This is a genomic window from Candidatus Nanohalococcus occultus, from assembly GCF_029207735.1.
GTDB classification, from domain to species: domain Archaea; phylum Nanohalarchaeota; class Nanosalinia; order Nanosalinales; family Nanosalinaceae; genus Nanohalococcus; species Nanohalococcus occultus.
Genome location: NZ_CP104395.1, coordinates 224,188 through 281,858, shown reverse-complemented (window position 1 = coordinate 281,858; position 57,671 = coordinate 224,188). Strand labels below are relative to the sequence as shown.

General features: G+C 47.6%; 49 protein-coding genes and 1 other RNA gene (2 of these 50 only partly in view). 40 read left to right on the top strand and 10 right to left on the bottom strand.

All coding sequences use genetic code 11. The annotated features are described in order from the left end of the window. The 9 genes from SVXnc_RS01505 to SVXnc_RS01465 all read left to right on the top strand — a co-directional run. Nucleotides 1-9,653, top strand: the final stretch of a protein-coding gene (locus tag SVXnc_RS01505; protein WP_347722199.1) for an Ig-like domain-containing protein. Its footprint begins 18,529 nt before the window's first position; the window shows 9,653 of its 28,182 coding nt (coding positions 18,530-28,182); the start codon falls outside the window, past its left edge; its stop codon occupies nucleotides 9,651-9,653. Then, nucleotides 9,650-11,521 carry a helicase HerA domain-containing protein gene (locus SVXnc_RS01500; RefSeq protein WP_347722198.1) on the top strand — a complete coding sequence of 624 codons (1,872 nt, stop codon included), beginning with the start codon at nucleotides 9,650-9,652 and terminating at the stop codon, nucleotides 11,519-11,521. Before SVXnc_RS01505 ends, SVXnc_RS01500 begins: the two co-directional genes overlap by 4 nt. A 44-nt stretch (nucleotides 11,522-11,565) precedes the next feature. Beyond that, nucleotides 11,566-13,104, top strand: coding sequence for a hypothetical protein (locus SVXnc_RS01495; RefSeq protein ID WP_347722197.1), 1,539 nt, complete (start codon nucleotides 11,566-11,568; stop codon nucleotides 13,102-13,104). Beyond that, nucleotides 13,082-13,408, top strand: coding sequence for a restriction endonuclease subunit S domain-containing protein (locus SVXnc_RS01490; protein ID WP_347722196.1), 327 nt, complete (start codon nucleotides 13,082-13,084; stop codon nucleotides 13,406-13,408). Before SVXnc_RS01495 ends, SVXnc_RS01490 begins: the two co-directional genes overlap by 23 nt. A gap of 116 nt (nucleotides 13,409-13,524) precedes the next feature. Beyond that, the gene (locus SVXnc_RS01485) at nucleotides 13,525-14,289 is read left to right on the top strand and encodes a proteasome assembly chaperone family protein (protein WP_347722195.1); all 765 of its coding nucleotides are present in this window, start codon (nucleotides 13,525-13,527) and stop codon (nucleotides 14,287-14,289) included. 16 nt (nucleotides 14,290-14,305) lie between these two features. After that, a complete protein-coding gene (locus SVXnc_RS01480) occupies nucleotides 14,306-14,467 on the top strand; it encodes a DNA-directed RNA polymerase subunit K (protein ID WP_347722194.1) in 162 nt (53 codons plus the stop codon). Nucleotides 14,468-14,554: 87 nt separating this feature from the next. Then, on the top strand, nucleotides 14,555-15,394 hold the full coding sequence (locus SVXnc_RS01475) for a class I SAM-dependent methyltransferase (RefSeq protein WP_347722193.1): 840 nt from the start codon (nucleotides 14,555-14,557) through the stop codon (nucleotides 15,392-15,394). Continuing rightward, nucleotides 15,394-15,942 carry a hypothetical protein gene (locus SVXnc_RS01470; protein ID WP_347722192.1) on the top strand — a complete coding sequence of 183 codons (549 nt, stop codon included), beginning with the start codon at nucleotides 15,394-15,396 and terminating at the stop codon, nucleotides 15,940-15,942. The genes SVXnc_RS01475 and SVXnc_RS01470 overlap by 1 nt, the downstream gene beginning before the upstream one ends. A 28-nt stretch (nucleotides 15,943-15,970) precedes the next feature. Next, nucleotides 15,971-17,203, top strand: a complete 1,233-nt coding sequence (locus SVXnc_RS01465; RefSeq protein ID WP_347722191.1) for a phenylacetate--CoA ligase family protein — start codon at nucleotides 15,971-15,973, stop codon at nucleotides 17,201-17,203. Between the two features lie 11 nt (nucleotides 17,204-17,214). Here SVXnc_RS01465 and SVXnc_RS01460 read toward each other — a convergent pair whose 3' ends face one another. Further along, the gene (locus tag SVXnc_RS01460; protein WP_347722190.1) at nucleotides 17,215-17,880 is read right to left on the bottom strand and encodes an RAD55 family ATPase; all 666 of its coding nucleotides are present in this window, start codon (nucleotides 17,878-17,880) and stop codon (nucleotides 17,215-17,217) included. 94 nt (nucleotides 17,881-17,974) lie between these two features. Between SVXnc_RS01460 and SVXnc_RS01455 the strand changes: the two genes are divergently transcribed. The 25 genes from SVXnc_RS01455 (at nucleotide 17,975) to SVXnc_RS01335 (ending at nucleotide 41,774) form a co-directional block, all read left to right on the top strand. Next, entirely contained in the window at nucleotides 17,975-19,105 is a 1,131-nt protein-coding gene (locus SVXnc_RS01455) for an enolase C-terminal domain-like protein (protein ID WP_347722189.1), read from the top strand. A 70-nt stretch (nucleotides 19,106-19,175) separates the two neighbouring features. Continuing rightward, a complete protein-coding gene (locus tag SVXnc_RS01450; RefSeq protein ID WP_347722188.1) occupies nucleotides 19,176-19,787 on the top strand; it encodes a 30S ribosomal protein S2 in 612 nt (203 codons plus the stop codon). Nucleotides 19,788-19,908: 121 nt separating this feature from the next. Next, on the top strand, nucleotides 19,909-20,607 hold the full coding sequence (locus tag SVXnc_RS01445; RefSeq protein WP_347722187.1) for a hypothetical protein: 699 nt from the start codon (nucleotides 19,909-19,911) through the stop codon (nucleotides 20,605-20,607). A gap of 27 nt (nucleotides 20,608-20,634) precedes the next feature. Beyond that, a complete protein-coding gene (locus SVXnc_RS01440; protein WP_347722186.1) occupies nucleotides 20,635-20,862 on the top strand; it encodes a hypothetical protein in 228 nt (75 codons plus the stop codon). 87 nt (nucleotides 20,863-20,949) lie between these two features. Next, complete coding sequence (gene rpl7ae / locus SVXnc_RS01435; RefSeq protein ID WP_347722185.1) at nucleotides 20,950-21,318, top strand: 50S ribosomal protein L7Ae; 369 nt, start codon at nucleotides 20,950-20,952, stop codon at nucleotides 21,316-21,318. Nucleotides 21,319-21,320: 2 nt separating this feature from the next. Further along, complete coding sequence (locus SVXnc_RS01430) at nucleotides 21,321-21,497, top strand: S1 domain-containing protein (protein ID WP_347722184.1); 177 nt, start codon at nucleotides 21,321-21,323, stop codon at nucleotides 21,495-21,497. A gap of 57 nt (nucleotides 21,498-21,554) precedes the next feature. Further along, entirely contained in the window at nucleotides 21,555-21,704 is a 150-nt protein-coding gene (locus tag SVXnc_RS01425; protein ID WP_347722183.1) for an eL24 family ribosomal protein, read from the top strand. 20 nt (nucleotides 21,705-21,724) lie between these two features. Next, nucleotides 21,725-23,482, top strand: a complete 1,758-nt coding sequence (gene infB, locus SVXnc_RS01420) for a translation initiation factor IF-2 (protein ID WP_347722182.1) — start codon at nucleotides 21,725-21,727, stop codon at nucleotides 23,480-23,482. A 32-nt stretch (nucleotides 23,483-23,514) separates the two neighbouring features. Further along, a complete protein-coding gene (locus SVXnc_RS01415; protein WP_347722181.1) occupies nucleotides 23,515-24,702 on the top strand; it encodes a hypothetical protein in 1,188 nt (395 codons plus the stop codon). Between the two features lie 53 nt (nucleotides 24,703-24,755). After that, the gene (locus tag SVXnc_RS01410) at nucleotides 24,756-26,618 is read left to right on the top strand and encodes an ATP-dependent DNA helicase (protein ID WP_347722180.1); all 1,863 of its coding nucleotides are present in this window, start codon (nucleotides 24,756-24,758) and stop codon (nucleotides 26,616-26,618) included. A 48-nt stretch (nucleotides 26,619-26,666) separates the two neighbouring features. Continuing rightward, nucleotides 26,667-27,059: an FAD synthase family protein gene (locus tag SVXnc_RS01405; RefSeq protein ID WP_347722179.1), complete on the top strand. Its 393-nt coding sequence runs from the start codon at nucleotides 26,667-26,669 to the stop codon at nucleotides 27,057-27,059. A 290-nt stretch (nucleotides 27,060-27,349) separates the two neighbouring features. Further along, nucleotides 27,350-28,156: an MBL fold metallo-hydrolase gene (locus tag SVXnc_RS01400; RefSeq protein ID WP_347722178.1), complete on the top strand. Its 807-nt coding sequence runs from the start codon at nucleotides 27,350-27,352 to the stop codon at nucleotides 28,154-28,156. After that, complete coding sequence (locus SVXnc_RS01395; RefSeq protein WP_347722177.1) at nucleotides 28,153-28,515, top strand: hypothetical protein; 363 nt, start codon at nucleotides 28,153-28,155, stop codon at nucleotides 28,513-28,515. Before SVXnc_RS01400 ends, SVXnc_RS01395 begins: the two co-directional genes overlap by 4 nt. A 46-nt stretch (nucleotides 28,516-28,561) precedes the next feature. Further along, an RNA gene (gene ffs / locus SVXnc_RS01390) (signal recognition particle sRNA) lies at nucleotides 28,562-28,829 on the top strand. A gap of 59 nt (nucleotides 28,830-28,888) precedes the next feature. Further along, on the top strand, nucleotides 28,889-30,253 hold the full coding sequence (locus SVXnc_RS01385) for a hypothetical protein (RefSeq protein WP_347722176.1): 1,365 nt from the start codon (nucleotides 28,889-28,891) through the stop codon (nucleotides 30,251-30,253). A gap of 59 nt (nucleotides 30,254-30,312) precedes the next feature. Further along, nucleotides 30,313-30,978, top strand: a complete 666-nt coding sequence (locus SVXnc_RS01380) for a TraB/GumN family protein (RefSeq protein ID WP_347722175.1) — start codon at nucleotides 30,313-30,315, stop codon at nucleotides 30,976-30,978. Continuing rightward, complete coding sequence (locus SVXnc_RS01375; protein WP_347722174.1) at nucleotides 30,962-31,681, top strand: DUF2797 domain-containing protein; 720 nt, start codon at nucleotides 30,962-30,964, stop codon at nucleotides 31,679-31,681. The genes SVXnc_RS01380 and SVXnc_RS01375 overlap by 17 nt, the downstream gene beginning before the upstream one ends. A 35-nt stretch (nucleotides 31,682-31,716) precedes the next feature. Continuing rightward, nucleotides 31,717-32,196, top strand: a complete 480-nt coding sequence (locus SVXnc_RS01370) for a hypothetical protein (RefSeq protein WP_347722173.1) — start codon at nucleotides 31,717-31,719, stop codon at nucleotides 32,194-32,196. Between the two features lie 33 nt (nucleotides 32,197-32,229). After that, a complete protein-coding gene (locus SVXnc_RS01365) occupies nucleotides 32,230-32,832 on the top strand; it encodes a hypothetical protein (RefSeq protein ID WP_347722172.1) in 603 nt (200 codons plus the stop codon). 34 nt (nucleotides 32,833-32,866) lie between these two features. Beyond that, entirely contained in the window at nucleotides 32,867-35,935 is a 3,069-nt protein-coding gene (locus tag SVXnc_RS01360; RefSeq protein WP_347722171.1) for an LAGLIDADG family homing endonuclease, read from the top strand. Further along, entirely contained in the window at nucleotides 35,935-36,456 is a 522-nt protein-coding gene (locus SVXnc_RS01355) for a hypothetical protein (protein WP_347722170.1), read from the top strand. The genes SVXnc_RS01360 and SVXnc_RS01355 overlap by 1 nt, the downstream gene beginning before the upstream one ends. 42 nt (nucleotides 36,457-36,498) lie before the next feature. Continuing rightward, nucleotides 36,499-38,670: a DEAD/DEAH box helicase gene (locus tag SVXnc_RS01350; RefSeq protein ID WP_347722169.1), complete on the top strand. Its 2,172-nt coding sequence runs from the start codon at nucleotides 36,499-36,501 to the stop codon at nucleotides 38,668-38,670. A gap of 65 nt (nucleotides 38,671-38,735) precedes the next feature. Next, nucleotides 38,736-39,251 carry an exosortase/archaeosortase family protein gene (locus tag SVXnc_RS01345; RefSeq protein WP_347722168.1) on the top strand — a complete coding sequence of 172 codons (516 nt, stop codon included), beginning with the start codon at nucleotides 38,736-38,738 and terminating at the stop codon, nucleotides 39,249-39,251. Nucleotides 39,252-39,294: 43 nt separating this feature from the next. Further along, nucleotides 39,295-39,705, top strand: a complete 411-nt coding sequence (locus SVXnc_RS01340) for an archaellin/type IV pilin N-terminal domain-containing protein (RefSeq protein WP_347722167.1) — start codon at nucleotides 39,295-39,297, stop codon at nucleotides 39,703-39,705. 68 nt (nucleotides 39,706-39,773) lie between these two features. Continuing rightward, nucleotides 39,774-41,774 carry a coiled-coil domain-containing protein gene (locus SVXnc_RS01335; protein WP_347722166.1) on the top strand — a complete coding sequence of 667 codons (2,001 nt, stop codon included), beginning with the start codon at nucleotides 39,774-39,776 and terminating at the stop codon, nucleotides 41,772-41,774. On the opposite strand, the gene SVXnc_RS01330 is transcribed toward SVXnc_RS01335, so the two are convergent. Continuing rightward, nucleotides 41,764-42,579, bottom strand: coding sequence for a prepilin peptidase (locus SVXnc_RS01330; RefSeq protein WP_347722165.1), 816 nt, complete (start codon nucleotides 42,577-42,579; stop codon nucleotides 41,764-41,766). The two genes, SVXnc_RS01335 and SVXnc_RS01330, sit on opposite strands and share 11 nt — an antisense overlap. Nucleotides 42,580-42,622: 43 nt before the next feature. On the opposite strand from SVXnc_RS01330, the gene SVXnc_RS01325 reads away from it, so the two are divergent. Then, nucleotides 42,623-43,354 (top strand): ArsR family transcriptional regulator, encoded by a 732-nt coding sequence (locus SVXnc_RS01325; RefSeq protein ID WP_347722164.1) that lies wholly within the window; start codon nucleotides 42,623-42,625, stop codon nucleotides 43,352-43,354. A gap of 9 nt (nucleotides 43,355-43,363) precedes the next feature. Beyond that, on the top strand, nucleotides 43,364-44,872 hold the full coding sequence (locus tag SVXnc_RS01320; protein ID WP_347722163.1) for a type II/IV secretion system ATPase subunit: 1,509 nt from the start codon (nucleotides 43,364-43,366) through the stop codon (nucleotides 44,870-44,872). Nucleotides 44,873-44,910: 38 nt separating this feature from the next. Here SVXnc_RS01320 and SVXnc_RS01315 read toward each other — a convergent pair whose 3' ends face one another. Then, complete coding sequence (locus SVXnc_RS01315; RefSeq protein ID WP_347722162.1) at nucleotides 44,911-45,201, bottom strand: hypothetical protein; 291 nt, start codon at nucleotides 45,199-45,201, stop codon at nucleotides 44,911-44,913. 80 nt (nucleotides 45,202-45,281) lie between these two features. Between SVXnc_RS01315 and SVXnc_RS01310 the strand changes: the two genes are divergently transcribed. From SVXnc_RS01310 to SVXnc_RS01300, 3 genes are read left to right on the top strand one after another with little or no spacing between them, the layout of a single operon-like run. Further along, a complete protein-coding gene (locus SVXnc_RS01310; RefSeq protein ID WP_347722161.1) occupies nucleotides 45,282-46,136 on the top strand; it encodes a type II secretion system F family protein in 855 nt (284 codons plus the stop codon). After that, nucleotides 46,136-47,104 (top strand): type II secretion system F family protein, encoded by a 969-nt coding sequence (locus tag SVXnc_RS01305; protein WP_347722160.1) that lies wholly within the window; start codon nucleotides 46,136-46,138, stop codon nucleotides 47,102-47,104. Before SVXnc_RS01310 ends, SVXnc_RS01305 begins: the two co-directional genes overlap by 1 nt. A 50-nt stretch (nucleotides 47,105-47,154) precedes the next feature. Further along, entirely contained in the window at nucleotides 47,155-47,610 is a 456-nt protein-coding gene (locus SVXnc_RS01300) for a hypothetical protein (protein ID WP_347722159.1), read from the top strand. A 37-nt stretch (nucleotides 47,611-47,647) separates the two neighbouring features. On the opposite strand, the gene SVXnc_RS01295 is transcribed toward SVXnc_RS01300, so the two are convergent. The 5 genes from SVXnc_RS01295 to SVXnc_RS01275 are packed head-to-tail and all read right to left on the bottom strand — an operon-like array spanning nucleotide 47,648 to nucleotide 52,009. Continuing rightward, nucleotides 47,648-48,838: a hypothetical protein gene (locus SVXnc_RS01295; RefSeq protein WP_347722158.1), complete on the bottom strand. Its 1,191-nt coding sequence runs from the start codon at nucleotides 48,836-48,838 to the stop codon at nucleotides 47,648-47,650. Then, a complete protein-coding gene (locus SVXnc_RS01290) occupies nucleotides 48,831-50,726 on the bottom strand; it encodes a hypothetical protein (RefSeq protein WP_347722157.1) in 1,896 nt (631 codons plus the stop codon). Before SVXnc_RS01290 ends, SVXnc_RS01295 begins: the two co-directional genes overlap by 8 nt. Next, entirely contained in the window at nucleotides 50,717-51,226 is a 510-nt protein-coding gene (locus SVXnc_RS01285) for a hypothetical protein (protein WP_347722156.1), read from the bottom strand. Before SVXnc_RS01285 ends, SVXnc_RS01290 begins: the two co-directional genes overlap by 10 nt. Next, complete coding sequence (locus tag SVXnc_RS01280; protein ID WP_347722155.1) at nucleotides 51,198-51,593, bottom strand: hypothetical protein; 396 nt, start codon at nucleotides 51,591-51,593, stop codon at nucleotides 51,198-51,200. Before SVXnc_RS01280 ends, SVXnc_RS01285 begins: the two co-directional genes overlap by 29 nt. Beyond that, on the bottom strand, nucleotides 51,590-52,009 hold the full coding sequence (locus SVXnc_RS01275) for a hypothetical protein (RefSeq protein ID WP_347722154.1): 420 nt from the start codon (nucleotides 52,007-52,009) through the stop codon (nucleotides 51,590-51,592). Before SVXnc_RS01275 ends, SVXnc_RS01280 begins: the two co-directional genes overlap by 4 nt. Nucleotides 52,010-52,111: 102 nt before the next feature. Between SVXnc_RS01275 and ppsA the strand changes: the two genes are divergently transcribed. Next, entirely contained in the window at nucleotides 52,112-54,628 is a 2,517-nt protein-coding gene (gene ppsA / locus SVXnc_RS01270) for a phosphoenolpyruvate synthase (RefSeq protein WP_347722153.1), read from the top strand. Here ppsA and SVXnc_RS01265 read toward each other — a convergent pair whose 3' ends face one another. Then, entirely contained in the window at nucleotides 54,629-55,045 is a 417-nt protein-coding gene (locus SVXnc_RS01265) for a hypothetical protein (protein WP_347722152.1), read from the bottom strand. A gap of 79 nt (nucleotides 55,046-55,124) precedes the next feature. Further along, nucleotides 55,125-57,671: the 3' portion of a COG1470 family protein gene (locus SVXnc_RS01260; protein WP_347722151.1), read on the bottom strand. Its footprint extends 300 nt past the window's final position; only the last 2,547 of its 2,847 coding nucleotides appear in the window; its start codon lies beyond the right edge, outside the window; its stop codon occupies nucleotides 55,125-55,127.

Genomic DNA, 57,671 nt, shown 5'->3' with positions numbered 1-57,671 from the left:
CAATTAACATCACTGTAGACGATACTCCGCCTGTTTTGGAGAATTTAAGCTCGAATGCGTCGTTCGATGTATCGAGAAGCAACCATACATTGAACTTCACGGTAGAGGTGAACGAGACTTACCTAGATAACGTGGATCTGAACGGGACAGCGATGACCGAGCTAGATGAAGACCACTGGAGTGTCGTTACAACACCGCAGAACTTGGGATGTGACTCAGATACCACAGCAGACTGCCTGCTGAACGCGACAGCGACCGATAAGGCCGAAAACACCGATTACTCATCTTACGAGCTGAAGATAGATGATGAAACTCCTGTTGTAAACCGCGTCGAGTTGAATGATACTATTGTACAGTCTAACTCTTCTGTCCACGTATCAGTAAATGTTTCAGGAGAGTCTAACACCAGCATTGAACACGTAAAAGCTGAAAGCCAGAGAATAAACTGGAATGGAAGCCATTGGACAGGCAACATAACTGTAGATAACGATGGAATCGTCAATGTTACAGCTACGGATCATGCGGCAAACACCGGCGTTAACAGCACCGCTGGATACATTGTCGACGATACTGCGCCCGGACTAACAGGTTTCGGATCGAATGCGTCGTTTGATGTATCCAGAAGCAACCACACCGTGAACTTCAGTCTCGAAGTATCTGAGCCAAATCTCCGGAATGCAACAGTCTACAACCAGACATCCGGGGAGAGCGAAGTATTGACGAATAGCTCAGGTGTTTTCTCGATACTTGCCGAGCCAGCATCCCTTGGGTGTTCGACAGAAGTGAACAGAGAGGTATGTAATCTTGAAGTCACAGCTGTTGACAGAGCGGATAACGTAAACAAGACCGATTACAATCTGACGGTTGATGATGTAGCTCCAGAGTACGAGTCTATAACCGCCAATGACTCGGATAGAGTCTACAGACCAGGACAAGTACTGAATTTCACAGTAGTATTCGCAGATGAGACCAACAGCACCTTAATCGATCAAACGCTTGAAAATGAAACGCTCAATTACAGCTCAAGTGATGGAAACCGCTCGACCTGGGAATTAAGTACCGCTATTGACAATGATGGCTATATCAACGTGACTGCGACAGATCAGGCGAACAACACCGCAGTTAACAGCACAGAAACATACTTCGTTGACGATACAAACCCATCGATCAGCGACCTGGATACTAACTCGACAAATGATATTGAGAGAAGCAACCAGACCTTGAACTTCACGGTTAACGCCTCGGATAAGTACAACGTCTCGGAAGTCGTGCTTGAAGACCAGGAGATGATGGCGTTAGGTAACGACACGTGGAGCCTGGTTACAGAGCCTTCAGAGTTTTCATGTTCCGAACCATACTGTGTTCTAAACGTTACAGCTACGGATAACGCAGGCTGGAGCAACTCGACAACTTACAATCTGAGCATAGACGATACAGCTCCAAGCCTCTCCGGGTTCGAGGTATTGAACGCGACGGAAGGAGATCCAGAGACTGCGAAAGGAGAATGGTACCTTGAATGGGAGCTAAACGCAACGGATAACACCAATTTGACAGCAACAATGTTTGCGGAAAACAGTACAGCCTCTCCTCTAGGAAACATCTCGGTTATGGACTCAGTTGACGGTGAAACATTCAGACTCATAGAACAGTCCGATTACTTCAATGCTACTAACGGCACATTCGATTTTATCGGAAGAGTTACCGATGAAGCAGGTAACATCAACCGTTCGGCGGTCACACTTGATATCAGCGCCCAGCCGCCGACAATCGAATGGGTGCGCTCAGAGGATTCAACACCGGAGGTAAACAGCGAGTACGAGATAACCGCTAACGTTTCGGATACAAACAGCATTAGGAATGTAACGATGAATATTTCGTGGAACGGCGGAAGCGAGCTGAGAACTATGAGTCTTCCTGAGGAAAACAAAAACGGCGAGAACCTGACCGGCGGAATATACAACATCAGTTTCACTCCTGTAAGCTCAGGGCCTTACAACGCAACCGTAGAGGCCGAGGACGGTACAAACGAGATCAATATAGAAGAGTTCCCACGTTTCATGGATGCGATAGGAACCACAACCGGTCAGACGGTGATAGATCCGAAGACTGTTTCATTTGAAAACATCACACAGAACTACACTGGCTCTTACGTCGCAACAGTCAATTTCACAAACACAGGTATGACAACGTCGTATGATACAGAGATTGGAAGACTATCTACTCCACAGGGAATCAGTACGAACAGTACCCCAGTATCATGTGGAGAAGTTCTGAACGGCTCGAGCTGTACAAGTACTGTGCGGATAAACGTCAGCTCTGATGCGCCGACAGGTAACAGGACTCTGTTCGCAGCCGTGGGTTGGGAGAACCCGGATGGCAGTTCAGACTCGGAGTCAAATACGACGTTCGTCTACAACGCAGAGAACCCGGTACTGAGAGAGACCGGTGGCGAGGTATACAGAGAGAGTTGGTGGAACGAGACGGTGAACTTAACGAATTTCAGTGTTTACAGCTTCGGAAACACCGAGCTTCAAGATGTAAGTGTTACGAGACAGACCGGCAGACTGAACAGCTCTCTGTTCTTACAGGGACGTTTCTTCAGTTTCGATCCGAACGGATTCGATGTTGAGGAAGGAAAGCGTCAGAACTCGACGATGAATCTCAGAGTAGACAGCAAAGGCAACTACACCACGAGATTCCTCGTCAACGCCACAGGAACCAGCTGCGGCTCTAACTGTACAGACACGAAGACTGTTGATTTGGACGTATTCAGGAAGCTGGATGTTGGGATTGAAAACAGCTCCCGTACGATCTACCGGCAGACCGATCCAGTCCGGCTCCAGGCAAATGTATCGAATGAGGAAGACGAAGGTATAGAAGACTACACAGTAGGGTTCTACGACAACGGGAGCTTGATTGAAAACGTCTCAACAGGTCCGGAAGGTATCGCAACTATCGACTGGGATACGGAAAGCGAGGAGGTCGGTCCGCACAATATATCGGTTAGGATCTGGGACGATGAATCAAGATACTACAGAGCATTCCGGCCGGAAGACAGCATAGAGCTTACCTTGAACGACTCGCTCAACCTCAGCACTTCGTTAAGCGACAATCAGATGTACTGGTACGACACCCATGAAAACCACAACGTAAGCTTGAACTACACTCTGGAAGACCGGAACAACAACCCCGTGGGAGGTACAGAGATCCATCTTTACACAAACGCCACCGGCAGCTTCGAGCAGACAGAGACCTGTATAACAAATGGAGCCGGCAGATGCGAGGTTGTCTGGAACACAGATATCGCCCAGCCGACGACAGCTCAGGTACGAGTTAACACGACCAAAAACTACTTCGATCCATCAGGAACCTTCACGGACATAGTTGAGATACTTGGAGGTTTCTCAGTGGACATAGTGACTCCTGAGGAAAATAGCGGAAGAGACGAAGATCTCGATGTAGTTAGAGGCACGACACAGCTGCTCAACTCCTCTGTGAAGAATGCGGACGGAGAGGAGGTAACTCCAAGCAGTCTTAACTGGACGATCAACAGCTCCTCGGGAAGTCTGCTTCTCGGACAGTCCAAACAGATCCAGTGGGACGTCAACTCAAGTATTGCCTATGGAAACCACGTTTTGAATGCTACAGCTGAAAGTACAGAAGCTAACACCGCAGACACGGTAAATATCAGTGTCTACGATCCGGCGAACATCAGTTTGACATCCAGTCCGGCGGAAAACACTGCTAGAAACAACACCTTAAGTTTCGAGGCCTATGTGGAAAACACCCGTACCGGTTCTCCGATCGAAGGCTACACGTGTAAGCTCTACGATGGAGACACACTGGTCAACACCTCGACAACAGACCCTAGTGGGAACTGTACAGTTGAATGGACAGTTGACAAGGACGATCACGTCGGGAACCATCAGCTCAGAGTAGGTATCTCAGAGGAGCGAGGTAGCGAATGGTACTTACCGGTTGAGAACTCAGGAGAACAGTTCCAGGTAGAGGTAAAAGAGCAGCTCAACGTAACAGCCATCCAACCAGAAGGAATAGTCCACAGATACGGAAACGAAAGCCTGGAGGCTGTTGTAGAGAATCTTTACGGCGATTTCAACGCAGACGTTAAGTGGATCTACAATGACGCCGTTATCACAACAGGACAGACCGCCTACTGGAACACGTCAGGAATAACGCTCGGAGAGACCAGTATAACCGTGGAAGCCAGCAGTACGAACTACAGTTCTGGCAACGACACCTCTAACTTCACTGTATATGGATACAGCCAGCATAGCTTCAATCTATCGAACAGCTACCGGAAGACAGACACCGTGAACCTTTCAGTCCGCGTAGAAGATACTAACACGACTGAAGGAATCAGTAACTACTCCGTCAAACTGTACAGAGAGTTTAACGGTACGAAAACACTTTGGAAGAACGGCACGACAGCCGAAGGCTATTACAACACAACTTGGAACACCACAAATACCACAACAGGCAATTACAATATTAAAGCTGCGATAGGCGACAGCGAAAACGTTTATTACAACGCAACAACCTCGAATATAACACAGCAGGTTTTCGTCGGCGGAACGCTCTATACCAACGTTGAATCTGTCTCAGAAGACACGGTTTTCCGGGATGGATACGCTGGGGCGGAAGAGACTACTTTCGAACTTAGTGTAGCCGATAGGTTCGGAGCTGTGGAAAATGCGACCGTCAATATAACTGCCGACGGCGAAGATCTTGGAGACTGTAGGACTGATACAGAGGGTAACTGTAACTACACGTGGAATCCTGATCAGAACACCTCTATTGGCGATGTTAACGTGGTATTCGAGACAGGTGCTGAAAACTACTTTGATGCGGCTGAAGTCAACCGTTCGATTGAAGTACGGACGGCTGTCGAGCCAAGTTGGAACGACAGCGAAGAGGTACGAGCGTATAACTTCTCGGAGAAAGACGGAGTGACCTTGAGACCGCGGATACTGGAGACCTTTACCGACCGAGGAGTAGAAGATTACAGCTTCAATCTAGGTTACGGGGATTTGAAGGAAGATTACAACGTAAGCCTTGACTCAGAAGACTGGTCGAATAATGGAACAGGAACCAGTCTTGATGCGGTAAACGGACTTTACATCAACCAGACTGTTTTAAACAGAACAGTTGATATCGACGACAGAGAAGAGCTTTCTCTGGAAGTCAATAACCTGACAGGTAATCTAAACGTTAGTGTGAACGCTTCGGGCTGGAGACAGCTAGCGGAGCTGAAGGAAAATGGAACCCGGAACATTTCATTCGCAGACGTAAACATTACAGAAGTCCGACTTGAGACAAACGGATCAGCAGTCATAGAGAGCATGGTTTTCAAAGACACAGATCTTGGAGACCGGAAGGAGCTTATGGTAGCTGAGATGCTTGGAGAGAACGCCTTCGAGTACGATGACGGTGACTTCGAGAAGGCCGAGATTAGAAATGATTACCTTGCGTGCGCCAACGACGGCTCCTGTAACTTCAACAGCACTTACGTAGGCGAAGAGCCAGGTTACAGCGACAGCGTTGAAGGTCTCAAAGATGACGGCGTCTTCGGCTCGGAAGGCCTAACCGCGAACATATCAGAAATGAGTATGAACCAGAGCTTCTCAGTTATCCGGCATTACGAGGCTTTCGGTGGCTCGGATTTCAGCGACTATGAAGCACTTAGCTTTTGGATGAACAGTCCTTTGAACGCAACGCTTCGGATAAACGACAGCTCCGGCTGTAGCTACACAGAACGTATTTCAGCCACCGAACAGTGGAGACTTAAGCAGATCAATCTATCCGGTTACCTGACCTCATGTAACCGCAACGTCGAATCAATCCAGCTTGACTTCGAGAACACGTTAGAAGATAACCTGTCAACAGAGGTCGGACTCGATGAGTTCAACCGGCTTAAGACAGCTACGACGGAGGCCGACGGCGAAAAACCACTTCAGTGGCTGCCTGAGGAGACCGGAGACCACTACTTTAAGCTGGAGATTGAGAACACGACTTATTACAACACAAGCCAGCGCGTAGCGTTCAAGAAAATCGAGCTTAAATCCGGCGGAGGAGGTTCAACCCCTGAAACCGGAGGCGAGGGAACAAGCAACAATGAAGAAGATGAAAACGCACCGAGCGAAGGCATAAACGCCACGTCCTTCGATGTAAATCCGAAGAGATTCAATGAGACAGTGGCTGCCGAAACTTACGGCGTACTTGGGAACATAACAGTCTCCAATAGCTTCAATGATCAGAACCTAGAGATTAACCTGAGTGAGACTGAGAACGCACAGCTCCTCAAGGTGAAAGACCAGATAAACCTTCCAGCTGATGGACAGAGAGACGTTGAAATCGGGTTTAACACTTCTAGTACCGGAAGCTATAACTCCACTTTGACAGTGTTCCGTCCGGCAACGAATGAGACGATTGATGTGAATATCACCTTGGATGTCAGACCGGTACAGATGGAGATACTGTCAGTTAGCGCGGAAGAAGGTAGAGAAAATGTTACCGCAGGCGACAAGCTGAACCTGACAGCTAACCTTACTTTGGATAGTCAACCGGTCAACACCTCTTCCTGGAGAGTTACAGCCGGCGATACCGCGTGTGGAAGCTCCAACGCAACTTACAGCAACCAGACAGGGCTATGGAGTATTTCATGTACAGCTCCAGAGATCACAGGCAACCCTATCAACAATACATTGGAGCTGGAAGCTACGACCTCTAACTACGAGATCAGAGATTCACGTGCGGTAAAGTACAGGGATGTCACGCCGCCGAAGGTAGTCTCCAGGGAAAGTGAGAACGTAGAGCAGAACAGTAAAGCCGCCCTGAAGATTAAGGCAGAGGATAACGTAAAGATAGCTAACGTCACAGGAGCGCTAATCTATCTGGAGAACAACACGAAACTGGAAAACCTCTCGTTCAAATACGATGACGGTTTCTATGCTGCGAACGCCACCCAGACCGTCTATGAAGGCGATTACGATGTGAACGTGACGATTGAAGATGTAAACAACTATACGCGGACGATACGTATGCCTCTATCAGTCTTCCCGATAGTAAGCTTCCAGGGAGAGATGGAAAACGTTAGGCCGGAGTTTACTTTCAAGAGACCTGGGTCGAACGATACGTTGGCAACCGCCGAGTCAAACGATTCAAGTTACAACATGTCGGTTCAGAACCGGACATATGACGTTGAGATAGGCGCAGAGGTCACAAACAACGAGGGTGATCAGAGACACAGTCTTGAGTTCAGAAACTCCAGCATCGGGGAAAACCAGACCAATCCAATCAGGCTTTCCTCTCCGGATATTGGAGATGCTGTAAACTACAGTCACCCCAAGAATACGACGAACAAGTCATTTGCTGCGATCAGTATTTCCAGCAACATGAGCTTCCAGGAGGCTGTCGTAACTCTCAACTACAGTCTTACAGAGGACTTCGATGAAGGCGAGGAAGACGGACTACAGCTCTATAAGTGTGGCTACGATAATATCAGCCGTTGTAGTTCAACGGACTGGAACAACATCACAGAGGAAGTAAACACGTCAGACAACCTTGTTTCAGCCAGAACAACAACAACTTCGAGCTACATCATTGAGAGATACTTCTCACCAGGCCAGAACAACAACACTGACAACAACGAGAATGAAAACGAGAACACAGAAGAGGATTCAAACAGCGGCGGAGGTTCATCCTCAAGCGGTGGAGGCTCCGGAGCAAGTAGCGGAGGCGGCGGATTAGGAGGCCTGACACCGGAGAATGACACTCTTAACGGAACCGATGAAGACGATTCTATAGGAGAAGAGCCTTTCATTATTTCTCCAAGAATCTTCCAGCCAATAATGTTTAGAGGGGAAGAACGCACGTTCCTCCTAGAAATAGATAACAACAAGAATTCCTCAATCGACCTTGAGTTGAATGTAACCGGAGAGCTGACAAGAATACTTGAAATAGAAAACAGCAGCGTGACAATACCACCTAACTCATCAGTTATCACAAGAATGACAGCTTCCGTGCCAGAAAACGCCACAATAAAGAGCTATAACGGCATTATAACCGCGACCTATGGAAATGAGACCACGAGAAGCCCTCAGCAAATCCTTATAGCAAGAGAGGGTATAGAAGGAATGACTCTGAACGTAGAGCCGCTGGCGAGGTCCGTTGAGCCAGGTAATAACGTAACGTTCTCGACGGAGATCGACGAGATAGATCTTGAGACTCCGATAAACGTGACTGCGACATACTACTTCCGGGAAAGTGAGACCGATAGAATAATCGCAGAGATAAACCAGTCGATGAATATAAGCCAGCCGGTCTCGTACAGGAACTCCTTTGACACATCCGGCGTCGGAACCGGAAGTTACTACATTCAGGCAGTTGTAAACGGAAGGAAAACAACAGTAGTGGACGCAGGAACCTTCACAGTCTCAGATAGTTTCTGGACTCCGCTTAGAACACGGATCGCTATCTTGCTTATCCTCGGAGCAGTTCTAGCGGTCGGCGGATGGAAAGGCTACCAAGAATACTGGAAGAAACGGGAGGAAAACGAGCGGTACGTCGCACCTGTCGATTACAACAAGCTACCGGCAGAATCAGAGGACAACTTCTGGGTTGGAGACGTAGCAGAGACTGAAAAATCAGCTTTCATCGATCCCGATGATCTTACAACTCACGCAATTGTCTCAGGTTCGACTGGGTCGGGTAAATCAGTAACAGCAAACGTAATAGCAGAAGAAGCACTAGAAAACGACATACCCGTCGTAGTATTCGACCCAACAGCACAATGGACCGGATTCGTCAAAGAACTAAAAGACGACGATCTCGGAGACCATTACTCCAGATTTGATCTGGATGTACAGAACGATGCCCATCCTTACCGCGGAGTGATCAAGGAGATTGACTCGGAAAACCCAGACATCAACTTCGAAGAACTCAAAAACGAAGGCGAAATCACAGTATTCACGTTAGATCAGTTGACCACCGAGGAGTTCGATCAGGCGGTAAGAGCTATTATTGATCAGATTTTCGAAAAAGAATGGGAAGAAAGCCCTAATCTGGAGATGCTTGTGGTATTCGATGAAGTTCACCGGCTTCTGGAAGAGTATGGAGGTCAGGGCGGTTATCATGCTCTGGAGAAAGGGGCGAGAGAGTTCAGAAAATGGGGAATCGGCCTAATGATGTGTTCACAAGTCACAGCAGACTTCAAACAAGCAGTATCCGGAAACATCATGACAGAAATACAAATGCAAACCAAATCCATGGAAGACATCGAAAGAGTAGAGAAAAAGTATGGCGAGGAGTTTGCCAAGCGGATCAGTCAGGAGGATGTTGGTACAGGCATGATCCAAAACAGCAACTACAACGACGGAGAACCATGGTTCGTCGACTTCAGACCAACATACCACAACCCACACAAAATACCAGACACAGAGCTGAAGAAATACCACAAGCTTTCCGGAGAGGTTGAAGAGTTAAGGGATGAACTGGAGAAGCTTGAAGAGCAGGGAGAAGATATTAGAGATATGCAGCTGGAATTCCAGCTTGCGGAGAACAAGTTGAAGGAAGGACGGTTCAAAATGGCAACAATGTACATCAACAGCCTAAAAGACGAGTTGAATATTGAATGAAGAAGACAGCGTTACTAGCAGCACTGATTTTGTTTACAGGGGCGACTACAGCAGACATATCTGCGAATGAGGAGATACCTTCTTTGAACGTTGTTTTCAGTGGAGAAACACAGGTATACACTTTAGAGATTTTGAACAACGGAAATGAGTCCGAAGATGTCAGACTGAGACCTCAGGGCGATATAAGGGACGTTGTAGACATCCAGCCTACAGCTTCAGTTCCAGCCGACGGTTCGACAAACGTGCTTGTGGAGCTGAACCCGTCTAACAACACTGACGTAGGTCTTTACATAGGCAGATTGTCAGTCAGAACCGACAGCCAAGAACAGAGCATACCTCTCGGAGTACGAGTCATAGACCGGAATATCGCAGATGTCAAACTGGATATTCAGACCACCGCAGAGACCATCAGACCTGATCAGAACCTGACAGTGCTTTCCGTAGTCTCAACCAGCCAAGATGAAAGAGTAAATACTTCTATAAGTTATGAGATAAGAAGCTCCAGCGATGGACAGAGACAGGTTGAGACCTCACGGACCGTAAACTTCAACGGCATAAAATCCTACAAACACAGTCTGAATCCTGATAACCTGACAGTAGGAGAGTACTATGTCCAGGGATCGATCACCAATGGCAACCGGACCGTTACCTCAACAGACACTTTAACAGTTGTAAATCCCTTCTGGACACCTACAAGAATCAGGGCCGGAATACTTCTCATCGCAGTTTCTGCTATAATCGGCGGAGGAGTCTACACTTTCAGATGGTACCACCAGCGACGAAAGGATGAAGCAAGATACGTTTTCCCCGTAGATTACAGCAAGCTCCCGGAAAGAGAGGACTTATTCGAAGTTGGCAAGGTCGCAGAAACAGAAAAAACAGCATACATCAATCCTAAAGACCTCACCACTCACGCTATCGTAGCAGGTTCGACTGGGTCGGGTAAATCAGTAACAGCAAACGTAATAGCAGAAGAAGCACTAGAAAACGACATACCCGTCGTAGTATTCGACCCAACAGCACAATGGACCGGATTCGTCAAAGAACTAAAAGACGATAACCTGCTCGAACACTACGACCGGTTCGACATGGACAGCAGTTCAGACCCACATCCATACAGAGGCGTGATTAAGGAGATCGATTCCGAGAACCCCGATATTGACTTTGAGGAGTTGAAAAACGAGGGAGAAATCACAGTATTCACACTAAACCAATTAACCACAGAAGAATTCGACCAAGCAGTAAGAACCATCATCGACCAAATATTCGAAAAAGAATGGGAAGAAAGTCCAACCCTAGAAATGTTCATCGTATTCGACGAAGTACACCGACTGCTAGAAGACTACGGCGGCCAAGGAGGATACCACGCACTCGAAAAAGGGGCGAGAGAGTTCAGAAAATGGGGAATCGGCCTAATGATGTGTTCACAAGTCACAGCAGACTTCAAACAAGCAGTATCCGGAAACATCATGACAGAAATACAAATGCAAACCAAATCCATGGAAGACATCGAAAGAGTAGAGAAAAAATACGGAGAACAGTTTTCTAAAAGAATCAGCAGCGAAGACGTAGGAACAGGTATGATTCAGAACTCAAATTACAACGACGGAGAACCATGGTTCGTCGACTTCAGACCAACATACCACAACCCACACAAAATACCAGACACAGAACTCAAAAAATACCACAAGCTCTCAAAGGAGCTGGATGAAGTCAAAGACGCGCTTTCAAAACTGGAGGATGAAGGTGGAAACATCAAGGACAAACAGCTGGAGCTTAACCTCGCGGAGAACAAGTTGAAGGAAGGAAGATTCAAAATGGCAACAATGTACATCAACAGCCTAAAAGACGAATTGGACATATCTTAACAGACATTAAATACTAGCAAGTGAAAAAGAGTTGTAGAGGGCGTATGGGCTTAATAGACAAAATCTCTAGAAAAGAAAACGCAGGAGATTCCGGCCAGTCTGAAGAGACGGACGAGACCAGTGAAGAACAACTCAAGAAAGAGATCGAGAAAATGAAAGACTCTGAAGACAGTGAATCCGAAGGCAGCGAGAAAACCGGAGAACCCAGCTCCAAAGACACCAGTTCTGAAGGCAAAACTGGAAAAGAATCAGAGGAAAATACTGAAGACAGCTCCGAAACAGATTCTGAGGTCTTAGAAGAAGAAGATGAGTCCGCGAAGGACGGAAATTCTTCAGAACAGTCAGATCCAACGGAGACAGAAAGATCAGAGGAATCGGAGAATAAGGAGGAAAGTTCAGAAGACGGAGAGGAGGACGATGAGCCTCAAACCGTGGGTTCCATTGCTAGAGAAGATCAGGATATAGATTATGAGGCCGAAGATTACGAGGAAGAGTCTGAAGAGAAAGATTCTATAGAGTTACAGGACTTAATGCAGAAAACCGAGAAGCTCGAAGGACGTTTCGAGTCAGTTGATGCCTTCCAGGATCAGATCGGGGAGCGTATAAGCAATATCTCGGAGAAGATTGGGGAAGTCCGGTCAATGGTTCTGGAACAGGAAAAGGAAGTCGATGAGATAAAACAGGGCTACCGGAAGATAGAGGACATATACAACGAGATCGAACCGGAGAAGATCACGAAACGTTTCGAAAAACAGAAAGGGAATATAGACGCCGTCGAAGCCCAATCCGAGCAGAACAAGGAGTTTCTGGACAACCTGAAGGAAAGAGCGAACAAGTTAGAAGACAGTATCGAGGATCTTGATGACTTCGATAACCTTGCGGAGATGCATGAAGAACTTCAGAAAAAAGTAGACCGCGTTGAAAACCTGAAAAGAGAGATCAACAAGAAAGAATCAAAAGTCGAGGCGATGTTCGGAGAGCTTGAAGAAAGACTTCCGGAACTTGATTCCGTACAGTCAAAGACCCGTGCGCACGATGAAATGCTCGAAGACCTTGTAAAAGACGTTGACAAGGTCGGAATGAAGGTAGACGACAAACTGGACGAGGATAACTTATCAGAGAAACTACAGGAAATCATGGAAGACGAGGAAAAAGACGTTGAGAATCTCATCACAGAAGACAAGCTAGATGATCGATTAAAAGAAGAGCTTAAAGACACTCAAAGAGCGCGAAATGAACTTGAAGATGTCAAAGACGAAGTAAGCGATCTAAAAAACACTCTGAACCAGGACGAATCTGATTTACGAGACCGAGTTAATGGATTAGAGCAGAAAATATCTCAGCTTGAAGATTCGATGCGTGACGAGGAGAACCTGAAAAACGTTATAGAAAGCTACAGCAGTGCGAAAAACTCAAATCTCGAAGAACGTGTAAGAAGACTTGAACAGGGCAGCACACCGGAAGCTGGCACTAACAGTTCGGAAGTCCAAGAGCTTAGACAAAAAGTAGAAGATCTTTCAGAAATGATTCTGAAGGTCGCACAGCAGACACAAAACCGTAATGAAGGACTACAACAACGTTGAATGCCACAGATGCGGCTACAGATGGTGGTCGGAAAAATACAGTGAAAACGGCGAACTACCTGAAGACTGTCCAAGATGCTACCGGAATGCCGTAGCAAAGATACCTGATCCTCCAACCCGTATAGATCGGATTCGGGCGCGTATAGATGCTAAGAAAGCCGAAATACCGGGGAAGATCGAGGAAAAACGCCACAGCCTTGTTCTATGGAAAGAGCAGAATACTTTCCTGATAAGCATGGTTTTCGCAGCAGTTTTAATGGTAGGAGTTATCGGCGCGATAGGATACGCTCTGTTTTTAATGTAAAGGTTTAAAGCTAAGCTGACGTCCAATAAACATGGAGACCGGCAAATAGGAGCTGTCTGTCTTCAGTTAGATCAAAAAGTAGTGAGGACGAAGCTACTAACATGGTGAATCTTTGAATGGAAACTACACGAATTGAGCTTGAACAGGAACTGGATGTTGAAAAACCGATTTTTATCGAAGGACTTGCCGGAATAGGTCATGTCGGAAAGACCTCCGTAGCATACCTAGCCGATCATCTGGGCGCTGAAAAAGTCGGAGAGCTTTACTCACACCACTTCCCGCCTTACACAATAGTAACGGACGAAAAAACAGTCGAACTTTTGAAAAACGACATCTACCAGATTAAAAGAGATGATAAAGCAGACATCGTGCTTATAGAAGGAAATGCTCAAGCCTCCACACCTGAAGGGCATTTCGAAGTCGCCGAAAAGATCATAGAGTTAGTCGAAGAAACTGAACCGGAAAGAATAGTCACGATCGGAGGATACGGCACCGGAGAAGTAGTTGAAGACCCAAGCGTGTTCGGAGTCACATCCAGCGATAGCATCCAGGAAGAATACGAGAGCGCTGACATAGAGTTCGAACACGATGTAGATCAGATCGTAGGAGCCTCCGGACTTATCCTGGGAATAGGTAAAGACCGAGGCTATGAAGGAATCTGCCTTCTGGGAGAGACACCGGGCTTCCTTCTAAGCGATCCGAAAGCAACTGAGGCCGTGTTAAACACCTTAGAGTCCATGCTTGAACTGGACTTGGATTACAGCGAGTTAGACGAGAAAGTTCAGGAAAGCCAGGACGTACTTAAAAAACTTCAGAATATACAAAATCAACAGAGCCAGGATCAGGATCAGCAAAACTCGGATCTAGGCTATATTGGATAAAGGAGGGAAAAATACTATGAGCTACACACGGTACGAAAGAGCCAGAATCATCGGCGCCAGAAGCCTACAGATCGCAATGGGCGCACCGACTTTCGTCGAATCACAGAGCAAGCGACCGATAGAGATCGCACGTGAAGAGATGACAGAGGGAAAGCTTCCTATAACAGTCGCAGAATAAAAGCTGTCATTTCCTTCATTTTTACCTTTCCTTTTTCTAGGAGCTGCCGGACAAACCGTTAATATCTAAGAAGACCAAGCATATTCTATGACAGATTCTGACCTCGAAGAGGTTACAAAATACCTTTCCAATCCGGAAACCAGCATGGGATGGATAAGCCCGCTCGGCATCCCGGAATCAGTCCAGCAACTTGCCGGAACCGGGTATAAACACACAATCGGAGACAAAAACTACGAACCTGACGGAGAAAACTACACTGTTTACGATCTGTGCTGCGGAAACGGAATACTTAGTGAAAGCCTCATACAAGAAAACAAGGAAAAAGACGGATCAAACAGCTTAAAAATCAAAGGCATTGATCTAGCACCTCCTGCCTACGCCCACAAAGTTGAAACAGGAAACGAAGAGTTCGAAGTCCTACAACAGAGCGCTGATGACTTCCTACACTCCAAGCAAGACTCTGCGGATCTAATATACGCAATAGATGCATTCCAGGAGTTCGATGATTTCGAAACACTGGCCAACGGAATCACCGGTAGCTTGAAACAAGACGGCATACTAGTTTTCAACTCAATTTACGGACTTGTAGATGTATTTGAAGACTTGGAAGAGAAAGCTCCAGACGACAAAAACTTTGTGAAACCCGGAGAGAACGGTAGAAAGCAGATACACACTGACAAAGTACGTATTGATGATCTCGGAGTCGAGGTTCCTATAGTTCAGCAGCCAAGACCCTACGAGGACTACAGGTCAGAGCTTGAAAAACAGGGCATGGAAGAAGTTGAATGCGGGAAAATCCGGGCCGATACCAGCTCTATACCTGAGATAGCGAAAAGTATAGGCGTAGACGCCCAGACCATGGATGATGATATTAACCTTCTGTACGATTACGGAGTTATGAAGATGGAAGACGGGGTCTCTAGCTGATGGGTGTCTCCGGCGATAACATGAGGAAGATGGTTAATACGAATCAACTGAATCTTTCCGACGGTGAAATCCATTTATTCGATTTCAGGATGGGAATGTTGCCTATACAGACCCTTACCAGTCTGTTTGAAAATATTTACGAGCGCATAGGTGAGGAAGCTTTCGAAGTTCTTTTCCAAGCAGGGAAGACTCACGGACAGATGGCTATAGATGATATAGGGAAAGCTCACGGCGTTCCAAAAAAACAGTTCATCGAGCAGACAATATACACCGCCGATGCCCTGGGACTAGGAGAGTTCAAGTTAGAGCGGATCGACCTAGAAGAGCAGGTTATAGCATACCGTATCGATAACTCGCCGTTCAAAGAGCAGTTCGAAAAATCTGAAGCTCTAAGGGATCTGGACAGACCTATAGACGAACTTCAGAGAGGCATGTTCCACAGAGTTTCACAGAGAGTTCTGAACGCAGATACCGTCGAGACCAGAGAAACGCACTGTCGTTTCCAGGGCGATGCTTACTGCCGTTTTGTCTCAAAGGGCAAACAGTAATTTATTCAAGCAACGTTTACTTGGCTTTATGGAAGATCTATCAGGTATCGAAGAGTTTTCCACCGAGGGCTGGCCGGTACTCACCCAAGAGCTTTTCGCAAAAGTAAGCAATAACAGAGAATACAGCGAAGACGTCAGAGAGTTTTACAGCTCCGGCGGATCGAAAAGAGTGGTTTTAAGCCCGGAAGACCAGAGACTGGTACTTGAAGGATACGCCGAGACATTGAGAGAAGCAGGTCTGAGACCGGACGATGTAGCCATCAACTGGGGTGCGCCGAAGGAAAAAGACCACATGTCCCAGTGGGTCTACGAGAAAGGAACGGAAATAATCGGCGCAGAAACCGTAAACGAGTCCAACGCAGAAGACTTCGAAGACTACAGAGACCGCTGGGAAGAGGTTACCGCTCTGCTCTCACTTCCAAGAATGCTGAAATCCTCCGGAGAACAGATCCAAGAAGAGTTCGGAGATCTCAAAGAAACCTTCCCGAACCTTGAACACTCCATAACCGCTGGAGACATAATGCCTGAAGAATTAAGAGACTGGATCGAGACCAACTACGGAATCAAGTCCCGGAACTTCTATGCCGGCACCGAGATCGGTGGAGCGGCCGCGGAAATCGAAGACGGAGTTTACAAGCCAACGAATCCAAACCTGATACTTGAACTACTTGATGAAGACGCTGAAATGGACTCTGAGACCGGAGAAGTCTCAGAGCAAGACGTTTACCGCCTTGAAGAACTCAGCCCTGGAGAGACCGTCACAGGCCCTTTACTTGCCACGATGCCGCTGCGGGAACAACAGCCATTGATAAGATACAGGATCGGAGACGTCTGGGAGGTAACAGGTACAGAAGAAGCACCAGAGATGAAGTTTAAGGGTCGGGAAGATGACGTAATAATGTTTTCCGGGGCGAACGTATATCCCGAAGAAATCAACAATGCGATAGGAGATGATTACAAGCTTGTAGTTTCTGAAAACGACGGATTCGTCAAACTGAACTTTTTCACACCTGGTAACTGGCGTTCTGAGGAGATAGTCGATCAACTAGCCGAGCAGAACAAGGTATTCGGCGACTGGTACCAGTCAGGATCAATGCCGATAGAAGCAAAAAGCTACAGCTCCCGGGACGAACTCGAAGAGATGCTTGAAGAATACGAAATCCCTAGAGATAGTGACGGCAGACCCGAAATTATCGAAGAAGGTGCGAAAACAAACCGTATAGCCTTCGAAGACTCATACAACTCCCAGTTCAACCAGTAAACTATCCGATCCTAGAGTCGTTCAGCCGGTGAAATCGATAACCCGTCTCCATCCAGCTCGACGTTAAGTATTTCTCCACTGATATTGGTTCTACGCATCTTGATAACTCTCGCAGACCGGTAAGTTGTCTCACCGAGCGCGTAACCGTTTAGAAGAATCACACCGTCAACTATGAACTCTGCTACCCCGAAACGTGAGAGCTTCCCTGATTCAGACTCCGGTCTTTCCGAAGTCACCAAGACCGTGGCACTGATATCCCGGAAATGCTCCATCAACCGGTTGACATACTTCCTGATCTGTTCTTTCTGACCCCAGTTCATCTCGAATACGCTGATTGAATCCAGGACAATCCGTTCAAAAGACGAGTCGGCGATTCTCTCCTTGATATCCTCAGCTACGTTTTCAGATGGAGAGACGTGGGCCATAGACAGATTATCGTCTGTTATATCAAGCTCTATTCCAAAGGATTTTGCGTCCTGCCGAACATCGGACGGTCGCTGACCTGTGGTAATATACAGGCATTTTTCATCATTTTCCAGTCCCGCTCTAATGTACTGAGAACACATAGTTGTCTTTCCCGATCCCGGTCCACCGGTAACGAGATTTACAGAGCCTTCAAGGAAACCTCCTTCCAAGAATTCATCGAGACCGTCGGTGCCTGTGCTTAGACGCGCCATACCACAAAGTTGTTCTGAGATTTTAAATCAATGTATCCGGTACTGTACCCTCGACAGGCTAAAGCTTAAAGCCTGTCAGCGCCCAGTTCTGGACATGAAGATAGAATCCTTCGAGCTAAGAGAAATAATTGACTCAAGAACCAAACCCACCGTCGAAGCCGAGGTAAACGGATTCAGCGGAAAAGCACCTTCCGGAGCATCCACAGGAAAACACGAAGCAGAATGTTTCGTACCGGAAAACCTCGAAGAGATAGAAAACGAGCTGAAAGAACAGCTCGAAGGAAAGAAATTCACGCAAAAAGAGTTCGACGAAAAACTCAGAGACTACGATGGGACGAACAAACTCTCAAACATTGGAGCAGTAGGAATCGCATCGAGCTTTGCGTTCAAAAACGCCTCCGGATTCAAGTTCGGGAAAAACTTCCCTCTACCACTCAGTAACGTAATAGGTGGCGGAGAACACGGCGGAAACACCTCGATCCAGGAGTTCCTTGTTCTGCCAGTAGAGGCCGAAAGCTTCCCGGAAGCTGTAAAGACGAACGCAAAGATCTACCAAGAGCTAAAGGAAAAATACCCGCAGAAGATCAGAGGAATCAACGATGAAGGGGCTTTAATCACCTCGATGGACGATGAACAAACCCTGAAGGCGTTGAAAAAGGTAGCTGATGAACACGGCGCACGGATCGGCCTGGATGTGGCCGCAAGCGAGTTTTACGAAAACGATGAGTACAAGCTTTCCTCGATGAGTCGGACCTTCACCGCCGACGAGCATCTCAAGTTCATCCAGCACTTGATCGAGAAGTTCAACCTGATCTACGTCGAAGATCCTTTCGACCAAGACGATTTTGTAAAACACGAAGAGCTGTTGAAGGAAAACCGTGGTAACGACGTGCTGATCTGCGGAGACGACCTTTTCACGACAGACAAGGAAAGACTTCAACACGGCATAGATCTGGAATCCGCTAACTCGCTTATCGTCAAACCTAACCAGATTGGAACGGTAACCGATGCGAAGGAAACTGTAGAGCTAGCCCATGAAAACGGTTACGTACCCGTTATCTCCCATAGAAGCGGTGAGACCTGTGATTCGACTATCTCACGTCTGGCACTTGAATGGGACTGTCCTGTCATTAAGGCCGGTATAGCAGATATCAGGGTTGCGAAGCTGAACGAACTGATCAGGACCTGGGATGAGGTCGAGGATCCGAAGCTGGCAGACCTCTGATTCTGCCCCGGTTTTTTATTCCGCCGGATTTGGGAATCGGTTTTTAATAGTTTAGATAGAACCGGTAGGTATGACTGAAGAAGAACTGCTAATTGAACGCGAGCAATATCTGGCAAACGGAGTACACATCGGGACACGGTCCCAGCACATCGACATGGACAAATACATTTTCAGAGTAAAGGACAATCAGCTCGCAATTCTTAACCTCGAAGACACCGACAAGCAGATCAGAGAAGCCGCAGAGCTTCTAGCAGGCTTCAAGCCTAGCGAAGTACTGGCAGCAGGCCGCAAGCCTGAGGCACGAAGAGGACTAGAGCTTCTAGCAGAAGCAACAAACATCAATACTAAGATCGGACGTTTCATGCCGGGAACACTTACCAACCCGCAGTCCGATGACTTCATGGAGCCTGAGGCCGTATTCGTAGTAGACCCTGAGGAAGACTCACAGGTCATCAAGGAAGCTGCTCAGACCAACACCACCGTAATCTCGATCGCTGACTCTGGAGACGAGCTAGACGACATCGACCTAGCTATCCCGGCCAACAACAAGTCGGAGAAATCCATCGGCGTAGTCTCGTTCCTACTCGCAAGAGAGATCACAGGCGCACGTGGAGAAGACTTCGATTACGAGCTTGAAGACTTCCTACCAGAGGAGACAGAAGACGAAGAAGACGAGGAGTAACCTCCTCTCACCTACCTCTCACATATCTCCTATCCTATTTTTCTATCCAAAAGTTCAGTTCAAGAGTTTTTCCGTGCTTTGAGCCACTAGTTTTAAACCACTCGGCCAGTAAAACTAGTTTATGTTCGGGCTAGGAGACAGCAACAAATCTAAGCTGGAGGAAAACATGGAAGAAATCAAACAGATGGTTGACGGAGAGACAGAAAACTCCGAGGCAAAGGAGCCTGAACCAGACCAAGACTTCCAAGACAGCTTCAGCTCGGAGCCAAGCAGCTCTAACAGTTTTTCATCGGAAAGCTTCGACCAGCCCGAGAGAAACACTGGCGAACCCGAGGACGACAGTCAGGGAACCGAACAGATGCTTCAAGAAGAAATCGAGAAGTTCGAATCCGAGAACGAAACCTCGAACGAAGACCAGAACAGACAGCAAGCCTCTGGAAGAACAGAAAGACCTCAAGAGAGATCGAGAACACGTCAGCAGCCAATAAATAAACATGATGGACGTGGTAAAAGCGGAGGAAGCGGAGAATCAAGTGAAAACCGGTCGATGAACGCAGATATTCCAGAGCCAGCGAAAACACGTGAGCTTGACATTCCAGAAGTTGAGAAAGGACCTCTTTTCATTACAAGGCGCAAGTTCGAGACCGCGACCCGTCTGATCTACGAGATGAGAAGTCTCTCACAGGAGATTGAATCAACAGTTCAAGGCATGGAACAGGATATCAAACGCGACCGGGATATGGAACAGCAGGTTCAGACAATTCTAAACGAGTTCGAACAGGACCGGAAAGACGTTGAAAGCATTATCTCGCCGAAATAAAACAGTTCGCGGAGCAGTAGGATAACTATGGAAGAGAAAGAAGTAATCGAAGTTTTGAACGAGTACCGTGATAGTCACTCCGAGCGCAAGCTTCTCAAGTTGCTGAAAGATAAACTGATCGAGGAGATGGAAGGCTGGGATGTCTCAACTGACAGGCAGGAACACGGCTTGAACATGATGGTTAGGGAGATCGAAGAGGAGCTTGATTACATCGAATCGGAGAAGCTTTCCGAGTTTGACCCGGAGCGAAGCTGAAGTTATACGACTTGTTTAAAAAAGTTCCAACCGTTTTCTATCAATACAACCTTTCACCTTGATGACTCAAGAGAGGTAAACTCAACAATGGCAACTTACACAGAATTCGACGTCAGCGATTCACTCGCAGAAAAGACTTACAACGCAGTAGAAAACGCACAGAACATTAGAAAAGGTACTAACGAAGTAACCAAAGCGATTGAGAGAAACGAAGCAGCTCTCGTCGTAGTCGCAGGAGACGTTTCCCCTGAAGAGATCGTAATGCACATCCCAGCACTAGCAGATGAAAGAGACATTGCTTTCACCTTTGTTCCTGAGAAGGAAGAGCTAGGAATGGCAGCAGGCATCAACGTTCAGACAGCAGCAGTAGCGATCACAACCCCGGGAAGCGCAGAAGACGAAGTTCAGGATATTGTACAAAAATCCAATGAGCTGCGTGAAGCAGAAGAAGAATAAAGATGGTTTTAGCGAAAGTCGTTGAAGTAATCGGAGACCAGGGACACCGGACAGTCCGGAAGATCCGATGTAGAATCCTTGAAGGCGACGAAGAAGGAAAGATCCTAGTCAGAAACACCCGAGGACCTATTCGTGAAGACGACGTAGTCCACATCAAAGAAACACAGATGGAGGGATAAAATGACGAAAATTAACAATTTTCTGGCATTCAAGAAAACACGAGGTGTTTTCGAATAATGGAATGTGATTACTGCGGAGACGAAGCACGGAAGACACAGGGCAAACTGCTAGTTCTCAACTCGGGAGACAAAAAGTTCTTCTGTAGCGGAAGCTGCGAGAAGAACTGGAAGAACAAAAGAAAGCACACCCACAGGAAACAGGAGTAGAGCCTTAGAGGCGAATAAAAATGCCGCGTCAACCAATTATCTCAGTTCTAGGCCACATTGACGCCGGCAAAACTACTCTTCTCGACAACATACGAGAATCACGTATCGTAGAGGGAGAATCCGGCGGCATCACACAGATGATCGGTGCGACCGAGGTACCGCTTGAAACCCTTGAAACCACTTGCGGAGATCTTCTAAACCAGCTTGATACCGAACTAACTATTCCTGGCGTTCTATTCATTGACACGCCTGGACACGCAGCTTTCTCATCGCTACGGAAACGCGGAGGATCAATAAGCGATATCGCAATCGTTGTAGTAGATGTAGATGACGGCGTACAGCCACAGACAGAGGAAGCGATCAGAATTCTCAAGCAGAACCAGACTCCTTTCGTAATAGCCTTGAACAAGATCGATAAGGTTCATGGCTGGAGATCTGAGGACAAATCGTTCATGAAATCGATCAGAAAACAGAGCGATAAAGTCCAGCAGAAAGTAGACGAAGAGATCTACGAGCTGATGGGTGAAATCAACGAGTTCGACCTAGTAGTCGATAGATTCGACCGAGTCGATAACTTCAGGAAAAAGATCGGAGTCGTACCAATAAGCGCGAAGACAGGTGAAGGAATCCCAGAGCTACTGATGGTTGTATCAGGACTCGCCCAAAGATATCTAGGTGACCGACTGGAAGTACACGAAGGAATGGGTAAAGGCACGGTTCTAGAAGTATCGAAGGAAGAAGGATTAGGCACAACAATCGATGTAATACACTACGATGGAATTATAGAGAAAGATCAGAAGCTTGTCTACGGTACATCGGACGGAGTACAGGTAACAGATATCAGAGCGATCTTGAAACCGAAGCCGCTGAAGGAAATCAGGGTCGATAAAAAATACGATAGAATAGATACCTCGAAACCTGCAGGCGGAGTCAAACTCGTAGGCAAATCACTTGAAGGAGTAGTTTCAGGAGCGCCGGTACGAACAGCCCACGAACAGGACTTAGAGGAAGCTAAAAAAGAGGTAGCTGAAGAGCTGGAAGCCGTAGAGTTCGAAACCCAGGAACACGGAATTGTAATCAAAGCAGACTCTCTAGGATCACTTGAAGCAATCATGCAGGAGATGGAGGAAAACGAGATACCTGTACAGAGAGCAGAGGTAGGAGACATCACGAAAGCGGATGCGATCGATGTAGGAAAGGAAGAGCCGGAAAACCGCTCGATCTTCGCATTCAACGTAGATTATACGGAACAGGGAAAGCAGGCTGTAATAGATAAAGGAATCAAAGTCTTCCAGGGACAGGTAATATACGAAATAATCGATGGGTACACAGAGTGGAAAAAGGAGCTGGCGGAAAAACAGAGAGAAACCGCCCTGGAGGCAACCACTCGTCCGGCAAAGATCCGCGTGCTGGAAGATCACGTGTTCAGGAAATCGAAGCCAGCAGTCGTCGGCGTCAAAATTGAGGAAGGAGTACTGAATCCAGGAGCCAGCCTGATGAACGCTGATGGAGAACGCATCGGCCGTGTGAAAGCAGTACAGGAGCAAAACGAGTCAATAGATGCCGCAGAGAAAGGCTCACAGGTAGCAGCCTCTATCTCAGGAGCAACAGTTGGCCGGGACTTTGAGGAAGGAGAAGTGCTTTACACATCGCTTACAGGCGATGACTACAAACGTTTGAACCGGCTTGAAGACCTTCTCAGCCGGCACGAGAAGAATGTTTTAGAGAAAATTGTGGAAATCCAGGACTCGAAGGATCCGCGCTGGAAACTGGGCTAATACTTTAGACAGTTACACTCACTCTAATTTCTATGAGCTACGGAAAACTCGCGAAAGGAATATCAGAAAAGGAAGCGCGGATGAAGCTTCAGAAGGTGATGCCGGCCTCTGACCGGGCGAAAGACTTCAACGGGGCCTCGCCTCCAAGCGTTTTCGTTGGAAGCCATGGGTACCCGAAGGTAAGTGCGGGAATTCTTTCACCTCAGCACCCCGGAGACTCCCGGCTTTTCGACTCACCAGGACAGTGGAAAAAGAGTAACTACAGTATCGAGAGGATTGCCTCGCTGCGGACCTCTCTGGTTAACTCGAAAAAACAGTTCAAGGTAAAGGAAGCTGATTCCTTCTTAGACGATACTAAAGAAGTCGCTATGGCCCGCAAACCCGTCGATCTCGAGGTAAGTCTTGAGAAAAAACCCGGTCAAAGCATCACCGGTGGACGGGCTAAACCGGTAAGTGCCTCAGGCGATGTAAAGAAACTGACGTTGGGAGAGAATCCTTCGGTTGAACGTAAACTGGAGGATATGTTCTACGATACCGATGCGAAATCCGAGACCGCAGTAGAGGAACTTTACTCCAGCGGAGTTTCCAACTACGACATCCAGCAGAGTTTCTCAGTGGGAATGCTGGGCGAGGAACAGAACCGGAAGCTGGTCCCAACCCGCTGGAGTATTACAGCGACCGATGATATGATCTCAAAGCAGCTGCGGGATTCGGTTAGAACCAACCAGGAGCTGGGCGAGATACGTTACTTCCAGAGCAGTTACGTTGGGAACAACTTCCATGTGTTTTTGATTCCCGGAAACTGGGAGTTCGAGTTAATCGAGTTGAAAAAGTCCGGTTCGGTCTGGAACTCGATGAAAAACACGTATATCGCACAGAACTACGAGCCGGCGACCGGACGGAAAAACTATGCGGAGGAAACCGCCGGAGCGTATTATGCTTCCCGGCTCTCGGCACTGGAGTATCTCAACCGGATCAACCGGAGGGCAAAGGTCTTAATCGTCAGGGACGTGACCCCGGAGTACTGGGCGCCGCTAGGAGTCTGGGTGATACGTGAGGCCGTCCGGGATGCGTTCGGAGACTACCGTGAACTCGAGAGCATGAGAGATGTAAAACAGAGTATCTCGGATAACTTCCGTTTTCTGTACTCACGGATTGAAAACTGCTCGAAGCTAATGGGTTCACGCCAGCAGTCTCTGAGTTACTACGATCCCAGTTGATTTGTTCGGCCGGTTACAACCCTGCTTTTATTGATTCAGGGAGTTTTGAAACCGTGGACCTATTTCCATTCCCGGATGTCAGAGAAAAACAGGATGAACTAATGGAGGCCGCAGAGGAAGCTATAGCCGAAGGAGGCTCGCTTGTAGCACACGCCCCGACCGGACTGGGTAAAACCGCCGCGTCATTGACGCCAGCCCTTGAGTACGCAAAAAATACTAACAAGACCGTTTTCTTCCTGACACCACGACACTCCCAGCACAAGATCGCTGTCGATACCGTAAAGAAGATGCAAGACCGGCACGATGTCGAGTTAACGGTTATCGATCTTCTCGGGAAAAAATGGCTGTGTAACATCGAAGGAGTTGAGAGTATGGCCAGCGGAGACTTTTCCGATTACTGTAAATCTTTGCGCGACGACGGCAGATGTGATTTTTACTCTTCTATGTACGGAGATGAGGAAAACAAGGTTCTGAAAAAAGCCAAAGAACGGCTAGACGATCTTGAAGGAAGCGCTTTACACTCTGACGAGTTCAAATCCGCTGTCGGAACCTTCTGCCCTTATTATATGATGATGGAGCTTTCACGACGGAGCGATTTGATTATCGCTGATTACTTCCATATGTTCCATCCCGGCGTTCGTGAATCGATAATGGAGAATGCCGATACCAGTTTAGAGGACTCGATTATCATCGTCGATGAGGCACACAACCTACCGTCCAGAACACGTTCGTTGTTCTCGGATACTCTCTCAGTGCCACAGCTTGAGCGTGGAGAGACCGAGGCCGAAAAGTACGGGTTCTATGACATCGAGGGCTACCTCGAAAGACTCCGGAACGTGCTTGTATCCCTGGCCGCCGAAAAGTTCACGCAGGGAAGCCACGAGGAAAAAATAGAGAAAAAAGACTTAGAGGACTCAATTTCGAACTTCAAGGACTATGAGGATCTGATCGTTGAACTGGAAGAAGTTGCCGAAGAAGTACGTGAGGATAAGGAAAAATCCTACTGTGGAGGTATCGCAGAGTTCCTAGAAGAGTGGGAGGGAAGCGATGAAGGATTTTTCAGAGGAATCAGAAGACGTAGAAGCTCATCAGGCAACCGCTACATCGAAGTACAGTACTCGTGTCTCGACCCGCAGGTCTCAACCAAGACCCCGTTGAACGATGCCCACGCATCCATAATGATGTCCGGGACTCTAACCCCTCAGTCAATGTATACCGATCTACTGGGACTTAACGAAAGTAAAAACAACGAGGTTGCCTTTGAATCACCGTTCCCAGAGGAAAACCGCGAGCTACTGATGGTTCCAACAGTTACAACCAAGTACAAGGAACGGGACGATTCTATGAGACAAAAATACGCATGGTACCTCGCCAAATCGTTTGAATCGGTTCCCGGAAACTGTGCGGCGTTTTTCCCTAGCTATTCTATGATGATAAAGGTCAAAGAGCTGCTGAAAGACCGCACAGACTATGAGATATTCATGGAACGCCAGGACATGAACAAGGACGAAAAACAGGCGATGTTAAACGAATATGCCTCGAAGAAAGACGAAGGAGCAGCCCTGCTTGGCGTAGCCGCTGGATCCTTCGGCGAAGGAGTTGATTTCCCCGGAGATGTTATGAAAGCCGTTTTCGTGATCGGTCTGCCGCTACAAAGACCGGATCTCGAGACAAAATCCCTTATCGATTTCTACGATCACAGATTCGGGAAAGGCTGGGACTATGGTTACAGCTATCCCGCTATGAACAGAGCGATCCAGGCAGCAGGCCGTTGTATTAGATCGAAGGACGATAAAGGAGTAATAGTTTATATGGACAAACGTTACGGCTGGAGTAACTACAGGAAGGTTTTCCCGCCAGGTTACACGTTGAAAAGTACGCGTGCGCCGTGGAACGAGATCGATGAGTTTTTCTGAGCGTACCGGTAGGCAAGCAAGTTTAACGTTCAACGGATTACCTACAACATGAAACGAGTAATGGCACAGGGATGTTTCGATGTAATCCATCCCGGACATCTCCACTACCTGGAAAAATCAGCGGATTTGGGCGATGAACTCGTGGTCGTGGTTGCCCGGGATTCACGGGTCGGAGACCGGAAAAAGCTGGCGTTCAACGAAGACGAACGCGTCGAAATTCTGAACGCATTGGAAACCGTTGACAGAGCTGTCCTCGGCAGTGAAGGCGATATTTACTCAACGGTAAAGGAGATCGATCCGAACGTGATAACAGTTGGATACGATCAGAGCCACGAAACCGAGGAAGTTCAAAAGCTGGCCGAGGATGCGACAGAACACGACGTAAAGGTAAAACGGATCTCCGGTAAAGGAGATTACTCCTCCAGCAAGATAAAGAACTGAAACACAGGAACCGTTCTCTGTAAAGAATTCAGCGAGTAGAAGAGCCGGGACAGGGATTTGCACCCTGGTCGTCCGCTTTAAGCCGAAACCGAATGGATTTCTCTTCACGAGCAAACTCCCTCGGTTTACGTCTGCAGGCGGATGCATAACTACTCTGCCATCCCGGCGCCCTCCAGGACTCTGTGACACGGAGTGTTTCCGTCCTTACGTATACTACGAGACACACGGAATCTTATAACATAGGCCATGGAAAGACCTGATTTAAAACGTTTCATCTGCGATTCGAAACTATGATACTAGAAGTATTAGGGAGCGTTCAAGATGGAGGCGCACCGCACCTAGGCTGTACGTGCGATGTATGCGAGAAAACAAGGGAAGACCCAAGCTTACCCGGTCTTATCAGCTCTCTGCTACTGAAAGAAAATGATGATGAAGATTCGGCCAAATACTTGATCGAGGCCACCCCAGACATCCGGTTACAGATCACCGGCGAGTTCCTTGACGGAGTTTTCTTGCCTCACGCAAAGCTCGGGCCGATCGGAGGATTCGAGTTCTTCGGCGAAGAAGGACTGGATGCGAACATGCTGACAACTTACTGTAACAGCGATGTCGAACACTACCTGATGAACAACGATCCTTACCGTCGAATGGTTGACCGTGGAAACATCGAGATCCAGGGATTCGACGACGGAGACAGCGTACGGCTACAGGGAACTCAGATAAAAGCCCTGACCTACGAACACCCACACCTCGGACACAAAGCCACCGCCTACAAGATAATTGGCGAAAACAAGACGGTTTTCTATCTACCAGATACAAACGAATGGACTGAAAGACAGCTCAAGGAGATCGAAGAAGCCGATATAGCGATAATCGACGGCACCTTCTGGAACGAAGACGAGATCGATAGGTACAACGAAGTACCTCACCCGACGATCGAAGAATCCATGGTACGGTTCAAGAACTACGATACCGAAATCTACTTCACCCACCTCAACCACACCAACCCAGCGCTAAGAGAAGACTCGGATGAACGGAAGGAGCTGGAAGAAAACGGATTCGGTGTCGCGGTTATGGACATGGAATTCGATCTATGAATGAGGCGGAGATCCGTCTCAGACTTTTAGAGTCCCTTCTTATAATAACTTCAATTCTTCTTGTTTTCGGAGCGAAAACTGCCTCTATCGCCAACTTCGCAGCCATGGTTATTGTTTCAGCGATAGGCTACCTCTCAATAATGCGACTCGAGTCGCGAGGAAACGCTTTCAAAGGAGACTCTGTATTAGCTATTTGCGGATTCTCTATAGGCATAGGCGTCAGCGGAATTTCTGGACATGTTATAGGAAGCACCGGATATCTAGAATCGATTTCTTTGGGGCTGTTGATAACATTAGGGCTTCTACCGATTCAGTACCTAGAATCGTTCATTGACTATCTGAATAATACCGTGAACTGACTCGATCTACGCCTCCATTTATCACTTCTTTCTTCAGATACTAACTTGGTAGGCCGGGCGGCTCGGGGTCGCCTCTTTCCGGAAATCCTCAGTTAATGCCGGAGCCGTCAACCAGAGGGCGACGCTGTCGTTCGGCGTTCGAGCCCTGAAACCTGTTGTTGACGATCCGTCCTCCGGGATGTTGGGGGCTGTGAACCGGGTCAGGCCTTGACGGGAGCAGCCCTAAGCAGTCCTCGGCATGTTCGGAGGGTGGCGGATCTGAGACAGGTCTCGGGAGTTCTCGGCGTTGAACCGGCGTCCACCTCCGGGAACCACTATTTTTCCCCATCTACGTTAAATAAATTCACTGACTGAACAGTGACAACGAAGAGATATGTCGGATGAACTCACCGCACGGGAGCGAGAGCTATTGGAGTGTGAACAAGAACTCGAGATTGACACCTCGGGAGAAAAAGAGGAAAAGCACGATGACTGGGTGAGTGCGTCCGAAACAGATTTTTACCTAGGTATCTCTGATATCAAGGGCAACCGATCTCAGTTAGCTGCTCTGGAGCAAGAAGGGCTTGAAGTAAGAGAGATAGACGGATCGATTCTACACAGCACATTCGCAACAGATTTGGATGAGGAAGGCTACGACTGGGATTTCGGACGAGAAATGTATAATAGAGCCGTCAGAGAGCTGGCGCAATTCGGATCCAGACACTTGGAAGATTCAAAGGTTTTCCAACCGGATGTCTTGAAGCTTTCTCTAAACAATGACAGCAGAACATGTTCATCGGTGCTGGAAAGGTATGACGACGGAACAACAGGAGGACCTTTAGACGAACTAGAACCTTCTAAAGCATTTCTAAACGAATACTGGGACGAAATAAAAAATGAAGACCTCAGCGAAGGTTCAATGGCCACCAAGTCCCTAGCTTTGGACCTAGTGAAGACTCTACAAGGCAAAGCACTGAACAAGGATAACCAAGAAGAGTATACCGAAATATGTAGGAATTTTGAGCTTTTCTTCTCACGTGCAAACCCAGAACCCGATATCCTGCTTGAAGACGATTCAGTTTACAACATCCCTCCGCTGGAGACAAAAGAAGGTCTGAAGTTAGCAATGGAAAACACCGGCAGCTGTTTGTTCCCAGATCCAGGAAAATACGGCAAGGAAGACCCAGAGGAGTTTTACAACGAGCATCCGTTCGAGGAAGCCTTCTGGATGTGGCACGAGGATTCAGGTACCTTCCATCACGGTCTCTGTAAGAACGGGGAGATAGAGGGATACATGAGAAGTTTCATACTGGAAGACTCTAGAGGAGACTACTTCGCCGGAATTGACACCATCGAAATCCCGAAATCAGGCGGACTCAACATGGAGGATGTTGAAAAAGATTTCTCGGAGAAGTCAGATGTTATTACAGCCGGCGTGTTAGGCGCAGCACCTCATTTCCTGGTAAATCTGGATGTCGATTATATAGCAGGGAAGGATGCGAGAATAAGATTTGGGCCTAGAGAAAACTACGGAAACACAAGAAAATCCATAGAGTACAGGAAAGTCGGAGATACAGTACCTTATTATTCGGTTCAAAACGAGCATCACGAACAAGACTGGGAAGGCGCTGGATGGTTAGACTACCATGAAAAAGACGACATTGAGGTCAGAGGATTCAGGACAGATCCAGGATGGCACAGAACCGACAACGCGTACATACTGATGGAAAACCCGAAAAAGCTAGCCAACACTCAATGAGAACTTTTTCCGTTAACCAGCTTTACATCTTTTTGGCGCCAAGACATTGTTGAGCAACCTTGATACACGTCTATGGAACCTCACATGTATCGAATGAAAGTATTGAGCTAATCAATGAGAAAGTCCGCCAGCACGAACCCGACATTATAGCTCTGGAGCTTGATCCACGGCGCCTACAGGCACTCTTAACCGATGAAGACCAATCATCAGGCTCGATCTTCCTCGACTTACTGAAAAAGTTCCAGCAACACATTGGGAAAAAGACCGGCGTTATGCCCGGCGAAGAAATGAAACACGGATACATGAAGGCCGGAGAAATCGATGCCGATGTGGCTTTGATCGATCAGAACATAGAAGTCACATTCAGCCGCCTGAAACAGGTAAAACGAAAGGAGAAAGTTAAAGCAGGTTTATCTCTTATTTTCGGCGGGCTTGCGACCTCGAAGTTTGATTTCAGCGAGATACCGGAGGACGGACAGATAGGAAAAATACTTGAAGAAACAAAGGACAAGTTCCCGGAGATATACAACGTTTTAGTCGCAGAACGCGACAGTTACATGGCCGCATCGCTCCAACAGCTACAGCTGGATAATCCGGAGGCGGAAATCGTTGCTTTCGTAGGCGCAGGACACAAGGAAAGCGTACGCTCGCTTTTAGAGCAAAACAGGACGCAGAGAAGCATCATGGATTTCAACGCAGGAAAAGCTGATGAAAGCAGTAGTTAAAGTTTCCTGGCACGGAAAAGTCCCTGAGTTGAAGCTGGCTACAGAAGAGGGTTTCGAACACATCACGCTTTCCGAAGGACGGGAACTTGATCTCGAAGTAGTCGATAAAAGACGTTGTACCGGTTTCCACAGCAAGCCCGGGAACCACGCCCCCTGCCCGGAGTTCAGAGAGATCAGTTCCGGCGATCAGTGCGGAGAATGCCGTGGAAAAGATATTTACACGGATTACCGGCGCGGGAACTCCGGTAAAGGTCTTGACGCCGAGTACTCAGTGTATCTAGCTCAGTGCGGGACAAAGGCCAAGGTAGGTGTGACTAAAGGCTCGCGTTTGACGACCCGATGGAGAGAACAGGGTGCGAACTATGCTGCCGAGATATTTTCAGGTCTTAGCGCTGATGAGGCTCTAGCGAAGGAAAAGGAGATCAGTTCTAACGGAGTTTCCGAGCGGATTCGGAAGGAAAGCAAGACCGGCGGCTCCAAAGAGAAGTTATCGAAGCTGATGGAAAAACTGGATCTGAAAGGAGAGGTCCAGGAAGTATCGAAGCCTTTGAAATGCTCGAAGGTCGTGCGGAAAGGCCGTTTTCCTTCTCCGATCAGAAATGTTCAGGGTCAGATTGTTTCGAACGGTTCGATCTGTCTGGCGCTTTCCTCAGGGAAATGTGTGATACCGGCAGAGCAGAAAGGACTTGACCAGTTCAACTAGTACTCTTTTATCCTGCGTCTGCCCATTAAGCTTTGATGACCGACTTTGAGAGAGCGCTGGTCAACGCGTTCAACGAGTTCTTCGAAGACGAAGAGATCAACGGAATCGCCCACCGGAAAAAACAACACCGGTTTTCAAGCCAGCTGTGCGATGTACTGGTCGATTCCGAACACGATATGTTCTACCTTGCTATAGAAAACAAGTCGGTAAAGACATCCAGTACGAACAAACTGTATTTTTCCCAGCACTTTTCCGAGTCCAAAGGCGGCCACCAGGTCGCACGGATCTCCGATTTCCTTGATAGAAGCGGACGCACCGGTTTCTTGGCCGTCGAATTCAAACGAGGAGTCGGCCGACCGCGCAAAGCATACATGGTTCCCTGGGAAGAAGTCCGAGAACGCTATGAAAACGGTGAGCCAGGTTTACACCTCGATGAGATCAAAGATTACCCGGAGATTTTACGGGATTCCCAGAGTTACTCGGTTGCCGAGATGTGTCAGAATCTCTCGATCTAGAAGTTTTTAACCAGCAAATTCAATTCTGTAAATGTGAGCGCAGAACCAGATAAAGAGGATTTGATCAACTTAGGTATAGGCATATTCGCACTCACAGCCGCATTCATCGGGCTTCAAGGAAGTTTCAATTTTTCATCAGTAACCAACGGTTTTCTCGCAGGCTTCCTAGCACTCGGAGCGCGCGAACTAGGACAGCGTTCGGTAGCCCAGCAGATAAGAGCCAAGGTAGATGTAGAGCTTTCGAAACCAGGTCTCGCACTCACACTCCTAGGCGCTGTAGCCGGTTTTTTCAGCAGCTATCCGCTGGCATTAATATTACCGGTTTTCAACAGTTATTCTAACGATCGTTACGAGAGCTGGGGCCGCGACATCGACGTTGTATGGACCAAAAGACGCTACTGGATCGCATCAATGGGAATGATCGCCATGCTTTCTACAGCATTCATCACCTACAGTCTAGGCGCTTTCATGATTTCGAAATCGATCAGCTTGTTCGTACTTTTCCAGCTGATTCCGTTGAAAGAGACTCCGCTGATCGACGGCGATCTTGACGGCGCACATATCTTGATACACTCCGGTTTTGCCTGGGTTGGTTTCATCGCGTTCGGAATCCTTGGTCTAGCGCTTCCACTGTAAAACCATTTTATTCACGGACCGGGAAAACTAGTTTATGCCGAAGATATCCGTTGGAAGAAGCGATGAAGATTTCGAGGAACACGGCCTGAAAGGCACAGGAGTGATCGGAAAACACCTTGTAGGGGAAAACGAGGAGGCGCACAAAGCCAACCCGATACATTTCGATCTCGCCAAACCTCACGTCATGGGTGTCTTCGGAAAACGAGGAACGGGAAAATGCCTCCTACCTGATGAGAAGGTTCTAACTGAAACCGGCCTAAAAGAAATAAGAGAGATTTTCAACCAGCGAGAGAACGACTCTACGGAGATCGACGACGACGGCGAACAGCTTTTCAGGTTCGAGGGCGGTACCGTTCAGTCAGTAAACGAGCATAAGATTTCAAAAAATAGAATTGAGGCAGGTTACCGGAAAAAAGTCGATGAAACGCTTTTCAAACTTAAGACAAGATCGGGGCGGAAAATCACCGTCACAGGAGAGCACCCTCTTCTAACTGTCAACGGCTGGGAAAACACAGATAGACTATCTGAAGGCGAGAAAATAGGCATACCTAGAAAGATCGATCTGGATTTCAAAGACAGTGAGCTTTCGGTACCCAAAGCATTCCAAAAAGCAAATTACTCTTCTCTGAACAGACGAGAGGCCAGACTTCTGGAACATGAGAGCACAGAGATTCCCTCAGCTTCGGACGGTTCAGGCTCTTTTCATTCGATGGTAGATAGAGCCGATGAAAAAGGATTGATAACGAGGAAAGGTAGAACCATAAGCACAACTGAGAAAGGTCAGAAGCTTCTCGAACAAGTCAAGACGGACAGCCATTACCGGTTTGGAAAGGCAAAACCGATTGAGGCACCTGAGACAGTATCACCTGAGCTTGGAGAGTTCTTAGCATACCTGATAGCCGAAGGACATGAGCAGAAAGTCACGGACGGAAACTATAGAATACTTTTCACAAACAACAACCAGGAGTTCCTGGATCGTTTCAAACAGCTGGGCGAAGACTTCTTCGACCTTGATATAAAACAGATGGATCAAAGCACGCTTTACGCCAACTCCAAAGCTCTCGAAAAGTTTTTAGAGGAAAACGGATATATCACCGGACAGAACTCTTTCAACAAAGAGATCCCTGATTTCATAATCAGTTCAGGCAGAGAGACTGCTTCCAAGTTCTTACAGAAGTATTTTGACTGCGAGGCAAATGTAACCGACCAACAGATTGATCTGATGACTGCTAGTGAAGAGATAGCTAGCGCTCTCAATTACATGTTGCTGAGATTTGGGATAATTGGAAGAACTAATGAAAAGCACAAGTATGCTGCCAACACTGAAGAACAGAAAGTCCGGAAGTACCACCAAGTAACTGTATCAGGCAGCAAATCACTCCAGAAGTTCAGAGACCAGATAGGATTCTCAATCAGATACAAGAAGGAAAGCCTGGATTCAGCGATAAAGGAGGAGAATACAAACATCGATACCATACCCTGCGGGGAGAAAATAAGGAAGTGTAGAAACCTGATGGGAGCAGATAGAACGCAGGTCGCTAAACACAAACAGTCGCTCAAAGCCTATGAAGACGGCAAATATCAACCAAGCAGACAGAAACTGAATCAAATCGTTAGAAACCTTGATAAGCACTTACAAGAGCTGACCGAGCTTAAGTCCGCAGTCGAAGACCAGCCAAGGGTAGATAAACTCGAAGAGCTTGTGGAAAAATCAGGTATCAAATGGAAAGATCTTAACGAAGAGCTAGGTTACTCAAGATCGGATCGTCGATTCCTCTCGTACAAAAAGTTCCAAAAAAAACCGGAAAAGCTGACCGCTCCAGCATTAAAGCTCGTCCACAGGGATCACGACTTAGCTGAGGCAAGAGAAAAGCTCAAGGAACTGAAAGCGCTGGCAAACTCCGATATATTCTGGGATGAAATAGAAGAAATAAGGAAAGTCGAGTACTCCGGATGGGTATACGATCTGACAGTTCAGGAAGATCACTCCTTTACTGCCGGTTCCGGAGGAATACTCTGCCACAATAGCTACTCACTAGGCACCTTAGCGGAGGAATTACAGACATCTGACATCTCGGATAACCTTTCGACAATTATAATCGATCCCATGGGGATCTACTGGTCGATGAAACGTCCAAACGACCGTGCGGCATCGCTTTTGGAAGACTGGGGTTTGAACCCGGATGCCTTCGATGCGAACGTGTACATACCAAAGGGTAAGGTCGGAGAGTTCGAGAAAGGAGAGATGACCTACGACGACACCTTTACGTTGAAGCCGAGCAATCTGACCGCCGACGAATGGGCGATGGCTTTCGGCTTCGAGATGAACTCGGAGACCGGAATACTGCTCGAGAGAGTTATATCGAAGATGAGCGAGAACTTCGAGGACTATGATATAGACCGGATACTCGAGGTAATAGAACGGTTCGATTTCCCGGATGATGTGAAAAACCGCTTACAGAACCGGTTTATGAGCGCGAAAGAGTGGGGCGTGTTCGGGGAAAAATCCTCGCTTGAAGAGTTTACCAACCGCGGGCAGCTCTCGATAATCGATGTCTCGGTTTTCGGAGAGATGGGTGATGGATGGAGCGTGCGCTCGCTTGTAGTCGGTTTACTTGCTAAAAGAATACTTAGAAGACGTATGACCGCCCGTCGTATCGAGGAAATCGATGAAATGGAGGGTCTAAACGAAAACGAGATGCCTATCGTCTGGATGATGATAGATGAGGCCCACGAGTTCCTCCCGGCCGACGGACAGACCGCTGCCTCCCATCCGTTGATGCGTTGGGTTAAGATCGGCCGTGAACCCGGCGTATCCTTAGCTTTGGCCACCCAACAGCCCGCTAAATTAAACCCTGATGCGCTCTCACAGTGCGATGTAATTCTTTCCCACCGGCTGACCTCGAAGGAAGACATCGACTCGCTTGGAAACATCATGCATACCTACATGCGCCATGACATACAGCATTACATCGACGCATTACCAGATAAGAAAGGAGTCGGGCTTTTACTTGACGATAACTCCGAGCGAATCTATCCTATACAGATGAGACCTAGAAAATCCTGGCACGCAGGCGGAACACCGGACGCATTCGAAGACTGATGGCTTTCCAGAACCCAACCGTCGAATCACGGATAATAGAGTTCGCTACAGCACCCTTAAACAATCCGGAGCTACTTTCTTCACTATTACCGCTTATACTCGGCGCATTCGTAATAGAGCTTTACTTCGGGAAACACACGAACGAAGAACTAGGATGGAACACCTCGGTCGGGAACGCAGTTATCTGGATTTCAACCGGATTAAACCTTTATCTGACCGGCGCACTCGATACCGAACTGGAAAGACTCGCAACACTCGTAGTTCTGGGCGTAGGAAGCTTCATGGGTTATATGAACTTTTTCCACAAATGGAGCGAGAGCTGGGCGTTCAGACTTTCCAGCGCAGATGTAATCTATCCACTGGGGCATGTTACAGTTGTCGTGGTAAAGACAGGTATACCGGTAGATGATGTGACTTTGAAGGCAGGCGGAGTATTTGTTTTGCTGACCATTGTAGGTTTCAGAATTCTGAGGGCTTTCGAGACACCGGCAAACGACGGATTGAACATGAATTTCAACTAGCCGGCGGTTCGGATTTATCAAGTTTCAGCGCCCATTTTCACTGTGCCAGGGCTTCTGAAAACCGATAAGATAGAATCAAGAACCTACCAGGAAGTTATAGCAGCATCAGCCTCAAGTTCGAACACGCTTGTCGTGCTGCCAACGGGCCTGGGAAAGACAGTTATCGCAGCAATGGTTGCCTCGATGAAGCTAGAGGAAGGAAAAGTTCTTTTCATGGCGCCGACCCGTCCACTGGTCGAACAACATCTCAAGAGCTTCAACAGCTTCCTGAAAGTGCCGGAAGAGGAGATGTCTATAATGACAGGCAAGACCCGGCCGGATAAAAGATACGAGATGTGGGAGACCGACCGAGTGTTCTTCGGAACCCCTCAGGTGGTTGAAAACGACCTAATATCAGGTAAAGTTCCGTTAGATGAGTTTTCACTTGTAATATTCGACGAGGCACACCGGGCATCCGGAGACTACTCGTATAACTTCATCAGCGAGAAGTTCAGCTGCCAAAAACTGGCTTTGACGGCTTCACCGGGCGGAAGTAAGGAAAAGATCATGGAGGTAGCTGAAAACCTGGAGATAGAGAACTTCGAGGTCCGAACAGAGGACGATCCGGACGTAGAGCCGTACATACAGGACAAGGAGGTCGAATGGCGGAAAGTCGAGCTTGACGACCGGTTCCAGAAGGCCAAAAACGACTTCGAGGAAGCTAAACGAACCCAGCTGAAAAAACTCAAGAAGCTGGGACAGATCAATTCGGTCTCGAACGTCCACAAAGGAGACTTACTGAAACTCAGAGGGCAGATAAGTGCGGAGATGTCGAAGAAAGACGATCCAAAACTTTACAAGGCAATATCTGTTGTAGCCGCCTGTTTGAAGATTTCTCAGGCAATCGAACTGCTTGAAACTCAGGGAGTAAGTCAGTGCTATGAGTACGTTCAAGGTTTGGAAAGCGATGACTCTAAAGCCGCCTCTCGAGCGTTAAACGATAAGAACTTCATGGAGGGAAAGGCGATGATCGAGTACCTGATGAAAAAAGACATAGAACACCCGAAGCTCGGAGAGTTAAAGAAAATACTGGAGATAGAGGAAGATGAGAAAGCTATCGTGTTTACAGAGTACCGTGCGAGCGCTAAGAAGATAGCTGAGAAACTAGGAGAGAAAGGAATCGATGCCACACGTTTTATAGGCCAGCAAGGCGAGGAAGGGATGAGTCAGACCGAGCAAATCGATGTTTTGAGCCAGTTCGATCAAGGAGAGTACCAGGTCTTGGTCTCAACCAGCGTGGGAGAGGAAGGACTGGATATACCTGCCGTTGACTACGTGGTATTCTACGAACCGGTCGCTTCTGGCATCCGAGACATTCAGAGAAGCGGTAGAACCGGTAGACAGGAGGAAGGAGCAGTAATCGTTTTAATGGCGGAAAACACGCGGGATGAGGGAAGCTACTGGAGCGCACACCACAAGAAAAAGAAGATGAACCGCGTTCTACAGGAGCTGAAAAACGAGACCTTAGAGCAGGAAAGTAAAAATCGGAGTCTGGATGAGTTCAACGGCAGCAACAAGAAAGACAAAGATGAAGATGAGAAAGATAAGCTTGAGATTTACGCCGATGACCGGGAAAACGCAGTGGCAAAACATCTCTCCCGGAAAGACGTTATTGTAAACAAACAGAGGCTTGATGTAGGAGATTTCCTGGTCTCGGACCGTACGGCTATCGAGAGAAAGGCCGCAGAAGATTTAGTTGATTCTATACTGGACAACCGGCTTTTCAACCAGTTAAATGAGATCACACAGTTCGAACAGCCCGTGATAATCGTTGAAGGAAAGGAACTGTACAGTCACCGAGACGTTCACCCTGATGCGATCCGTGGCGCACTCGCATCGATCACCGTCGATTACAACATACCGATTCTCTGGAGCGACGGTGAAAAAGAAACCGCAGAGTTACTTGAGTCTCTGGCGAAAAGAGAACAAGAGGAGAAAAACCGAGAGATATCAGTTAGAGGAGAAAAGTCTCCGAAAACCCGCAGAGAACTACAGGAGTTCGTTGTAGCAGGAATACCGGATATTAACACGAAGATTGCTCGCAGGCTTCTCGAAGAGTTCGGTTCGATCGAAGAAGTGTTTAACGCATCAGAAGAGGAGCTGAAGGAAGTTAAAGGTATCGGAGAAAAGACCTCGAAGTCGATACGTTCGATAATTGAGGAAGAATACAGCTGAAAAAACCCGTCACAGGACAAAAATTTGATCAACACGGATTTCAATCCGGAGAAATAACTCAGTTTATGGATTTCGAGGTTGAGACCGAGAGACAGGAAAAGCTTCTGGCTGCCTCCAAGTTTCTTTTCCGACTGCTGGTTCTCGGAGTTGTTTTCAGAGCCATAATCTTTCTCGTGCCTACGATGATCCCTCTACAGAAGGCTTTTGCTGCCGCCAGCACATTCTTACTGGAGTTTCTCATACCTGAGGTATCCCGCTCGGGGATCGACATCATGGCCGGAGAATGGTTCCGTGTAACCCGTGACTGTACCGGCTGGAAATCAATTGCTGCGCTTACAGGAATCTCAATAGCATCAAAGACCTGGACAAAAAGTTTCTGGGGAAAAGGCGTGTTACTGATAGCAGGAGCGAACCTTCTGAGAATTGTCACCATAATCTATCTGGATTATTCGGGAATCGCGTCCTTCGATCTGGTTCATGGTTTCCTCTGGCGCTGGGGGCTGACCGCTGTAGTTCTCGGATACTGGATCTACCACGTTAAAGACCTAGATGTCCGTAAAAAGCTGGTAAAAACCGGCTAAGAACTTGCTAACCTTTATATACAGCGTAGCTTAAGACTTCGTTATGAAAAGAAAAGGGATTTCGCCACTGATTGCTGCGGTCCTAATGATTGCCTTTACAATGGCTATTGCCTCTCTTTTCTCTGGCTGGATCCAACAAACCCAAGCACAGTCCCAGGAGGACGTTGACCAGCAGAGAGAACAGACCCTGAGCTGTAACCAGCTAGGGATCGATATTACAGACGCCAACGCGGCAAACGTAACTGTCGAGCAAGTGAGAGGAGATGAACCGGTAGGCAACGTTTCCGTCAGATACAGTTACTCTGATGGAACACCACCCGAGCAAGGCTATCTGAATATCTCTACGACGAGAGGTTTCGACACGGATAGTTCAGGCAGCAGTGGCTCCGCATTGGAAAGTGTCTCAGTAGCTTCAACGAGATGTAGCTCAGTTACAGACGAGTACACACCGTAAATTCGACCAGGAACTCTGGTCGGATTTCTTTCACATTATTTTTATTCAAGCTTTTCTAACTCAACTCTATGGCCGATGGAATCTCCGATGAAGTGGACCGTGAAACACTCGAGAACGAGCTACAGAGCATAGAGGACGCAATTGGAAGTCTACGCGGACGTGTAAAGGACTTGGAAGACCGCGATATGATGGCTCAACTCGAGTCAATGAGCTTCGAGGAAGAAGTCCAGGAGGTCGAGGAGCTTCTTAATCACATGGACAAAGAGGAGCTGGAAAGACGGCTGAACATGGTCGAGCAGATCAAAGAAGAGTACCAGGAAGGAAAGGTTCATGAGAAACTGGAGTACCTCTACCAGCAGATCAAGGACATGCGCCAGCAGATGGAGTCCGGAGAGGTACCCGACGATGCGGAGATCGAATCAAGCGTGGCACAACGCCTCAAGGAGCTTGAGGAGAAGGTAAGCGATGTTGGCGAAGGATCAAGCAAAGACGTATCACATATAGAAAACAAGGTAAAGAAAAACTCAAAGCAGATAGGCAAGTTAAAACATGATCTCAAACAGCTTGAGACCAAGCTAAGCGACGAAGGAGACGACGCCGGCAGCGAAAAAGTAAGGAAGCTAAGAGAAAACCTGGAATCAATCCAGAAAAGCGTAAACAACGATTCAGTTACAGATACAGCAGATCACAGCTTGGAAGCTGTAAAGAGCCTGAAAAACAGGCTTGAATCGAAAGCCGAAAAATCTGAGATCGAGGACTTGAAAAGAAGACTCGAGAGCTTAGACGTCGATAACACCGGTTTCGAAGGCGATCACTCAGATCTAAAAGCACATCTGTCCAGACTGGAAGAAGATATACAGAAAGGCAAGAAGAAACTTGAGACAAAGATAGACCGTAAAGTCAGCGAACAAGAGCTGAAGGAGCTAAGAGATGAGATAGAAAACAGCTCGACAGATTCCGGTGCGGACTCTAACTTCAGCCAGATCAAACGGCTTGAAGCAGAAGTTGAAAGACTGAAAAACAGCTCCAGTGAAAATTCTACCGAGAAGGTAGAGGAGCTTGAAAACCGGCTGAAACAGTTGGAATCAGGCGCAGGTAGCTCGAAGATCGAGGTTGACTCACAGGGAATGGACTCTGTACGGTTCGACTTGGATGCTATAAAATCCCGTATTGAGGCTCTTGAGAAAAAGAAAACAAGTACGTCTCTCGACCAGACACAGATCAGAGAGCTGCGTAAGAGAGTTAAGCGAGCTGAGAAAAAAGCTGAGCGACCTGAAAAGTACGATGAGCTGCGCGGAGAGGTTGAAAGACTGGAAGAAGACATTGATCGGCTGGACGAGCAGAAAGTAACTCACGAAGACGTTGAGAAAGAAGTCGAAGACATGGAAGATTACCTCGGTAACCAGATCCGGAAGCTCGAATCAGAGGTCGAGAGAGCGATTGATCGTGGAGACGAGCGGCTTGAATCCGTCGAACAGGCTGTAAAAAGCGATGTGCTGGATCGACTTTCCTCGACGGAAATGGATCTAGAGGACCGGATCGATACCGTCACCAAGATGATAGAGGACAACCGTGAGATGATGGAGCGGGTTGAAGACAAGGTAGAGAACTCTAAGGAAAGCTTCGAGAAAAAAGAATCGAAGATACAGAAACAAGTCCGTCAGGTCGATCAGAACCTTGATTCCCGTCTAGAACGGCTACGGCACAGGATTCGAAACGTTGAGAAAGAAGCCGATAAGAAACAAGAGCTAAGCCAAAACGAGATAGTAAACATTGATGAGAAGATAGAGAAACTCGAGGAGAAAGTAGAAGAGCTACCGGACAATCTCGATGTACTGGAGAGGAATGCTTCGATGCCACAGCCAGAGCAGAAAACACAGGAAAGCCCAGCGGATCGAGACGACGATAAGCTCAGAAGGATCGAGGAAAAGATCGATAACCTAGCAGAACACGTTATAACCAACCAAGAGCGGATTCACGACCTAGAACAAGAATCTAAGAAAGTGAAAAACACGGAGAAACCTAGCTCCTCCGGTAGTTCGAACGACGACATCACGATTATAAGCTGAAAAGAACCATGAGGAAACTTATTCCTCCGCCGTAGAGATCTGTTACAAGCAAGGCGAGCGGGAAGACCGGTACAAACCTTACTCCGGTTTTTACAGTTACCTTATCGACTTCAAGCCCGTCTATTTCCTCCCGAGTTATACCTTTTACCTGTTGGCCGACTTCTCCACTTACTACAACCTCTCCTTCTTCAAGGTCTTCTACCGCGACCTCACTTACCATTACATCATCTTCCAGCTGTTTGAGGAATCTGTAAAGTACGACCATTGTTAACGCACTCAGAACGTAGAGGTAGTTGGCCGAGAACACGAAGTAGGCAACTGTTCCGAACGCTCCGGCAGCGAGAATCTCTAAGACAAACTGTTTTCTATCGGACTTGATTTCCTCAATTGTTCCGGATAAGACTCCTCCTGTCCGGGCGGCCTTGTAGAACGCATAGAGCAGCGTGTATCCGAATCCGATCAACATCATGTTAACAAACAAGTTGACTGAATGCATCAGTCCGAATCCTGCGAGGCCGTAAGGAGCTGCGAATCCGAGGGCGCTTACGCTGAAGGCGTCTGCTCCACCCCACATCCCGGCAAAGTACATTCCCCATCCGTAGATGGAGAAAACTGCGCCTGCGGCAAGAGACCATTTTAACGGCATTAGAGATCCGTTGAAGTAGGAAGCCGCGCCGTGTAAAAGTATTCCTGATAGGACTGCGATCGCTGGTATCTGATCCGGCACCTCCGTGGTCAGCAAGTCGTATACAGAGCCTATTGAAAGGGATAAGAAACAGATCAGATGGGATACAGCGATTAACATAAACAGTCTTTATAATCCGTCAGATTAAAAGTTCCTCTATAAGATGAGCGATGAATGGGAGGACCTTGTTATAGAGACCGGGGTCGATACACTTCTCAACTACCTGGCGGAAGAACGTAAGGCGCCTGTATCCGAGATATCCGATGAACTAGGAGTATCGAAGAGCCGGATTAAGACCTGGGCTAATGCCTTGGAGGAAGATGGATTCGTGGAGAAAAAATACTCTGCGCGCAGAGGAATGGTTCTGATCTACTCCGAGAAGTCCCATGAAAACACCAAGGAAAAGATCAGCGAGCTGGAAGAAAAGGTCAACGAGAAGGAAAAGCAGCTCGAAGAACACATGAACTCCAAGCAGGAAACAGTCTCAGATGCTAAACAGAAACTTGAAGAGCTACAGGAGAATCTGAAAAAGAACCATGAGAAAGAAACCGAGGTAAGAAACAACTTAGAGGAACTAAAGGAGCTTGAAGACGAGATAGAGCAGAGACTGGAAGAGTACAGGTCAGAAGAGGAAAAGACCCATGAGAAAACCGTGAAGCTTATCTCGAAGATTGATTCAACGATGGAAAACATTGATGAAGCCGAAAGCAAGGCCGAGGAGTTCGAAGACGAAAAAGACGCGATCGAGAAAAAGATCAAGGCGCTTGATAAGATGAAGACTCACTCCGAGAAGGCCGAACAGACAAAGGACAAGCTAAAGGAGCTAGATCAAGACTCGAAGAAACTGGAAAAGACGTTTGAAAACCTTAAATCAAAGCTCAACAACATTTTCTAGGAAATTATAATGTCTAAGGTAGATGAATACAAGGTCAATGCGGACGGAGTGCCAGCACACATCCAGCTTAAAGAGGAACCCGAGTCATTCGTTCTAAGATATGAGGTGAACCGTCCGGAAATTAAAACGGCGACAGAAGCAGTTTTGAAGGATTTGAAAGAACAAATCGTCCGTAAAGTCGATCTTTCGACCGAAGAGTTCGTAAACTCCCGTGAAATTGAGACCGTCCGGCAGAAGTTCCGCGATCAAGCTCTGGAGCTACTGGAAGATGAGCTACCGGAGACAAACGAGCAGGCCAAAAAAATACTTATTGGAAACCTGATCCACGAAATGCTTGGCCTCGGAGACATCGAAATACTGCTTAACGACGAGAATCTAGAGGAAATTGTAATTAACAGTGCTGATGAACCTGTCTGGGTCTACCACAAGGAAGAAGGCTGGCTGAAAAGCGATGTAGAGTTCAAAGACGACGATGAAATCAAAAACTACGCGAGCGATATCGGGCGCCGCGTGGGGAAAAACATTTCCTCACTTCATCCATTGCTCGACGCACATCTGCCGAGCGGAGACCGTACGAACGCAACTCTTTACCCGATTTCAACGCAAGGCAACACTATAACAATCAGAAAGTTCGCACGCGACCCATGGACAATCACTGACTTTGTGGAAAACGGAACAGTATCGAAAGAGGTCGCAGCCTTCCTTTGGTTATGTATGCAGTACGAGATGAACGTGCTGGTTTCCGGAGGTACAGGAGCAGGTAAAACATCGATGCTTAACGTTTTGATGCCTTTCATACCTCCAAGCCAGAGAATTCTATCCATTGAAGACACGAGAGAGGTTCAGCTACCGGAGTTCCTTCACTGGGTGCCTCTAACCACCAGAGAACCAAATCCTGAAGGCAAGGGAGGAGTGAGCATGCTTGACTTGCTTGTAAACGCATTGCGTATGCGCCCTGACCGTATTCTCGTAGGAGAGATCCGACGTAAACGGCAGGCAGAAGTTCTCTTCGAGGCAATGCATACAGGCCACTCCGTTTACTCAACTTTACACGCCGATACCGCCGAACAGACGGTTCGGAGACTGATCAATCCTCCAATTAACGTCCCAAAAACGATGGTTGAAGCCGTAGATGTAAACCTAGTCATGTTTAGAGATCGTCGCAGAAACTTCCGGCGAGCAATGGAGTTAGCCGAGATCTCGCTCGATGAGGAAACCGAGGAAGTTGAGGCCAACGTGCTTTACGAGTGGCAGTCACGGAACGACGAGATGGAGAAAAAACAGGAAAGTTCCTCTATATACGAGACTCTCAGGATGCATGCAGGTATGACCGACAAAGAGATCGATGAAAGCATCCAGGAGAAAAAAGAAATTCTGGACTGGATGATAGAAAACGACGTTAACGAAGTTGATACGGTTGGAACCGTTGTCGCAGAGTACTATGACAGTAAAGAGGACGTGGTGGAAGTCGTAAAAGAAAACGGCGATCTAAGCGATATCTCAAGGAAAGAAAAGTGAATAACTTCTAAGCAAAAACCTCTTGTTTAAACTATAAACTATATTGACGCCTCATAGCTTTGCCATAGCGCTCCAAACAGGAATAGAGAAGTGTAGGCCATCATAAGATCCTGTACAATCTCCGAGCCAATAATACCTCCCGTTGACAGATCACCTAGGACATGAGAAGTAGCAGTCATTCCAGCTGAAGCAACGGAAAAACCTATGAAATAATAGATCGGTACGAAAGCAGATTCCTTACAGTCTCTTATAGCTACATAGACCAGTACAAGTGAAAAAACAGATAAAAGTGCTGCGAATATCTCTAGGACAAGTCCGAAACCATTCATATAAACAAAAATACAGTCGCCGGTTTAAAAACCCCTCATCTGGACTGCTTTTTATTCGACCGAGGACTAATTGTTAACTGATGTTCATTGAGGCATCCGATAAATACACGCATTTCCTGTTGCCCGCCGCATCAAGCAGCAGGAAGATGGTGCCTAATATTAAGAGAGATCTAACCAGAGCCAGGATAGAAATAGATCCAGACAAGTTCCTGGCATCGGCAATGCTGCGGTCTTTACAGCTAACAGCTTCTATTGTCGCATCGATAGCCTTCCTAGGCTTTGCAACAGAGCAGACGACGATGATGCTTGGAGCTTTAGGAGGCTCGCCACTTCTTTTCGCTATAGGATTTTTTACATTCGCGAACTATCCAAAGGTACGGGCGAAAAAGATTTCCCGGCAACTCGAGAAAGATCTGCCTTACGCATTACGCCACATGCTTATCGAGGTTCGTTCAGGCATTTCTCTTTACGAAGCAATGGTAAGCGTCAGCGAAGACTATGGCGAAGCCAGCAATGAGTTCAACAGAATTGTAAAAGACATTAACGGAGGGAAACCCCAGGTCAAAGCACTTGAAGACTCGATCCTCAGGAATCCCTCGACACAGTACAGGAGAGCTATCTGGCAGATGATCAACGCTCTGAAAAGCGGAACTGACATGTCGAATACGCTAGACACACTGGTTGAATCAATGGTCAAACAGCAGAAGCTGGCAGTCAAAAGGTACGGCAAGGAGCTAAACCCATACGTTTTGATGTATCTTATGATAGCGGTGATCGTGCCTTCACTGGGCGTGACGTTTATGATCGTACTTTCCACATTCACAGGTATGGGTATCGGCAGATTCATGTTCTTCCAGATTATAGCAGGGCTGATCCTGTTCCAGATATTTTTCCTGAACTTCGTTAAATCGAAGAGACCGGAGGTAAAGACCTGATGAATCTGAAAGCAGTCTACGAAAAACTACCGGAGTTCTACAAAGAACGCGTGGAAAGTGAGGCCCGATACGCAGCTATAGATCAGACAGAAGAAATCGTTTTAGGCACAATGGCAGCCACATCGCTCGCCATAACAATGGCTCTGATAATAGCACAGTACCCGCTTTACATCGAGCTTCCTATCGGTATAATAAGCATAATTGTAATCCCAGCGATGATACCTTATACTATAATCTCGATCGCTGCCGAAAAACGGAAAGACGAGATGGAAGAAGTCTTACCGGACGCCTTGCTCTTGATATCAGCGAACATCAAATCCGGTTTGAACGTGGAAAAAGCGTTTTTGCTTTCGGCCAGAGACGAGTTCGGACCGTTGGCCGAAGAACTTAGACAGACCGCGATGGAGATGTTCGGCGGAAAACCAATGGATGAGGCACTGAACGATCTTGAAAACCGCGTTAAATCCGAGCTATTCTCCGAGACAGTAAAACTCCTACGGGACGGAATTGAAAGTGGAGGAAACACAGCCAAACTACTTGAATCAAGCGCTGACGACATCCGGAACTCTATGGAGCTGCGAAAAGAGATCAGCTCAAACATCCAGATGTATACGATCTTTATCATGATGGCTGCGGTTGTAGGCGCACCATTGCTTTTCTCAATCTCTGTTTACATGTCTGAGACAACGGCAAACATGTGGTCAACCACCGAGCTATCGAAGATGAAAAGCGTCGGAGAGTTAGGCTTAAGCTTCCAGCAACCACAGGTCAACACAGAGTTCTTCCAGACGTTTGCTGTAATGGCGATAGTTACAATCAACTTTTTTGCCTCTCTGATAATGTCGGAGATCAAGAATGCGAACGTGAAAGAGGGCGCAAAGTACGTGCCGATACTGGTAAGTGTATCCGTGGCGCTGTTCTATATTATAAAGGGAACTCTTTCCTCTGTAATGGGCGGATTCACCTGACTTTTTATACCAGCCGCGTTAATTAGCCTGTAGTAGGTGAAAAACCACTTATGAAATTCAACCATAACAGGAAAGGACAGTCAGCGATCGAGTACCTGATGACATACGGATGGATGCTTCTTGTAGTAGCAATCGTGGGAGGAGCCATCTTCATGACCGTCAACCAGAACACCGGCGAATGTAGCTCAGAAGTTCCAATGGATCTCCAAGTAGCAGAGGAGAACGATTTCGGAGTAGCTGAGAACGGATACGCCGTAAGCGACGGAAACGTACAGGTCAGACTAGCTAACGCTTACTCCACAGATGTAACAGTCAACAACGTTACATTCGGAGATACAGAGCTAACAGCTGGATCGAATACACTGTCCCAGAACGAAGAAGTCGTCTTCAGCTCAGGTAGCTTCACAGCATCAGACAGCTGTAATGACTTCACTCTAGAGATCGATTACACACGTAACGGTCTCAACGACACCAGATCAGGAACACTCCAAGGAGAAGTAGAGTAAAAACCCCTGGTCGATCCCTCACACTTTCTTCTTCTTTTTATTTTACAAGCGAGTTAACTCCCCATTCATCGATGTGATCCTGATCTAGGTAGAACCAGCTGTACTCATCGGAGACTCCTTTAATCTGCCGGGCGGCTCCATACTCCGAACTGTTGAAGTAAACATACGGAATAGCCGATTCCTGACGACGTAATTCACGAGGTAGCTCGGAAACATCGATCATCGTAGCTATGCCGTTCCGGCCACTATCACTGACAAGACGGTTTTCCATACGGTCCAAAACACCCGGACCATGAGAGTCCTCGATGTAACACGGCTCCCGGAACATCTCTGTGAAATCCGTACGCCAAACGGTTTCTCCATCGACAAGCAGACTCTGATTGTCCTCAATGGATACAGAACCAATATCAAATGCGTAAGCACCGGAGTAACCGGAACTAGTATTCGCAGATTCGGAGACAGCTGCGGCAAAACTATTAGCCTCCGAGACCGTATAACCATCTATATCCGAGGCGACAAGAACCTTATCAGACTTATCAGCGACTGAAGAGACATCGGAAGGATTCACAACCGCGTTCCCATAACCGTATTCCTCAGAGTAAATATCTGCGGTCTCAATACTCTCTAAAGGTCGGGAGAAACTACACTTACCGTACTTTGAGACATAACGTGCCTTCGATCGGAGTGTGATCATCGGATCTTCAAGACCGGTGAGACTCGTGGAAGTATAAGCCGTCTCCGTACGATTAAACCGTGCTAGACTTACAGGATCCTTCAGCCGGGCAAATACCTCATAGTAGGACTCGGATCGGATCCCTGAAGAGTTTATACCGTAACCCCTGATCTCTGTCTCAAGCTCGTAGCTTGAATCACTTGCTATGCTCCGCACTCTACTCTCCCAGGATTCTATGGAAACGTTTTCCATGTTTTCGAGTTCCTGTCCGGATATGGTGCCGTTTACCAGCGCCGAGCTGACATTTTTCTCCGGAGAGCTTAGAGGCTGATTGTTTACAATTACGTAGTTTATTGAAGCCGCGAATGCTCTTCTGGTTGCCATTGAAAGCGAGCGGTCCATATCCTGTAAAACGCTGTCCATGAAAAACGAGGCCTCGGATATACGTGTCGCATCCGAACTCTGGGTCTCACTGTAACCCAAGGTGAAGGCAGCCGAGATCATCAAAGCCGAGGCGATCATCGCAAACGATGTGTAAACCATTCCTTTACTCATCCCAGACCACCAGTTTCAAGCTTGCCGGCCCCCAGATGTAGGGCTGATCGCCGGTCGAGACCTGTGAGGTCGAAATCCCAGTCGCATCGACAAAAGGACCTAGCGTGTCTTCCAGCCGGTTTTGAGCGTCTTGAACGGCCGCAGACTGATTCGAGTAAAGCTCGCCGTAACCTACCTGTGAAGGAACCCAGACAGTCCATTTGAAAGTTGACTCCGGGTAGAACTTGACGATGTCCGGACCGGAATCGTACATTCTGATCCTGTTTTCTCCTTCGAGGTTGAAGTAGCTGGGATCGACCGTGAGTCTTGTCGGAGAAGCCCGGACCTCAGGCGAAGTAAAAATGTTTGTATAACCTGAGCCGTTATCGACCTCGAGATGAACCGTGTTGCTGTATCTCTGAGCGATGTAAACTTCTGTTGAGGCCAGATCAGTATACTCGAACTCTTTACTGTAGACTTTCGGCTCCTCTATACCTCCTCCCATCTCTTCGGCTGCTGTGACCTGTATCTGGCCGAAACGCAGCTGCTCGTCGGATACGTTATAGTAAACATCGATATACGAGGAATCATCGGATTCGTAATCCGAGTACAGGCTGACGGTTTCCCCTCCCCAGAAGGTATCGCCGAGGCTCTCAAGGTAGACGGTGAAAACGTTAGTTCCTTTTCTGACATCTGAGCTATCGAGCTGGTAGGTCCGGGAAAGGCTGCCGGAAGCACATGATTGTTCCAGCGTCTGTCCGTTGAATATCGTTTTGAAATCCCAATCATAGTAAGGTCCGAACCATCCTCCATCGTAACCACAGTTACCGGAATCAAGCCCTCTGGCCTCTAAGTTGATAGTTGCGTTGATGAACTCAGCGTTCTCCGGTATCTCGAAACTTTCAACCTTGAAAATCCCTGACTGGCCGTTACCCGGTGTTTCAGCCGTCAAGTTCTCCATGTAAATCCGTTCATGGCGCAGACGAGAATCCGGTATACGCACCTTATCCTTCCGGTATTTGACCCTCAGCATACCTCCCGGCTGTAGATCGGTGGGCTGGCTCTGGCTGGCATCTCCCTTGAAACGTATGTATACGCTGTTTTCACCTGGCTGAACGGCATCCGTCAGATTGAACTTGATCAACGCAGTATCGTCCTGATAATCATGTATAATACTGTAGTCGTTCTTTTTCTGAACGCCATTCAGCTTGAACTGTTCAACGATTGTATCTCCGTTGTACTCTATGTTCAGATACATTACCGCGTTGTAGATCTCATCCGGGTTGGTGATATTGAACTTCTTGTCTATCTCAAGTTTCCCGTTCTCATTCGCATAACCCATCGCCGGCAGAGACACAATCTGAGTTGTGTTTTTCCTGACCTCCGTAGCTCTGGCACGGGCCTGGAAGCCCTCACTCGGCCGATCAATCCTGTGACCGGAGACCAGTCTGGAAATCGAGGCCACAGCCGCCGCATCGTCCGGCATCTCAGAGGTCCTGTAAAGTATATCTCCCCGCCCAGACTCATTTACCTGTATCCTGTACTCGTATTTCTCGGGAATCTTCCGATCAAAGTATTTTTCAGCAACCTCACGCGTATAGGAAGTGTTCCTAGCCGCCCAGAGAAGCGTCATACCATCCAGTATCGTCCGATCAAGATCAGATTCCTCCATAACTGTTTGATCGACAAGCTCCTGGCGGTAGCTTTCATTGAAAGCGCTGAAACTCTGCTGAGAACCCAGTTTCATCGCATCCTTTCCTGCGGTTCCCGCACCTCTGTAATCAACAGTGTTTGCCTCAAAACCAGTGTTTTGAACGTTCGAATACTGTGCTACCAGCAACAATGACGCAGTAAGTATACCTAAAGCCAGTAAACTGTCAAAGGAAAAATAAAAACCCTTCATTCCCATGAGATATACACCAGTTCGGCATCAACTAGATCACCTGATTTGTTCAAAAGCGCGTTACGTCGGACCGGATAGATCTGTGAAGCATTCTCATAGCTTCTTCCGTACTCAAGTCTCTGTCCATCCAGTTCAAGCACCTGAGAGCTGTTTTTTATCTCCAGCCAAAAATCTTGGGCCTGTAAGAGCGTTTTTTGCTCGTCATAACTGTGTTCTCTGAACTCCCTGAGTTTTTCAGCGGAAAGCACGTGATCCTCTTCGGCAAAACCTGGTATTGTGACGTTGGCGCCGTCTTGCTCCCAGTTAGACGGATATCCCTGTGTTGAGACCAGGAAAGTTGAAGTATGTCTTGTCTGTAGCATCTCCGAGCCGGATGTATCGACTGAGACAAGTGCGTTCCAGGATGTTAGGAATATAGCAATTAAAACCCCGAATATCAGAAGGCTGGCCGTATAATCCGGCATGAAGGTCTGTCCTTTACTGTGGGATGATATGTACCGATCCATTGTTCACCACCTTGAAAACCGTAGAATCACTTGTGGAGATATTTATCCACTCTCCCTGGTATCTAGATGCTGTAAACACGTTCTCGTCCTCATAGCTGACAAATGACTCTCCTTCACCTGTTTTAACCTTGTATTCTGAGCCTGAAATCTCCTTAGGTACGTTGAAAACTCTTGAATAACCCTTTCCCTGGATAAGCGCCATCTCGACTTGGAAGCTTGTTTTCTCTGCTACCTGTTCGGCTGTACGAGTCTCTTCTGTCTGTACTAACTGGGCTTGTTTAGCGGATACGAAGCCGTGCAGTGCGGCAAGTAAAAGCGCCGACATTGAGACAAGTGAAAGAAACTCTATCGAACTCTGTGCCTTCATCCAACCACCTCGAAATCAACCGCACCATCAACCGCTGAAGCCGAGACAAGATAGTTTCCGCCGCGCTGCGGTATATTTCCGGTGACGTTGAACTCGAAGGTTCTGGACAGCCCGACGTAAGACTGTGAGGTGTTTACTCCCATCTGTATGTAATTATTATCTATTTCCGTTCTCTCAACCGAGTCAGGGATTCTAACCGTAAACGTTCTTCTTGCCGGCTCTCCTGCCGCGTTGACTGTCTGTGCGGCTGATTCCATCTGGTTGAGCGTGTTCCGGGCCTCGAGAAGCTCAGATCCTGTCTGTATATCTACGACCGATTGCTGAGCCTTGATCACGAACGGAGTGGACAGTAAAAGCGCTGTTCCGAAGACCATTAAGTACTCGATGGCTGCCTGAGCTTTTCGTTTGTTGGCCACGTCTAGATTTACTTTTGATGGATTAAAACAGCTTCCAGAGCCAGGGTTTAACGAGTCCGTGGCAACATCCTCTTTATATGGCGGCAATCCCGATTTTTTTACATGAAAAACGTGCTGTGGTTTGACGAAATTAACGCCAAAGACACCGAAAAAGTCGGAGGGAAAAGCGCAAATCTAGGAGAGCTATCGAACGAGGTGGACGTACCTGTACTACCGGGCTTTGCGACCACCGCGGACGCATACGATACCTTCATCCATGAAACCGATCTAAGAGAGAAAATTGAACGGCTACTTGACGGTCTAGATACTGACGACGTCAACGACCTTCAGAGACGAGGAGAGCAGATCAGATCCTTGATCAAGGAAGCCGATATGCCACAGGAGCTACGTGAAAGCTTCACAAAATCATACGAAGACCTGGAGAAAAAGCTGGGCGTCGAGGATCCGGCGGTTGCTGTTCGTTCAAGCGCTACAGCCGAGGATTTACCTGGCGCGTCTTTCGCAGGTCAGCAGGAAACCTATCTGAACGTTGAAGGAAAACAGGATTTAATTAAACGCGTAAAAGACTGTTTTGCCTCTCTTTTCACCAACCGTGCGATTTCCTACAGAGAGGACAAAGGATTCAGCCACTTCGATGTTAAACTGAGTGCCGTAGTCCAAAAGATGGGACGTTCCGACATCGGTGCGGCCGGAGTAATGTTTACAATGGATCCGGACAGCGGATTCGAAAACGTTGTGACAATCAACGGATCCTATGGACTAGGAGAGTACGTTGTACTGGGAGAGGTCAACCCTGATGAGTTTACGGTTTTCAAAGAAAACCTCGGGATAATTGAAAAGTCAGTTGGCGACAAATCCGTCAAGCTCGTGAGAGATGAATCGGAGGAAAACGACAACAAGGAAGTCGATGTTCCGAAAAGCGAGCAAGAACAGTTCTGCGTGACCGACAACCAGGTCAAGGAGCTGGCAAAGTACGCTTTACGTATCGAGGATCACTACGGTAAGCCGATGGATATTGAATGGGTTTACGACGGTCAGACCAAAGAAATGTATATCGTACAGGCCCGACCGGAAACCGTTCAGGCGGAAAAGGATGAAAACGTAATCGAAGAATACTCTTTGAACGAGGAATCAGATGTCGTGCTTGAAGGATCTGCGATCGGATCGAAGATCGGACAGGGCAAGGCACACGTACTTGATTCCCCTAAACAGATCGATCAGTTCGAGGAAGATCAGGTCTTAGTGACCGATATGACCGATCCGGACTGGGAGCCGATCATGAAAAAGGCAGGAGCAATCATCACAAACAAGGGAGGACGCACATCTCACGCAGCGATTGTCTCCAGAGAGCTGGGAGTTCCAGCAGTTATCGGAACAGAAAACGCAACCTCGAAGCTGAAAGACGGACAGGAAGTCACAGTTGACTGTTCGAGTTCGACCGGTAAGATCTGGGAAGGACAGCTTGATTTCAACGTAGATGAACATCATCTCGATGAGATCCCGGAGACGGAAACAGACGTTCAGGTAAACATCGGAGAGCCAAGCGAGGCATTCCATATCGCACAGCTACCTGTAAACGGAGTTGGTTTGGCACGCGAGGAGTTCATCATCTCCAGCCACGTCGGAGAGCATCCACTGTCCCTGATCGAAGATGGACGTGAAGACGAGTACGTGGAAGCTCTTAGAAGCGGACTCGGAAAGATCGGAGCCGCATTCTACCCCGACCAGGTTGTCATCAGACTATCTGATTTCAAGTCCGATGAGTACGCAGACCTAGAAGGCGGAGCAGATTTCGAGCCGGATGAAGCCAATCCAATGCTTGGATTCCGTGGTGCCTCCCGGTACTACGATGAAGTATTCCAGAAAGCCTTCGAGCTAGAATGTGAGGCTTTACGCAGAGTGATCGATGAACTAGAGTTAGATAACATCACAGTCATGGTTCCTTTCTGCCGAACAGTTGACGAAGGCAAAAACGTCCGGGCGAAGATGAAAGAGTACGGACTGGACCAGGGAGACATAGATGTCTATGCGATGGCGGAAATCCCATCCAACATTATCCGTGCCGATGAGTTCGCGGAAGTCTTCGATGGTTTCAGCGTTGGAACCAACGACCTGACACAGCTAACTCTCGGAGTGGACCGGAACAGCGATAAGCTAAAGGATCTGTTCGATGAGCGAGATCCAGCGGTCAAAAAATCGATAAAGACCTTGATCAACAAGGCTCACCGGAACAACGCTCACGTCGGTATCTGTGGAGACGCACCTTCAACCCACGACGGTTATGCGGACTTCCTGGTACATCAGAACATCGATGCGATCTCGGTCTCACCGGATGTAGCACTTGAGACAATTCTGAAGGTAGCTGACGCAGAAGAGAAGGTCTCGAACGAAAACATCGAGTTCTCTGTAAGTAACACCGTCGGGCAGCCAGCAGGAGACGTTTACGAGGCCTTGAAAGATCAGGGCAAGATGACTGCCAGAAAGATGCTTGATTATACCGACAAAGCTGTCGATAAGGACTCGATAAACCAAGCGATCGGCTGGTTGGCCAAGGAAGGCAAGTTGACTGTCGAACACAGGGACGGCGAGATCCGTTACGACCTCGAGACAGAAAAATAGCTAGTTAACCCGGAGAGTTGTCTCTCCGGCATCTTCTCCATTATGTTTTACTATTACGTTGTATGGTCCTTGTTCAAGCTCCGGTGTCTGCGCCCTGTAGACAACCGAGGCATAACAGTCGTTGAAGAAATCGATTCTTTCCCCTGTAGGCTTTGATTTAATATTCAGGACAATTTCATCAGCTGTCTGACGGTAATTATAGCTTAGCTCAGCATCAGAGTCGTTCTCCGGGAAATGCCCGTCGAAAACCACTTTATTATCAGCGAGACGTAGGTTGACTTCCTGCTGTTCGCTTACTTGACACTCAGTTTCGAGATCCGTAAACTCTACCGTCTCCGCTGTTTCCATGTTTGCGATCGTTATAGCTCCGATTCCTACCGCGAGCAGTGTAAAACAGAACAACCAGAATTTATCCATAACTACTCGGTGTCAACAAAACGTTTTAAACTCTGGGTGGTAACAAAAAAGAAGGAAGTTTTTGAGAGATCTCCTTTTCCTAGTGGAAGGCCTGCTTGTGAAGTTTCATCCCTGATTCTGTATCGAAGCTTTCCCCACAGACATCACAGGTTACCTCCTGGTCTGCTTCCTGACCAGTACTTTCCTCATCGGTCTGTTCATCAGATTCTTCGGATGCTCCGGATTCGATGTTTTCCTCCTCTTCTTTCATCGCCTCGGCCAGTGCTTCGATCTCCTCGTCTTCATCGTCTTGAGGTTCTGAATCTTGGCTTTCTTGTTCGCCGTCTTCCTGGCTCTCATCTTGTTCAGTCATGGCCTCAGCTACAGCATCGACACCATCCGCATCCAAGTTCTCGGCTACAGCATCGATCTCATCATCGGAGCTGTTTGCCGGCTCGACTTTCGGCCTCTGAAGGTTTATGGTCCGGGAGCCACGGTCGTTTTCCTCCGAGCCTTTCTTCTTTTTGACTGCGCTGGCAAGTGCCAAGGAGAAAACCGTGATCAGCCCCAGTGCGATGTTAAGACTGCTCTGGGATGCGAGGAACTGCCCTGCCGGCGTTACCGGAATCGGACTGTTCTGAGTTCCCTGATCGGAATCATCTGACTGTTGGTTTTCCGTCGAGCCAGATACAGCTCCAGAATCTTCTACAATCTCAACTCCGAGATCGAACTCCTCACTGAAACCATCTGACTCCAGCAGTATATCCGAAGTAGGATATTTGACACATGAAGGATCACAGAAACCCTCCGGTACTGTAATGGAGACTGTGATATCTTTTTCCTCGCCCGGTTCAACCGAGAAACCGCTATCTGAGAAAGATATATCGAGATCGGATTCTGAGACTGTCAGTGCGGCGTCCTCGAACGCGGTCTGTCCGTCGTTTTCCACCGTTACTATCTTCTCAACAGTGTTGCCTGGACCTACTTCAATCGAATCCGGCATATCCAGACTCATGCTTTTCTGTCTGTATACTTCGAGTTCGCTGTCAAGAGTCTCCGAGTAAGGCCGGTAAGATCCTTTCGAAATCTCGGCTTTCAGACTGTAGTTGCCGGCTTCCGGAGTCTCGACGTCCATTGAGAAAACCCCTTCTTCATCAGTGGTGGTTGAAGAAGACTTTACGACCTGTGAGCCATCAAGCAGTTCAATACGGACATCCGCGTTCTCGATCGGCCGTCCCTTCGTGACCGCTCGGCCTTCAACCCGGAACTGTTCATTGGAAGGTACTCTGTAGCTTTCCAGTCCTAACCGGTCAAGTGCGAGACCGGAGTTAGTTCCGATGACATAAGCACTGTAGAGAACCTGTTTTTCATCACCGTACTCCGATGTCTCTACAGGCGTAACAGGGAACTCCGCTTTCCATTTAGTAGGAGGTAAGGTCACATCCTCCTCATCAACTTTGTCCCATCCCGAGATACAATCTTCGCCCCAGAAATTCCATCTCTGACACTCATACAAGTCTACGTTCATAGGATCCTCAGTCTTCGCCGGGTTGTACTGTATCGACCCGGAACCGGAATCGAAAGGATAACCGAATGAAACCGCCATCATGTTGATCGGATCAATCCCTTGAAGATCAACTCCCTCAACCTCCCCCGGATTCTCATAGTACTGGTAGTTTATGTTACCCGAGTAATCCCCGCTTAGTTCAACATCATTCAATACAAGACCGCCTCTCGGAAAAGTGACATCCATACCGAAACCACCCGGCATCACCCGACGGCTGAAAAACCCTCTTGAATTCGTCTCGAACTGTTCAATGTACTCATCATCTTGAAGCCGGAAAGCCGTCTCAATCGCCCTCGAATCCGAATCACTCACCCTGCCTTCGAAGGTAAACTTCTTTTCTACGTACACAGTACCGACTTTCTGATCATAATCTGTATCGCCTCCAGTCTTGAAACGTATATCGAGTTCATAATCTTTAGTTTCCTGAAGCTTAGGCATCTTCTGTAGCTCAAGATTGTACACTGCGAAGCGCTCATCAGAAGTAACACCTTCAAATTCTCCGGAGAACCATTCATAATCCCCTGTGTTCGCACTCTCCTCTCCTTGCTCGATGAAAAAATGTCGAGGCCCTAAATCCTTGACAGGCTCTCCCTCTCTCATTATCTTTACAGTCATATTCAGTTCCGAAAGCCTATTACTAGGCAATCTTTGAGAAGGATTATACGTCGTTTCGATCTTCCAATCTTTAACATCAACCTCATTCGAAGTTGTCTCCGTCCAAGTTGTTGGAGACTGAGAAGATTCTTCATAGGCCACTTCTGCCTCCAGAGACGCAGTGCCTTGAATCGCATCCTTAGGTATATCGACGTTCACTTTAGTGGATGACGCGAACTGTATCTCCTCTTGACCTATCTGCTCACCGTTTAACCTGAGTTTAACATTGTCGAAGTTCTGACCATAGTTTAGCTGATCTGCTGGAGATGTCAGACTCACCTCTACCTCTCTCTCAGTACCCGTGTAAACCGAAGAATCCTCCTCAGGGGAAGAAATTTCGACACTTAGACGGTCGTAGTAGAACGATTCAAATGTATCCGACCCAGAGCTACATTCTAATTTTACGAAATACTTGCCAGGTTCAGG

Excerpts from the sequence above, each read along its gene's own strand:
- SVXnc_RS01500 (WP_347722198.1), top strand. The coding sequence starts at position 9,650 with ATGAAGAAGACAGCGTTACTAGCAGCACTGATTTTGTTTACAGGGGCG.
- SVXnc_RS01495 (WP_347722197.1), top strand. The coding sequence starts at position 11,566 with ATGGGCTTAATAGACAAAATCTCTAGAAAAGAAAACGCAGGAGATTCC.
- SVXnc_RS01490 (WP_347722196.1), top strand. The coding sequence starts at position 13,082 with ATGAAGGACTACAACAACGTTGAATGCCACAGATGCGGCTACAGATGG.
- SVXnc_RS01485 (WP_347722195.1), top strand. The coding sequence starts at position 13,525 with ATGGAAACTACACGAATTGAGCTTGAACAGGAACTGGATGTTGAAAAA.
- SVXnc_RS01480 (WP_347722194.1), top strand. The coding sequence starts at position 14,306 with ATGAGCTACACACGGTACGAAAGAGCCAGAATCATCGGCGCCAGAAGC.
- SVXnc_RS01475 (WP_347722193.1), top strand. The coding sequence starts at position 14,555 with ATGACAGATTCTGACCTCGAAGAGGTTACAAAATACCTTTCCAATCCG.
- SVXnc_RS01470 (WP_347722192.1), top strand. The coding sequence starts at position 15,394 with ATGGGTGTCTCCGGCGATAACATGAGGAAGATGGTTAATACGAATCAA.
- SVXnc_RS01465 (WP_347722191.1), top strand. The coding sequence starts at position 15,971 with ATGGAAGATCTATCAGGTATCGAAGAGTTTTCCACCGAGGGCTGGCCG.
- SVXnc_RS01460 (WP_347722190.1), bottom strand. The coding sequence starts at position 17,880 with ATGGCGCGTCTAAGCACAGGCACCGACGGTCTCGATGAATTCTTGGAA.
- SVXnc_RS01455 (WP_347722189.1), top strand. The coding sequence starts at position 17,975 with ATGAAGATAGAATCCTTCGAGCTAAGAGAAATAATTGACTCAAGAACC.
- SVXnc_RS01450 (WP_347722188.1), top strand. The coding sequence starts at position 19,176 with ATGACTGAAGAAGAACTGCTAATTGAACGCGAGCAATATCTGGCAAAC.
- SVXnc_RS01445 (WP_347722187.1), top strand. The coding sequence starts at position 19,909 with ATGTTCGGGCTAGGAGACAGCAACAAATCTAAGCTGGAGGAAAACATG.
- SVXnc_RS01440 (WP_347722186.1), top strand. The coding sequence starts at position 20,635 with ATGGAAGAGAAAGAAGTAATCGAAGTTTTGAACGAGTACCGTGATAGT.
- rpl7ae (WP_347722185.1), top strand. The coding sequence starts at position 20,950 with ATGGCAACTTACACAGAATTCGACGTCAGCGATTCACTCGCAGAAAAG.
- SVXnc_RS01430 (WP_347722184.1), top strand. The coding sequence starts at position 21,321 with ATGGTTTTAGCGAAAGTCGTTGAAGTAATCGGAGACCAGGGACACCGG.
- SVXnc_RS01425 (WP_347722183.1), top strand. The coding sequence starts at position 21,555 with ATGGAATGTGATTACTGCGGAGACGAAGCACGGAAGACACAGGGCAAA.
- infB (WP_347722182.1), top strand. The coding sequence starts at position 21,725 with ATGCCGCGTCAACCAATTATCTCAGTTCTAGGCCACATTGACGCCGGC.
- SVXnc_RS01415 (WP_347722181.1), top strand. The coding sequence starts at position 23,515 with ATGAGCTACGGAAAACTCGCGAAAGGAATATCAGAAAAGGAAGCGCGG.
- SVXnc_RS01405 (WP_347722179.1), top strand. The coding sequence starts at position 26,667 with ATGAAACGAGTAATGGCACAGGGATGTTTCGATGTAATCCATCCCGGA.
- SVXnc_RS01400 (WP_347722178.1), top strand. The coding sequence starts at position 27,350 with ATGATACTAGAAGTATTAGGGAGCGTTCAAGATGGAGGCGCACCGCAC.
- SVXnc_RS01395 (WP_347722177.1), top strand. The coding sequence starts at position 28,153 with ATGAATGAGGCGGAGATCCGTCTCAGACTTTTAGAGTCCCTTCTTATA.
- SVXnc_RS01385 (WP_347722176.1), top strand. The coding sequence starts at position 28,889 with ATGTCGGATGAACTCACCGCACGGGAGCGAGAGCTATTGGAGTGTGAA.
- SVXnc_RS01375 (WP_347722174.1), top strand. The coding sequence starts at position 30,962 with ATGAAAGCAGTAGTTAAAGTTTCCTGGCACGGAAAAGTCCCTGAGTTG.
- SVXnc_RS01370 (WP_347722173.1), top strand. The coding sequence starts at position 31,717 with ATGACCGACTTTGAGAGAGCGCTGGTCAACGCGTTCAACGAGTTCTTC.
- SVXnc_RS01360 (WP_347722171.1), top strand. The coding sequence starts at position 32,867 with ATGCCGAAGATATCCGTTGGAAGAAGCGATGAAGATTTCGAGGAACAC.
- SVXnc_RS01355 (WP_347722170.1), top strand. The coding sequence starts at position 35,935 with ATGGCTTTCCAGAACCCAACCGTCGAATCACGGATAATAGAGTTCGCT.
- SVXnc_RS01345 (WP_347722168.1), top strand. The coding sequence starts at position 38,736 with ATGGATTTCGAGGTTGAGACCGAGAGACAGGAAAAGCTTCTGGCTGCC.
- SVXnc_RS01340 (WP_347722167.1), top strand. The coding sequence starts at position 39,295 with ATGAAAAGAAAAGGGATTTCGCCACTGATTGCTGCGGTCCTAATGATT.
- SVXnc_RS01335 (WP_347722166.1), top strand. The coding sequence starts at position 39,774 with ATGGCCGATGGAATCTCCGATGAAGTGGACCGTGAAACACTCGAGAAC.
- SVXnc_RS01330 (WP_347722165.1), bottom strand. The coding sequence starts at position 42,579 with ATGTTAATCGCTGTATCCCATCTGATCTGTTTCTTATCCCTTTCAATA.
- SVXnc_RS01325 (WP_347722164.1), top strand. The coding sequence starts at position 42,623 with ATGAGCGATGAATGGGAGGACCTTGTTATAGAGACCGGGGTCGATACA.
- SVXnc_RS01320 (WP_347722163.1), top strand. The coding sequence starts at position 43,364 with ATGTCTAAGGTAGATGAATACAAGGTCAATGCGGACGGAGTGCCAGCA.
- SVXnc_RS01315 (WP_347722162.1), bottom strand. The coding sequence starts at position 45,201 with ATGAATGGTTTCGGACTTGTCCTAGAGATATTCGCAGCACTTTTATCT.
- SVXnc_RS01310 (WP_347722161.1), top strand. The coding sequence starts at position 45,282 with ATGTTCATTGAGGCATCCGATAAATACACGCATTTCCTGTTGCCCGCC.
- SVXnc_RS01305 (WP_347722160.1), top strand. The coding sequence starts at position 46,136 with ATGAATCTGAAAGCAGTCTACGAAAAACTACCGGAGTTCTACAAAGAA.
- SVXnc_RS01300 (WP_347722159.1), top strand. The coding sequence starts at position 47,155 with ATGAAATTCAACCATAACAGGAAAGGACAGTCAGCGATCGAGTACCTG.
- SVXnc_RS01295 (WP_347722158.1), bottom strand. The coding sequence starts at position 48,838 with ATGAGTAAAGGAATGGTTTACACATCGTTTGCGATGATCGCCTCGGCT.
- SVXnc_RS01290 (WP_347722157.1), bottom strand. The coding sequence starts at position 50,726 with ATGGGAATGAAGGGTTTTTATTTTTCCTTTGACAGTTTACTGGCTTTA.
- SVXnc_RS01285 (WP_347722156.1), bottom strand. The coding sequence starts at position 51,226 with ATGGATCGGTACATATCATCCCACAGTAAAGGACAGACCTTCATGCCG.
- SVXnc_RS01280 (WP_347722155.1), bottom strand. The coding sequence starts at position 51,593 with ATGAAGGCACAGAGTTCGATAGAGTTTCTTTCACTTGTCTCAATGTCG.
- ppsA (WP_347722153.1), top strand. The coding sequence starts at position 52,112 with ATGAAAAACGTGCTGTGGTTTGACGAAATTAACGCCAAAGACACCGAA.
- SVXnc_RS01265 (WP_347722152.1), bottom strand. The coding sequence starts at position 55,045 with ATGGATAAATTCTGGTTGTTCTGTTTTACACTGCTCGCGGTAGGAATC.